The following is a 57671-nucleotide window of genomic DNA, read 5'->3' on the forward strand; positions in this document are numbered from 1 at the left end:
AAAGGACTGCTGAAGACGCAGAGCGTCGAAGGTGCGGTCACGGCCACCGGTCACATTCCAGTCACCCGGGGCATCGTGTACCAGGATGACTCCAGGTGCCTTTTTTAAAGCGGCTGCAAAACCCTCATGCCGATGCTGGCAGAGGCTGCTATCTTCATCACCCCGGATTTCAATGACCCGGCCGACGGCCTCCGACAAGCCCATTTCCTGGTTCTTGAGCAGGAGAGCCCGCACGGTCATATCCCCGGCGAGGCTGCCAAGCTGGCGCTGATCACCGATGAGGGCCGTATTGCATCCCAGGTCCAGGCATTTTTCGCCCAGACCGATGACCAGGATACCGGCATTGACTGCCGCTGCGACTTCCGTCTTCAAGGGCTTGGGCTGGAGAGGGTCCAGCAGGATGGCAAAGGGCTTCTCCGCCACAGCCTCTTTCATCTGGGTGAGCTGGGTTTCAGGGCTGAAGCCTGCATCCTGAACTTGCAGGACAAAGCGTGGGTCCTGGGCCATGAGGCGGGTCAGGGCAGTGCGCTGACCGTTTTCAAAAATGCGGTCACCCCGGGCAGAAAGAAGCACCACTTTCCAAGATTGCAGGGAATTCACCTTGGGAGAAGCAGCCTTCTCACAGCCAGCCGTCAGTCCGGCCGCAAGAGCCAGGATGGACAACCAAAATTGACGGCGGGTCTTCATAAACAAAAGAGCTCAGCGGCGGCTGAGGCGGTAAAACAAAAAGCCGCCGATGCCCAGGAAAAGCACGTTGGGCAGCCACATAATGAGATGCGGCAGCGCCGAAGGCTGGCTGTTGAGGGTATCTCCCAAAATGATGAAGACGAGGTAAACGGTGGCCGTGATGAGGCTGAGGGCAAAGCCGCTGGAAGTTTCACGGCGCTGCGCGGTGACTCCCAAAGGTATGCCCACGAGAGCGAAGGTAATGCAGGCCAGCGAAAAGCTATACCGCTTGCTGAGCTCCGTCAGGGAGCGGCTGTGGTCCTTGGCATCCATGGCTTTGCCAGTGACGCCGTCTTGATGACTGCTCACTTCTTCCCATAGCATGCTGGTGGCTTTCATACTGGCATTCACCTTGACGGTATCCGCCTTTAATCGCGACAGGGGGAAGACGATGGCCGTACTCTCCGCATTGACGAATTCCACCTTATCCACTGCCTTTTCATCCGTGTAGGTGATGCTTTCGATCTCGGCCCCTTCCAGGTGCATGACAAAGTCCAGCTCCCCAGGTTTCATCTCCAGGACGGCACGGCGGGCGTGGATGACGCGCTGGGCCAGCCGGTCTTCCATCTCGATGATTTCGACATCCTTTAAGATATTGCCATCACGCTTGCCTGTATAGATGCGGAAGCCGGGGACCTTGTCTAATACACGGCCTTCCTGGAAAAGGGCGGCCGGATTTTCCATGGCCACTTCAAAGAACATGCGCTTGATGCGGTCCTTGGCCATGGGGGATACGGATACATTCACCCAGTAGCAGACACTGGAAAAGGCAAAGGCCAGGACGAATACGGCCGCGCATATACGCGCCATGGACCAGCCGGTCATCCTCAGGGAGACGAGTTCGTTATCCGCTGACAAGCGCCCGAATACCAGGAGGATACCGGTGAGGAAAGCCCAGGGTATAGTAAAGATGAGGGAAAACGGAATGATCAGAGCGATGAACTCCAGGATGAATCCCAGGGGTAACTGGGTATCCCCCAGCAGTTCATCCAGCTTCTTGTATACGTTCCCAAGCACCATCACGCCACTGAGCAGCAGGACGCCCATCAGCGTCGCCGAGAGAACCTGCTTGCCCAGATAACGGTCAAAAATTCGCACCACCATGTTATGAGTTCAGACTAGGCCGCGTTTTCTTCCTGGCAAGGGTGGCCTTGGAAAGTCGCTGAGAGTTCAGGCTTAATGCTCATCCTTCTTCTTGCTGGAGGTGGATTTTTTGGGTTTGAGGCTCCCCAGGTAGGCGACGACGTCTCGTACCTCACGAGGAGTGAGGATACCTATCATTGGCGGCATCATGGAGATAGGTGGCGTCTGCATGGAGATCTGGCTGCGGGCCAGCTTGGTTTCGGTGCCATCGGCCAGGCGGATGGTAATGCTGGCCTTGTCTTCTTTATACAAAGCGCCTGCCAGATTGCTGCCGTCCTTGAGGGTGACAGAAACCAGGCCATAACCGGGAGCGATCTTCGCCACGGGATTGACGAGGGATTCCAGGAGGTCGGCCTTGGTGCGCTGGCTGCCGATGGTTTTCAGGATAGGACCCACCTGGCTGCCCTCTTTTTCTTCCACGGTGTGGCAGGCTAGGCAGTTGGCACCCAGGTGATTGGTCACGATGTCCTTGCCATTCTTTGCATCGCCGCCTTCCACCAGATCATCCCTGGGAGCGCTGGTGCGGGCCTGCTGATAGGTGGTGACACGCTCGACGAGGGACTCATGGGCCTGGGCGGCTTCCATGACATCCAGCATGAGACCAGTCTCCACTTTGCCTGCGGCGAGGCGCTGCATCCAGCCATCCAGGAAATCGCTGGCGGCCTTGGTTTTAGTGCCAGCCAGCAGTTTCATCGCGGCTTGTTTTTCCGCCAGGGTGCCTTTCTCCAGTACGCGGGAGGCCTCGGCCAGGGCGAGGTCACTCTGATGCTGGAAAGTCTGAGCTAGGGATTCCATGCGGAGTTCCGCAGGAGCAGATTTGTCTGCGGACTGTTTCACCGTTTCCGCAAAGGCAGGATCGGCGGAATGCTGGGCGGCCATTAGTTTCAGGGCACCGACACGGAGTTCAGGCTTGGCGATTTTATCCGCAATGATCTGCTGGAGGGCAGGGGCTTCTACAGCCAACGCCAGATTGATCATGAGCTCGACCCCGGCAGCTTTGAGATCTGGATTGGTCAGAGCCAGCATGGCCGGCACATGAGGCTGCATGACATCGGCCACTGCTTTTGTATCCCGGGCGGGGTAGGTGCGATAAACGCCATCCACCCGGTCGAGCAGCGGAGGGGCGGTGAAAAACAGGAGGGATTGGAAGGCTTCGACGGACAGGGGTTTGTCCGCCAGGGCATATTGGATCAGCCGGGAGGCATTTTCTGGCTGGCCGAGGCGGAGGTTGGCATTGATGGCGCGGCGCAGAGTGGGCTCTTCCAGGGAGTGCGTTTCATCCAACATGGCGGCAAGCTGGGGCAGGGCCTCGGGCACGCCGATGTCATCGTGAATGGCCCGTGAGGCCTCATTGACGATGGCCACATCGGCATCCTCCAGATAACCGGCGACCAGGGGTGAATGCTGGCGGCTGAGGGCGAGGGTGGCGGCGACACGTAGGTTTTTAGATTCCGAAGCAGTCAGTGAAGCGAGCTGTTCAGCTTTGACGCAACCGGTTAGGCCCGTGACCACGGCGTGGCGCAACCAGGCATCTGCCGCGTCTTTTTCTGCCATGAGACGGAGGGCATCACCGGCAGCAGACACTTCCAGCTTACCCAGTGCGATGGCGGCGTGAAAACGCACGCGGGCGGAATCCGAACCCAGGAGGGTAATCAGGGCGGTATTCGCGTCCTCGCCCGGTTTGCCATCGCTGAGAACTTTGGCGATCTGGCTCTGCACTTCGGGATCGGTCTCGGTTTCCAGGATGATGTGCAGTGGTTTGTCATCCGTCTGCCCGCGACGGAAGCCGATGCCGTATCCCCACACACCGTGAATGCGTGCCAGAAGTGATGCCTTGGTATCTCCGGCGACTTTGGCGAGAGTTTTCCATTCTTCTCGCTTGGCCAGTTCGAGCTGGGAGGCGACGCGTACGCGCTGGTCAGCATGGCCTAACAAGATTTGCAAATCATTGAGGCTCTTTTCAGTGAAGCCGCCTGTGAGCAGAGTCTGGGTTTCTTTGCGCAGAGGATGTTCCTTGCCCTTCTCTTCATCCACGGACCAGATGGCACCTTTTTCATCTAGGGGATAACCGCCTACCCAATCCGCCATATAGAAGGTGCCATCGGGAGCCCAGCTCATGCCGATGCCCATGATGCCGCTGTTCACCAGGCGGGTCTTGCTCATCTCAAAAGCCGCGCCGACGGGCTTGGCCGTGAAGGCTTCCATCTTGCCGGAAGGGAACTGATTGAGGATGAAGTGACCGCGCAGCCGTTCGCCCAAAGCGGTGCCGGGTTCATGAAGAAATCCGGCGGGGCCGTTGGAGGCATTGGCCAGAGGTGGAGTGATGAAAAGGGGCTGCACAGCGCCCGGCATCCAGATGTTTTCACGCATCCAGCGGCTGTCAGATTTCATGTACTGGTGGTTGCAGCGCCAGCCGCTGTCACTGCGCTCAGTGATGTAAACAAAGCGCTCTTTTTCCCCCGGCATGTCGGCATCGTTGTCCACGCCGAAGATGTTACCAAAGTCATCGAAAGCCACTTCCTGAACATTGCGCAGGCCATGGGCGAAGACTTCAAAGCCGCTGCCATCAGGCTCCACCCGCATGACGGCACCTTCATGGGGATAGTACCAGTTCTTGCCTGCCTTGTCGGTGACGTTCACGCCCTTGTCCCCAATGCTCCAATAAATGCGGCCATCCGGTCCTAGGCGCGGGCCGTGCATGTCGTGGCCGGCGTAGGCGATGTGCATGCCGAAGCCGTGGGCGACGACCTCCCGGATATCGGCCACGCCGTCATCATCGGTATCCTTCAACCGCCAGAGGTCTGGCGCGATGGTGGTATAAACCCAGCCATCGTGATAAAGCACGCCAGCGGCGATACCGGTGACTTCAGTATTAAAACCTTCCGCGAAGACCGTCATCTTATCCGCAGTGCCGTCACCATCGGTATCCCGGAGCTGATAAATGCGCTCGGTGTGTACAGTGAGGTCTTTCCAATCAATCGAGCCATCCTTGTTATGATCCTTCAGGCTGCCACGGGGACGGCGCATTTTCCCAGGGGCCAGCTCGCGGTGATAAAAGTCGCGCTTGGCCTCCACACTGGTGAAGCTGACATCGTCCGGGATCCACTGAGTGTGCTCGCGGATGTCCAGATCCCCCACCTTACGGCGGGTGGTGGCGGCGACGTAAACACGGCCTTTTTCATCCACGGTACAGGCTACCGGGTCTGGGACATTGAGGTCTCCTGACCAGCGGTGCAAAGTGACCTCCGCAGCCGGGGCAACGGCAGGAAGGAGGAAGGAAACGGCAGCGAGCAGAATCAGGAAACGCATGGGGTGGGTGTGAAGAATGCCGGGGAATGGGGAAAGGTGCAAATTTTTCCCCATTTGGGGAAGAATCGATACAAACGACTGATAACCAACGAATTCCGATGGGGATTGGATTCCCCAAGAGTCCCCATGCAATCCCCATGATCCCCAAAAGCTCCCCATGGGGCGCATTCTGAAGGTGAAAATGGGGACATGGGGAAGACGGTGGAGTCGGGATGAAGGGGCGGTCTGGGCGTCTAGCAGGGAGACCTGATGGCCCCCAGCAGGAGTGGACGCTTCAGAACAGATGGATCTACGATGCTAGTATAGACCTGGCAGCAGGGTTGGATCAGCATCTATAATATCCTCTTATTCAAGAGGCGATGCAAGCAGTGGGAATGCGAGTTTGGCCGGGGGTATGGATAGCCATCAGGCGCTGGGATACTGAATGAGGGCTTTGATGACTTTGCGGCGGGCGATTTCATCGAAGGCTTCGACGATTTGGTCGAGGGGGAAGCGATGGGTGATGAATTCTGCGGAGGTGAGTTTGCCTTCACGGATCCACTGGCAGAGCTGGGGCTGGCTTTCCTTTTCGTAGCGGCGGGTGGGCCATTGGTGGACGAAGAGGTTAAAATTGAAATCGGCCTTGGATTTATCGATGTGCAAGATGGGGTGGCTGAGGACGCCGTAGATGCAGTGGGAACCACCCCGACGGAGCAGGGGAAGCCCCTGCTGGAGGATGTCTGGATGACCGACGGCATCAATGACGGCATCGAGTTTTTTCGTGCGTTCAATCTTGTCACCGGGAGTAAAAACGGCATCGGCTCCGAAGGCGAGGGCCTTGGCTTGTTTGTCTGGATGGCGATCCACGATGCCGATCCAGCCGAGGCCGAAAAGGCGGCCGAGTTTGACAAAGCTTAAGCCGACGGGACCTGCGCCGTAGATGAGCACGTCATCACCGGGCTGGAGGTGGAAGTCGCGAAAGGCCCCGAGGACTTCGCGCCAGGTGCAGAGGAGCACGGCTTCCTCCGGCGGGATGTCGGCATCCACCTTGGTCTGGATCTCATAGACCTCAAACCAGCCGTGGGCTTCATCGGCCACACCATCGGCGACCATGGCCTCGTGGTCATTGGCCAGGGTGTATTCGCCGAAGCCGCCCCAGCCGGAGTCCACGCCTTCCATCTGGAGATCAAAATTCAGGCCGCTAACGGCGCGATCACCGACGGTGAAATGGCGTACTTTTTCCCCCACGGCGATGACGATGCCCACGCTTTCATGACCGAGGGCAAAGGGGAACTTGTCTTCCATGCCGGGGAAGTTGCCATGCAGCAGCTCGCTGTCTGTACGGTTGCAGACACAGGCGCATTCCGTCTTAACAAGGGCCTGATAAGGACCGGGAGTGGGCGTGGGGGTATCGAGGATTTCGATCTGGCCGGGATGCAGGGCGATGACGGATTTCATGAAAAATGAGGGAAAATTATTGATGTAATGATGCTAAAAGGCTTGAAATGATGCGGGAGGTGAGGCATAATGATGCCATCATGAGAATCACAGTCGAAATTGAAGATGAGACCATTCAGCGGGTAATGGAATTGACTGGAGAAAAAAACAAGAGTCCTGCCATCGCTAAGGCTGTCGAGCATTATGTGAAACGGATGCGTGCGAAGGAGTTCGGGCAAAAGCTGATGGAAGGTTATTTTGATTATCCCATGACCAATGATGAACTTGAAGCCCTGGGGGTGGATTGAGCATGGTCATTGTGGACAGTTCCATCTGGATTGCAGCAGCCCGACGACAAGGAAGCCTGGAGGCAAAAGTTGGGTTGCGAGGGTTGCTGGAAGTATATGAGGCGACGCTTTGCTCTCCCGTTTTTTTGGAGGTGATGGGTGGTGCATTCAAGCAGGAGCGAAAGGAGATGGCGGGCCTTTTTTCCGAGCTTCTTTACGTCCGCGTCACCGAAGAGGATTACATGGCTGCCGTCCGCAACAACTGGAAGCTGCGCGATGCTGGCATCACGGCTCCGGCCAATGATGTGCTCATCGCCACCATCGCCCAGCGTATGGAGTGCCGGGTGTATGCGCAGGATAAGCACTTCGAGGCCATGGCTCCGGTGCTGGGATACACGCTGTATGAGCCGGGGTATGGCGGCAGCTTTCGGCAAGATGGAGGTTGATTGAAAGATTTCCAAATTTAGAATTGTTTCTAGATTTGGAAATTAAATTTTATGCGCCAACTTCTAATTGAAGTTGTGCAGGGATTCCAAACTGGATGCCAAATTGTCCGTGCATGGTCCAGAGAAGTCTGGCAAGGTCAGGTGAATATCCTAATTGATGATCTCAATCCAATGCCCGCCTGAGGTTCAGGCCACGTGGGAGAAGCTGGAAAGGTTCCAGCTCAATGACAACCAGGCCGTGTTTGGTTTTGCCGCCAGGCTGGCGCGCGAGAATGGCTGGAGCCACCACTTCGCTAAACGGGTGATTTTTGAGTACAAGCGCTTTTTGCTGATGACCCAGCACGCGGGGCATCCGGTGACGCCGTCTGAGGAGGTGGACCAAGCCTGGCATCTGCACATGGTGTACACGCGCTCTTACTGGGACGGGCTGTGCCAGGAGGTGCTGAGGAGGCCGCTGCATCACGAGCCGACGGCGGGCGGGGTGGATGAGGAGGTGAAATTTCACCAGCAGTATGAGCGGACGCTGGAAAGCTATGCACGTTTGTTTGGTGAAGTCGCACCTGCGGACATCTGGCCGCCTGCGGAAAAAAGGTTTCAGCCGATGAGCAGCCGTTGGGTGGATGTGTCCCGGCACTGGCTGCTGCCAAAGCCGACGTGGCTGAGGCTGCCCCGGACGGCGGTGGTGCAGACGGCGGTGATTTTGGTGCTGGGGATGATATTCCTGGCCGGTTGCCAGCCGGTAATGAAGGTGCTGGGCCAGCGCGGGGGGGAGTTTTTGAAATGGTATGCGGTGTGTTTTGCACTGGCCTTGGTTGCATCGTTGGTTTGGCCATGGCTGGTGAGGTGCAGAAACGGTAGGGCGGTGACCTTAACGGACCGATATGACATCGCTTTTCTGGGGGGCGGAGGTGACCGGGCTGTGGATGCTGCACTTGCTGCGCTTTACAGCCTGAAACTGGTGAATGTGAATAGCGGCCAAAGCCCGGCGAGACTGTGGGCTGAGACAAACACCGCTATCCCTGAGGGGCTGCATCCGGTGGAAATACGCGTGCTGAAGGTGGTGCCGGTGCGAGGCAAGACTACATCTGCCAAGATACGCAAGGCGCTGAGACCGATGATGATGGAGATGCATGAGCGTCTGGCAGCGGAAGGGATCCTGGAAAGCGTTTCCGGCATCTGGAGGCAGCGCTGGATGGCGGCTGTGCCTCTGGTTACAGTGATGGTAATGGGGGTGATGAAGGTGTATGTCGGCATTTCGCGGGACCGCCCGGTGGCGCTTCTGGTGATGCTTTTGATCATCTCTTTTATTATCCTGATGGTGCGTGTTTCGCTCCTGCCACGCCGGACCAAGAATGGGGATCGGCTTTGGAGGGCACTCAGGAAGCAGCCGCCAGTGACAGCGAGCCAGGTTGAGAAAACTCCGATGATGGGGGACCCCCGCCAGATGGCGATGCTGGTGGCGCTGGGGGGATACGAGGCCCTGCAAATGCCAGCATACGCTAGTTTGCATTCGGCTTTGTATAGGAGATCGGCCGGTGATTCAAACACCAGCGGAACCTTTGTGGGCTGTGGTGGGTGTAGTTCAGGCTGTGGAAACTCCGGCTGTGGGGGCAGCGGCTGCGGTGGTTGTGGCGGGGGAGGGGATTAAGAACGCGATTTTCGGAAAAAACGAGGGCTTGAAAGATTTCCAAATCTGGAAACGTTTCTGGATTTAGAAATGAAACGACTCTCTGACGAAGACTCCGCCATCCTGCTGGACGACAATTCCGCCGCGCCTGGGACGGAGCGGACGCTGGCTATCCTGGAGCTGCTGGGGCGGCACCGGATGGGTCTGAGCCTGACGGAGATTGCGCGGGACCTGGATCTGCCGGTGAACTCGGTCTTTCGCATCACCGGCACGCTGCATGCGCGGGGCTATCTGCAACGGCGTGAGGATGATAAGCGCTTTGTTTTGACGAACAAACTGTTCGACCTGTCACGTCCGCAGGTGAGGGAGAAGAGCCTGGTGGTGTGTGCGCTGGAATCCCTGAAATGGCTGCGGGATGAGAGCGGGGAAACAGTGCAATTACTGGCGGGGGTGAATCATAAGATGACGCTGCTGGAGCAATGCATTTCCACGAAGGCGATCAAGGTGAGCGGCACGGTGGGCTTGCAGGTGCCGATGTATTCCTGCGCGCCGGGGAAGGCGGTGCTGGCGCATCTGCCGAAGGCGGAATTGGAGGCATTTTTTAGCCAGGTGACGCTGAAGAAATTTACCCCGACGACGCTGGATACGCGTGATGCACTGGAGGCGGATCTGGCCAAGGTGCGCAAGCGCGGGTATTCCCTGGATCTCTCCGAAGGGCTGGAAGGTATCCAGTGCGTGGGGGCGGCAGTGATGGACGAATACCGTTATCCGGTGGCGGCGGTCACGGTGATGGCTCCGGCTTTCCGGCTGAAGCGTGACCAATTCGAAAAAGTGGGGCGTATGTGTATGGAGGCTGCGGAAAACATCACCCGGAGGCTGCTGGCATGAACAAGGCAATCCACATTCTCTTTCTGCTGGCGGGCGGGGTGGCCATGGGGGCACCAACGGCGGCCCAAGTGGAGTTTTTTGAATCCCGCATCCGTCCGGTGCTGGCGCAGGAATGCTATGAATGCCACAGCGAGGCGGGCAAACAAAAGGGCGGGCTGCTGCTGGATTCCCGTCCGGGCTGGCAGGCCGGCGGAGACAGTGGCGCGGCGATCACTCCTGGGGATCTGACGGCCTCGCTGCTGCTGGTTTCCATCAAGCATGCGCATGAGGATCTGAAGATGCCGAAGAACGGCGCGAAGCTGGATGACGCAGTGATTGCGGACTTTGAAAAATGGATCGCGGAAGGGGCTCATGATCCGCGTGACCAAGCGCCGACGGCTGCGCAATTGGCGAAGGAGACGGACTGGAGTGCGGTGCTGGAACGGCGCAAGCAGTGGTGGTCTTTTCAGCCAGTGAAGGCGGGAAAGCTGGACGGTAAGGCGAGTGTGCATGCGGTGGCGGCAGAGATCGACCGGCAACTGATGGAGAAGATGAAGGTGGAGGGGCTGGAAGCGGTGGGGCCGACGGATGCGGCGACGCTGATCCGCCGGGCGACTTACATCCTGACGGGGCTGCCGCCGACGCCTGAGGAGGTGACGCAATTTGTGGAGGAAATGGGAAGGGAAAAAGCGGTGCAGGGGGAAGTGGTGCCGAAGGTTTATGAGCGGCTGGTCGACCGGCTGCTGGCGAGTCCCGCGTATGGTGAGCGCTGGGCGCGGCACTGGCTGGACTGGGTGCGCTACGCGGAGAGCCACGGCAGCGAGGGGGATCTGCGCATCCCCTATGCATGGCGATACCGGGACTATGTGATCCGCGCATTCAATGAGGATGTGCGGTATCCGCAAATGGTGAAGGAGGCCGTCGCCGGGGATCTTTTGGCGAAGCCGCGAATCAAGGATGGCATCAATGAAAGTGCGCTGGGCATTGGCCAACTGCGCATGGTGCTGCATGGGTTTTCACCCACGGATTCATTGGATGAGCTGGTGACGTTTACGGATAACCAGATCGATACGGTGACGAAGGCTTTTCAGGGGCTGACGGTTTCCTGCGCGCGCTGCCATAACCATAAGTTTGACGCGATCAGCCAGACGGATTTTTATTCGCTGTATGGGATTTTTTCGAGCACGAGGCCGGCGGTGGTGGATGTGAGCGCACCGGGAACGGGGGAGGCTGAGCGGGCAGAACTGGTGAGGCTGAAGGGGGAAATCAAGGCGGTGATGGCTGAGGTCTGGACACCGGTGGTGGAAAATATGCGCACGATTCCAGAGGCCAAAGAAAGGGTGAATCCGGTGGCGACCAAGGTGTGGGACATGCGCAAGGAGCCGTGGTTCACGGAGGGCCAAGGGATCAAGCAGGGGGTGTCGAAACCAGGGGAGTTTAGTGTGGAACTGGAGGGGGAGGGGATCATTGCCCGCATCCACCCGAGTGGTTATTTTAGTGACCTAATTTCGACGAAGGACCGGGCGGTGATCATGACGCGTCGCTTTAAAAATGAAGGGGGCATCCTGTGGATGAGGACTGCCGGGGCTGGGGGTGTGAAGGCGAAGTATGTGGTGCAAAATTATCCACGAACAGGAACGATCCACCGATCCATCGATCTGGTGGAGGATAAGGATAGCGTGCTGCGCTGGCAGAAGCTGGACCTCAATTACTGGAAGGGGGATGATCTCTTTTTGCAGGTGACGACGGTGGCGGACTCGCCAGTGCAGGGGAGGGAGGATGGGCGTTCCTGGTTTGGCATCACGGATGCATTTGTGACGAATTCGGATGAGAATCCGGCGGGGATCGCGGTGTGGGGTGATCCGCGAGAGGCGGTGACGGCGTGGAAGAAGGGTGCGATGACGGATGTGCAGGCGGAGCTGCTGGGTTCTCTTTTGAGGCAGGGGAAGCTGCCGAATGATGTGAGGAGTGTGCCGGGTGCGGCAGCGCTGCTGGCGCGATACAGGGAAGTGGAAAAAAAACTGCCTGTGCCGACGCGTGCCCCCGGGGTGCTGGAAGCGGACAGTTACGATGCGGCACTTTTTGTTCGCGGAGACCACAAGCAGCCTGCGGAGAGGGTGCCGAGGAGGTTCCTGGATGGGATCAATCCGACGCCGTATGAGACCCAAGGCAGCGGGAGGCTGGAACTGGCGGAGAGCCTGACGGATGCGAAAAATCCGCTGACTTCCAGAGTGATGGTGAACCGGCTATGGCATCATGTCTTTGGCCGGGGGCTGGTGGGGACGCCGGATAATTTTGGCCGACTGGGCGAACTGCCGACGCATCCTGAACTGCTGGATGCACTGGCGGCGGTGTTTCAGCAAAGCGGGGGAAGCATGAAGCAGATGATCAAGGCGCTGATGCTGACGGAGGCTTTTCAGCGTGAGGACAGAGGGACGGGACAGGCAGATCAAAAAGATCCGCAGAACAAACTGCTGAGCCACTGGACTGTGCGAAGGCTGGAAGCGGAGGCGATTCGTGACAGCATTCTGATGCTTTCTGGGGCGATGAATAACCAAATGTATGGTGATTCAGTTTATGGCAAGGATGGGCGGCGGAGCATTTATGTGGGAGTGATCCGAAACAATCTGGATCCTTTTTTGAATGCCTTTGATATGCCGGTGCCTTCCAGCACCCGGGGAAACCGGGATGTGACAAATGTGCCTGCGCAGTCGCTGGCGTTGCTAAATGATCCAACCATCATCCACTGGAGCAGCCGCTGGGCGAACCAGGTGCTGGCGGAGCCGAAGGCGGAGGCACGGACGAAGCGGATGTTTATGCAGGCTTTAGGCCGACAGCCAAGTGACCGCGAGATGCAGGCGAGCCTGGCCTTTGTGAAGAAATCTGCCGACTTTGCGCGGCAGCAGGAAGGGGAAGTAATCGCGATGGAAATGAGGCAAGCGGAGTTGCAAAAACGCATCCTTCAGATCTTGAATCCGGTGCGGCAGAAGCTGGCGGATGGCAGGGGGGGCGCGAATGCGGCGGATGCACCGTTGCCGTTTGCTGAGTGGACCTTTGAAAAGGGGGGCGAGGATACGCAGCAGCGCCTGCCCTTGAAGCTGGAAGGTGGGGCAAAGGTGGAGGACGGGGCGCTGATCCTGGACGGGCGGACGGCACTGGCGCGCAGCCTGCCGCTAACTAAAAGTTTAGAAAACAAGACGCTGGAGGCGTGGGTGGTGCTGGATACGCTGGATCAAAAAGGTGGCGGCGTGATGACGGTGCAGGACCGGCGAGGCTCTTTGTTTGATGCGATTGTCTATGCGGAAAGGGCACCGCAAGAGTGGCTATCCGGCAGCAATAACCATCGCCGTACGCAGGAGTTCGGAGGAGAACCGGATACGGAGGTAGCGATGCGGCCGGTGCATGTAGCCATCACTTATAAGGGCAAAGAAGTCCGGGGATACCGGGATGGAATACCCTATGGAGAACCGTATATGAGCAAGGAGGTGAGCGCGTATGCCGCTGGTGATGCGGAGGTGCTGCTTGGCTGCCGTCATGGGGCCGTGGGCGGGAACCGGATGCTGCGTGGGAGGATCCTGCGGGCACGGCTTTATGACCGGGCACTGACTGAAAAAGAGGTGGCGTTATCCCGGCATCTGGAAAGCACGACCGTGACCGAGCGGGATGTGCTGAATGCTCTGAGCCAGGAAAAGCTGGCCGAGCTGGAGCGTGCGAAGGCTGAACTGAATGAAGTGATGGGAAGCCTGACTCGTCTAACTGAAAATGCTGAAATAGTGAGTCCTGAGAGGGCGGGCTGGGAGAGCCTGGCGCTGTCCATCATCAACCTGAAAGAATTTGTTTATCTGAAATGAACCCCTTCCTCACACGTCGTCAGATTTTATCGCGGACCTCCACGGGCTTTGGGCTCGCGGCTCTTAGTGGGCTCATGGCTGAGCAGGCGCGGGGGGATGCTCTGGTGCATCGGGCGAAGCGGATTGCGCCGAAGGCCAGGAGTGTGATTTTTTGCTACATGAGTGGCGGGGTGTCGCATGTGGATTCGTTTGATCCCAAGCCGATGCTGGAGAAGCACGCGGGGAAGCCGCCGCCGTTTGCCACGGCGAGGACGCAGTTTAACAATGATGGTGTGATCCAGCCATCACACTGGGGTTTTAAAAACTATGGGCAGAGCGGGCTGCCGGTGAGTGATCTGTTTCCGCATATGGCCAGTGTGGCGGATGAGCTGGCGGTGGTGCGCAGCATGACGGCGAAATTTAGCGAGCATGCGCAGGGGAATTTTTTCATGCACACGGGTTTTCCGTTTGTGGGGTATCCGAGTGCAGGTGCGTGGTCCAGTTATGGACTGGGCACGGAGTCTCAGGACATCCCTGGTTATGTGGTCTTGCAAAGTGGCAGCGCCACGGCACCGCATGGGGGAGTGGGGCTTTTTGGCAATGGGTTTCTGCCAGCGCAGCATCAGGCCTCCATCATCAAGGCGGACAGCAGTGAGCCGGTGAGAAATATCCAGCCGCGTGAGGCGGCGATGCTGCAAAGGCAAAGGCTGGATTTCATCGGCGGGATGGACCAGAGTTTTCTCGGGGAACTGGGGGCCAACAGTCAGGTGGAAGCTGCTATCCAAAACTATGAAATGGCCTGGCGTATGCAGGCTGCGGTGCCTGAGCTGTGCGACATCCGAGGGGAGACGGAAGCGACGAAAAAGATGTATGGCATGAATGGCCCCGAAAGCTCCAGAACGGCTTATGCCCGACAGTGTCTGCTGGCGCGGAGGCTGGTGGAGCGCGGGGTGCGTTTTGTGGAACTGAGCTGTCTATCACAAAATATCGGCAGCGGGCAGGCGGCGAATCCATGGGATCAGCATAGCTCCATCAAGAAGGGACATGCGAACATGGCGCATCAGGTGGACCAGCCGATCGCTGCCTTGATCAAGGATCTGAAATCACGCGGACTCTTGGATAGCACACTGGTGGTGTGGGCGGGCGAGTTTGGGCGCACACCGTTCGCTCAAGGGGCGGATGGCCGAGACCACAATCCCTATGGGTTTAGCATCTGGATGGCTGGCGGTGGTATCAAGGGGGGCACGACGTTGGGTGAAACGGACGAGTTCGGCTACAAGGCGGTGGACAAGCCGCAGACGGTTTATGATCTATGGGCGACGGTGCTGCATCTGATGGGTGTGGATCATGAGCAACTCACGTATCTCTTTAGCGGAAGAAACGTGAGGCTGACGGATGTGCATGGGCATGTGATGAAGGAGATTTTGGTGTGACCTTGCTCCTTCGTTAAAATACAAAAGACCGGCTAAAGCCGGGACTACAAAACTTATTTTGGCAGGGGGACCTGGGAGGGGTGCATGAGATAGGCGATGAGGTCGCGTACCTGGTCGGGTTGGAAGGCCTGGAGGAGGCCTTCGGGCATCATGGAGACGGGGGAGGTATCCTGTTTGGTGATCTCGCTTTTTTCGACCGTGGTTTCCTCGGTCATGAGACGGAGGGTGAGGGTGCGGTCGTTTTGGCGGGTGATGACGCCGCTGAGGATGCGACCATCCTTGAGGGTGAGCATGCTCATGCGGTAATCGGCGCTGACGACGCCGCTGGGGTCCACGATGTTTTCGAGCAGGTAATCCAGATTCGCACGGCCAGACCCGGTGAGATCGGGGCCGACTTTGCCGCCTTCACCATACATGACGTGGCAGGCGGCGCAGATCTGGTACATGGCGCGGCCTTTGCTGAGGTCGGCCTTGGCGAGGACGTCAGGGGTGAGCCGGGATTTGAGATCTTCGATGAGTTTGGCTTTGTCGCCTGCGGAGTCGCGAAGTTCACCCCAGACTTCAGTGAGGCTTTTGGTTAGGCTTTCATCATTGAGTGAGCGGATCTGGCGTGCATCAAAGGCGGAGAGGTCAGTGCGGGGAATTTTTCCGGCGGCGATCTGGGCAAGGAGGGCTTTGGCGAAGCTGGGGCGGGAAACGAGAGCGGAGATGATGCCGGGGCGGTCTTCGCTGCTGAATTTCCGATAGCTGGAAGCGAGCTTTTTACCGATCGCCGGATCATCAAACTGGGTGAGGGCTTTGGCGGCGAGGCTGTTGAGGCCGCGTGTTTCGAGGAGGGATTCGCAGATGTTGCGGAGGTCATCCGGGCGGGCATCAATGAGGGTTTTGAGAGCGGCGGTGCGGTTTTCGATGGAGGCTTTGGAGTCGAGGGCCAGAGCCTTGACTTCATCGAGAGCGCGGCCATCCCCGAAGAGGGTGGAAAGCTCGCGGATGAGTTTTTCTGTCGTCGCCTTCGATGCGGAGGAGGTTTTATCATCTCCTGAACCGGCTAAAGCCGGGACTACAAAACGGTCCCAGGCTTCGGGCTTGGGGGCTTTGCGCCAGCCTTGGAAGGCTTCGCTGAGGCCGTGGAGAATGGCTTGGTCTTGTCCTTTGGAACCGGCTAAAGCCGGGACTCCAGAACTCAGCAGGGCATTGAGGGTAGCGGGGTTTGTTTCAATCCGTGAGGCGAGATTGCGGGTGATCCAGCGGGTGATGTGGGGCCATTGGCTTTCTTTGGCGATGCTCACAAGGGACTGCGGATCGCTGTCGGCCAGGGGGATGAGGCCATACCAGACCATGGAGGGAAGAAACTTGTCCTGGGCATCGGCGGCATGCTTCACCAGTTCAGTGGCCAAGGCAGCGCGTTTTTCCAAAGGGAGGCGCTGAAGGGTGCTGGCGAGGGTGAGGCGGACGGCGCTGGAGGGATCCGTTCTGGCCAGACTAACTAAGGATGTGTAAATGTTCGCATCGAATGTTTCGGTGGCGGGTCGTTTGCTGGTGAGGGTATCCAGCGGCCAAAAGTCAGTGAGGAGGCGGATGGCCCAGGCGCGGACGTGTTCGTTTTCGTCTTTCAGATGTTGGGTCAGCAGCTCGGGAGTGGCTTTGCCTGCTTGGTATTGTTTCCAGAGGGTGGCTAATTTGCCTTCACCCATGAGGCAACGGGGATACAGGGCAGGCTGGGGCAGGCCGGGTTTTCCATAACTGATCTTGAAGATACGGCCGCTGGTGCGGTGGACGCCGGTGGATTCATGGCATTCACCGGTATCGCTCCAATCGAGGATGAAGCCGCTGCCATCGGGACCTGTGCTGATCTCGATGCCACGAAACCATTCGTCCTCAGTGAGGAAAACATCGGGTTCGTGCTTGCCGACGTAGCCGGAGCCGAGGCGCTCCAGCCGCTCCACATTGGCGCGGCGGCCGTGCATGTTGAGGGTGAAAAGTTTATCGCGATATTGGTTAGGCCATTGGTCGCCCTGGTAGATCATCATGCCGATGTGGGCGTGGCCGCCGCCGAGGTCGTTGGCCTTGCCATCGCGGCTGTCCTGCCAGGAGCCGGAGGTATCGAAATGGTAGTGGTCGGCAATGGTATCCAGCCGCTCATAGACGCCAGGGTTCAGGGAGGGGGACGTGTCATGCAGATGTGCACCGGGCATGAGATGCCAGAGGTGGCCGGTGACGGTGTTGATGAAAAACATCTCACCATTTTTATCCCAGTCGTGTCCCCAGGGGTTGGTGGTGCCATGGGTGAGTACTTCGGCGATTTTGCGCTCGGGATGAAAGCGCCAGATGCCGCCTTTCATGGGCAGTCGCTCGGCCTCAGGAGTGCCAGGGACGCCGATGCTGGCAGGGCAGGAGTGGCCGCAGCGGCCATACAGCCAACCATCCGGCCCCCAGCGGAGGCCGTTGGCAAAGTTGTGATAGTTATCCTTGGCGACGGTGAAACCATCCAGCATCACTTGCGGCGGGCCGTCAGGGATGTCATCGCCATTGGCATCAGGAATGAAAAGCACCTGGGGGCAGCACATGAGCCAGACGCCGCCACGGCCAACCTCCACACTGGTAAGCATTTGCACATCTTCCGTGAAGACTTTGCGGGTTTCGGCATGGCCATCGTTGTCCTTGTCTTCGAGGATGATGACGCGGTCCTTCAAACCCAGGTCAAAGCGTTTGCTACGCTCGGCATAGGTGTAGTTTTCGGCCACCCACATGCGGCCTTTGGCATCCCAGGCCATGGCGACGGGGTTTTGCACATCCGGCTCGGCTGCAAAGAGGCTGGCCTGGAAGCCTGGGGGGAGTTTCAGTTTAGCCAGGGCCTGCTGCGGAGTTGGGGGCTGGGCATCGCCGGGGTCGCTATTGTAAACCTGTGGGAAATCGGCGAGAAGGGCGCAGGGGAGGGCGAGGAGCAGAGGAAGGAGGCGCATGAGGAGCGGGGGCACAAAAAGATGGAAGCGGGTGACAATGCTGGCAAAGGATACGCAAAAGGAAAGGTGCTTTCATTCTTGCCAGTGCGGAAAGACTCCGCTGGGATAGTCTGAACCAACTATGAAAATCACTTTCTGTGGCGCGGCGGGCACGACAACAGGGTCAAAACATCTCATCGAGATCAATGGCTCGCGGATCCTGCTGGATTGCGGCCTCTACCAGGGGCGGCGGAAAGAGGCGATGGAAAGGAATGCGGACTTTCCTTTTGATCCCACTCAGGTGGACTGTGTGGTGCTGTCTCATGCGCACATTGATCACGCCGGTAATCTGCCGCACCTCTACAGGAAGGGATTCTCGGGGAATATTTATTCGACCCCGGCGACGAGGGATCTGTGCAGCATCATGCTGCCAGATGCGGCGCACATTCATGAGAGCGACATCGCCTGGCTCAACAAGCACCGGAAGCGGAATGACCTGCCGCTGCTGGTGCCGAACTACACGAAACTGGATGCGGAGGAAGTGATGCACCAGTTTGTGACGGTGGGCTATGGGCGGCCGATGCACATCGCAGATGGGGTGACGATGTCTTTCATAGATGCGGGACATATCCTGGGGAGTGCGCAGGTGGTGCTGGATCTGGAGGACCATTTGACGAAAAAGAAGTGCAGACTGCTCTTCAGTGGTGATGTGGGACGGCCGGGGAATGATCTTCTGAATGGAGCCATGCCGTGCGCGGATGTGGATTATGTGATCATGGAGAGCACGTATGGCGGGCGGCACCATGAGCTCGCGGCGCAGACGTCCGAGCACATCTGCCACCTGATCCGTGAGATCCATGAGCGGGGTGCGCGGATGATCATCCCAGCCTTTGCGGTGGAGCGGACGCAGCAGCTTCTTTATACGCTGGACAAGCTGCGTGCGGAGAACTGCTTCCCGCCAGTACCTGTGTATGTGGACAGTCCGCTGGCGGTGAGGGCGACGGAGATCTTCCGCCTGCATATTGAGGACCTAAAGCCGACGGTGAGGGATGCAGTCTTCATGCGGGATGACCCGTTTGGTTTTGAGGGGCTGCGGCTGGTACGAAGTGTGGATGAATCGAAATCGCTGAACTTTCTGAAGGGGCCTGCGGTGATTATATCGGCCTCAGGCATGGCGGAAAGCGGGCGTATTTTGCACCATTTGCGGAACAACGTCGGCAACCCAGGTAACATCCTTTTGTTCGTGGGTTACTGCGCTGAAAACACGCTTGGATGGAAACTGCGCAACGGCCACAAGCGAGTGAACATTTTGGGCGATGAATTCCAGGTCAGGGCGGAGATCGAGACGCTGGATTCATTCTCAGGTCATGCGGACCATGAGGAACTGCTGGCCTACTTTGACCGGATCAGTGGACCGAAGCGCCGGGTATTCCTAGTGCATGGGGAGCGCGAGCGGTCCGACGTTTTGTGCAAAGCCCTGGCTGAGCGGCATCCGGGCGGCACGGTGGAGGTGGCCAACCTGATGCAGACGGTGGAGCTGTAGGCTGCCACCGTGCTGCATCCGGCCTAACGTTATTTGCTTATTTGGGACCAAATTTGGTGCTGCCCAGGACGCGGAAGCGGTAATACGCATCCAGGGTGGCGGTTGGGGTGGTGGCGAAATCTGGCAGTGCAGGATCGGCCGGGTCCACGTAACGTTCCAGGATGGAGGAGCCACGGTTCTCGGCTATCACGAGATCTTTGCCCTCCTCCCAGGTAGCCCAGGCAGCGGCATCGCTGCCACGACTGCGGGAGGCCTGTTGCAAGGCCTGCACCCGGTAATGTACGCGGTAGGTATTGGACTTGGTGGTGAGGCGAGGATACAGGGTAGCATAGGGATGCTCACGGGCATTGTCAGCGGTGAGTTTATGGGCCTGCCAAAAGGCGGGCATGTTATCCAGCGTTGTCTGTTCCGGCACCAGATACAGTTCGCAGATCTCACTGGCACTGCGGAAAATGTCACCCGCATCAAAGCGCTGTGTGAACTGTTTCAGGGTTTCATCGGCATTGATCAGGTAACGATAGTTGGTCGTGGTGGTGGAGCTTTTGTAAACATTGGCCGCTGTGGTGGGCACGGCAAAGACGCGCTCACTGCGCAGCAAGGCCCGCAGCCCCGTTGTCCGCTCGATGTAAGTGAAGGGGACGATCTGGTGGTTCATATTGATCTTTCCTGCGGTCGAGAGAGGCTCGCTGATGGCATAAGGCTCCACCACGGGCATCCAGAACAGGTCTAACAAAAGATGATCTAAAGGAGCCTGGGCTCCAATATGGACACCACTCGTGGCATCCGGACGGAAGAGAAGGGTAGACCAGGGGACGCCAGCTTTGACCCGGTTCGGCAGGGAGCCAAACATCACGGGAGAAGGGATTTGCCGATTGGGAGAAAAGAAGGTGGGTCCGGTGGTTTCATGCGCTTGGTTCGCATCGAAATAAGGGACACCTGAGTTCTCCCGATAGCTGTTTCCTTCGTCAGGTTTGTTGATGTAAGCGCCATCCATCACTGTAGCGACGCCCGTATCCCAGTCCCCTGTGGCCTCAGCCAGGGAGAGTGCGGCAACGGGGATGTCAGGACGTTTGGCACCGTTGTAAGCAGCGCCGGTCACGAAACTGCCCGCCTGATTATCGGCTCCTGGTGTGTAGTTGCTGCCGCCGCCTTCCTGGAGGTTGTTGGCGTTGAACTGGGAGGTGTTATCATAATAACGATGCTTGATGAAGATGTCAGCAGGCGGATTGGTTTGTGCCGCCAGGAGACGATGATCTCCATGCCCCACGACCATGGTGCGAATGACGTCACTGGGCGCGGCGGAGTTGTAGTGAATGACAGAGCCTGAACGGGTGGTGGTGCGTGTGCCGGGATCTGCCTGCGCACGGTGGATGCGGCCTGCCACGGCAGCAGGGACGGCCGTGGTGCCGGTGAAGGTCTGGAAGCCAGCGAGAGCTCCATCACGAGAGAAGCTCCACCAAAATTCACGCTTGGTATCCACGGATTGTGTGTCGGTGGTGGTGGCGTTTGCGGCTGTGGTGCTCATGACCAAACGTGGTACTGGGAAGGTGCCGGCGGCCAGCCTGACGGTGAGGGTCTGCACGGGCGTTTGTCCTGCCACGGGGTCCACCTGACCACTTGTGGGATTGGAGTCAGAAAAGATTTCAATGGTGATCTCACCGCCGTTGAACTGCATGGTGGAAGCATCGCCATTGGGAACGGAGATTGTGATAGGCATGCTGACAAAGGGATAAGAATTGTTGGCACTGTGGCCTGAGTCTGCAGGCATCACGCCACGGGCTGGCAGGCGGCGGCTATTCAGCATAAAACGGAAACCTGCATTGCCACCCCACATGCGGCTGTGATAACCGCCGTTGGATTCGATGCGCAGGACACCTTCAGATGGGAAACCCAGGGAAGTGCCATTGACGGTGAGATTTTGCAGACCACGAATGCGTATCTGCATGTCTGGCCGCAGGGAGCCCCAGCCTTGGCTGGGAGAGAAAGCTTCAAGCAAGAGCAGAGCCTCAATGCGGCGTTGATTCGACGTCAATTTCACTGCCGAGGTGCCACTGCCCAGAGTGCGGTTGGTGGGTTTGGTTTCCGTCTGGCCGATGTTGTCTGCGGGGACCACATTGCTATCCGGGACATTAAAATCCGCCGTGGTGATGAAGTGCATTCCCACCTCAGTCAAAGTGAAGAAGCGGCCAAAACCTTTGGTGTCGTTGATGCGGATGGGGGTCACCTGGCCATGTCCAGGCAAAGCGCCGGTTTTGCTGGAGCGTCCATTTGTGAACTGATTGCCGCTGGTGGGATAAACGAGAGGTTGAGGTTCGATGGTGTCATCAAACAAATTGGTGCTGCGGATGTAATCGAACATCTCTGTGAGGATCTGATCACGGTCCGTGCCATACTTGGTGGAGAAGTTTCCGCCATAACCGGGAATAGGCCTTGAAGTGAGACTCTGCAAATAGGTGTAGAGTTCGACATTCCGGCCCGCAAAGTCGTCGGTGGCACTGTCCGCATTGATCCTGTCGAAGATGTAGTTTTTTCCCCCTACTTGGGAGCAAAAAGCAATGAGCTGGTCAAAAGGACTGCGGTGGGTGCTGGCCGTGTTTTGACTCACGGGCCAAGCCGCGATGCGAGGCTGGTTGAAGAGGTTTACTTCTGGCGCGCGACTGTGCGCTGTGACGAGGAAACGTGCTTGCTCCAATTGATCGGGTGTGATGACAGAACTTTCCCGCTCGTTGTTAAAGATGAGTTCATCTTCATAAGCATAGAGACGGTCTGCATCCAGAGGCACCGGCTCCAGTGCGAGGGTAGTCCCACCCAATGAGCCACCCAGACCGATACGAGAGCTTATTTGGGTGATGTCTCCACGGGTTAGGCTGGGGAAAGCCGCGCTGAGGTAAGTGGCCGCAGGGTGGCCTGGATAACGTTGATATTCACGCTGGGCAGGTTGGAAATCCGCCAGTGCCTGACGGTCAAACTGTGTGGTGACGCGCGGCAAGTCCCAATATGATCCGGCATCCATGTCCGAGGTGGAGGTCCAGTGATCCCCTGCGGCGGTATTGATGTTGATCTTGCTGGTTTCGTCATCGGTCCAATAAGCGACGCGGCCCACGATGGGATTGGTTTCGCTGGGTGCATCCGCAGCGCCAGCTTCCCAAACGACTTTGTCTCCCTGGCCATCGGCACCGGGGACGGATTGGGCGGGGGAGGTGAGGCGGCCATCCCGCAGCACATACAGCCAGCGCACGGGCATAGGGGCGGGATTGGCATCCGCAGGCGGGGTGCCGCCAGCACTGGCGGATGGAGGCGTGTTAACAGCGAGACCGGCGGGGGACTGGGTGGCAGGGCTGCCCGGGGCAGCAACCGGTGGTGGCTGAAAGATGGGATAACGAAGCTGGCCGTTCAGGGTGGTGACGGGACGGTTCAGATCCGTGTAGAGAGCATCGTTATCACCCCAGCCTGGCAGGACGTCATCGGCAGGATTGAAGGCTCCGTCTGCCACATTCCAGACCAGATTTTTGGCGGAGTATAACTTATAGTATCGCAGCGGGCTGCTGGCAGCATTTCCCTCCGTGGTGCCATAGGTGCGGATCATGCCGGGCTGGGATGCCCACGCGATTTCCTGCCCCTGAGAGGTGGCATCGCGGATCTGGCTGGTGACCAGGGCATTGACGGTGTCAATAAGTTCACGGCCACGGGTGCCGGCATCGGTGCGCTTGGCCACTTGCGTCTCTGTGCTGACGGTGGTGAGGAAGGCGATGATGAGGCCGGTGATCAATGCCAGGAAGGCAATGACCATGACGAGGGCGACTCCGCGGCGGGGAGGGGCGGTTTTCATAAGCTGGTTGGGGGGAGAGGGAGAACTAAAGTGAATGTGTGGCCGGTTTACTCGCGGCTCCATTTGGCGCTTTTCAGACTGACCTGGGTGGTAAAGACGCGGGCGTTCAGTTGTTTTGCCCGCAGGTTTTTCAACAGTGTTTCGAGGTCGGCTTTACGTATTTCGGCATCGGCATTTTGGAAGAGATCTGCCAGACCGAGATCTGGCGGCTCGCTACTGCCGCCGATGCGCTCAGCGGAGGCGTCATCAATGGCCACCATGGTGACCTCCACGATGGGCGGAAGCTGGTGCTGGCTGCTGAGTTCCTTGCGCAAGCCTCCTTGCCCCTCGGTGAATGAGTCAAACTCATAGTTAGGCGCGAGGGCGCTGCCGGTCGGGTCCACTGAAGGGTCCCCAGCAGGGCCTTGGCCTGGCAGCTTAGGCAGGAAGGTGATGGCGATGATGTTGCGGGCGATGATGTGGGCATCCGGGTTGGCGGCGACATCCGGCGGCCAGCGCTCTGGCCCACCCAGGGGGACGAGGGATTCCGAGCGCTGTTTCAGCTCCATCAACCGGAATCCATAGGTGGGGATCAGGGGCAGGAAGGACGGGCGCTCAGTGTCCTCGCCATACGTGATGTAATAGCCGGTGAGATTGAGCAGATGATGGAGCGCACCATGGGTGGGGATGCCAGTTTCGCCCAAAGGGGCGTAGAAGAACAGGGCATGTCCGGGCGTCTGGGCAGGGGGTTGCTGCAGGATGGCTGCGGCGGCTCCGCTGCGGAAGCGCAGTTCAGAATATCGGCCATAGCGGCCTGGCTCAAAGCTGGCCGCATTGGTCTGGTCACGCCGTGCGCCGGACTTGTCATAGTAATCCAGGTAAGTATTGAGCGTGGCCTGGGACAGATTGCGGGTGATGGTTTCAAAGGCATCACGGGCTTGCTGGAACTGGCTGACCTTCCCCCGGGTGCTGCGCCAGATGCTGGCCGTGCGGTCAGTCATGGTGGCAAAGATGAGCATGAGGATGGAGATCACAGCCATGCTAACCAGAAGTTCCACAAGGGAAAAACCTGGTCGGGCCGATCTGGTTGGGAAACGGTTTTTCATAGGTTTTTAGCAACGTGCCCGGTAAAGGCGGTGAAGTTGAATCCGGAATCAGGCTGGATGGTTCCTTCCGGCGGATCAGCGGGACCTCCAGGTGCAGTAGTGATGGGGATGTCCCGGTTTTCTGCATTGAGCGCTACCTGAACGATGACGGTGGCGAGGTTTGGCTGCAAGGTGCCGCCAGCAGTACCGGAGGGGATGCTGGTGGAGGGCTGGATGCGGATCAGTGCATGAAAGATGGCTCCGGTAGCATCAGGCAGCTCACTGCCTTCATCATCAAAGTAGCGCCAGGGCTTGGTGGCCGGAGGGGCGACCAGGACTGAATAATCCGTCTGGGCAGACTCATATAAAAGGCGCTGGCCGATCTGCGCGGTCACGCTGGTATTCATGGCCTCGCGAAAGGTGCTTAGGCCCGCAGGCAGCAGGCCGATCATGAGGGTGATGGCAGCCGCGGCAATGCCGATGGCTACCATCACCTCAACCAGGGAGAACCCCTGGCGGGCATGGGGGGGGAGGGATTTCATGGGAGAATCGGGGTGGTTGAACCCGCTGAAATTAGGGAGTGAAGGAGCGGACGGTGCCGCGTGTGGGCTTCACCTGGACGGTCACGTAGTTCGCTGGCGGGGACTGCCGGGCATTGCGTGAATGGACGGTGAGGAACCATTCCTGCTGGGCGTCCAGGTCGGTGCTGCCATCTGGAAGGAAGCGAACGCGATAGGCGGTGTAGTCTGTCCCGGCGTCTGGCAGGGGCTTTTGTTCATCGCCTTCTTTCCAGTCGGTTTTGATCCGGGCATCCGTGATCAAAGTGGAGAGGGTGGCATCTTCGCTAATTTTTACTGCAGAGGGCAGGCGGCGGACTTCGCGTACGGGCCGGGCCTCCGCATTGTCCTGGTCAAAGATGAATGCCTGCACGGCACTTACGCCAGGGGATTCACCGAAAGAATTCGGGGCGGTGGATTTATAAAAGCGTACCTCAACGACGCGGTCCCGCACCTGAGCGGTGTGGCGGGCCAGTTTCAGCTCATCGGAAACCATTTCACCGGCTTGACTGATCTGGTTGGCTTCCACCACGTCATTCGCCACGTTGGCGGTGAGGGACATAAGGACAGCTACCAGCGTGAGTACGGCCAGGATTTCGATGAGGGTGAAGCCCTGTCTGCGGCGGCGCGCCGGGGGGCCAGCAGGGAAGGTGAGGCCTGGATGTCGCTTCGCATCATGAGGTGCAAGTGACGGAATGGTTTCACGGAGAATTGGATTATTCACCGCCCGGCTTGTGTCATGAGTTGTGCTCATGATATACTTTGTAAATACCTGGCCTGATTGGTTCAATATAAAAATGATTTTTGCTGGTGTTATTATGACTTTGTGCAATATCAAAGAAAGATTTGGCTAAAGTCGGCGGAGGAAACCCTTTAGGGGGTAGATCTTGACCTGTGAAAGTAGGCCTTTTTGCTTTTGACAATCCGCAGGCAGGTGGGTGTTGAAATCTTTGCGCTGGACGTAGGTGACACTGCAACTCCTCGGTTGCGAAATGCCCCTGGTGCGCCTTCTTGCGCGCCCCGTATGAGCAGCGAGCAGCGTAAAGCATTTCCTTTTTCCGAATTTGAGCCGAAGTGGCAGTCCGAGTGGGACGCCAAGCAGGCTTTCCGTACGCCGAACCCCGGCGATGCGGATTTTGATGCCTCCAAGCCGAAGTTTTATGTGCTCGATATGTTCCCGTATCCGAGCGGTGCAGGGCTGCATGTGGGGCACCCGGAAGGGTATACGGCCACGGACATTATTGGCCGCTATAAGAAGATGACAGGTCACAACGTCCTGCACCCGATGGGGTGGGATGCTTTTGGCCTGCCCGCTGAGCAGTATGCTATCAAGACCGGCCAGCATCCGCGTGTGACGACGGAGGCCAATATTGACGGATTCCGTGGCCAGCTTAAGCGCCTGGGTTTCGCCTATGACTGGAGCCGTGAGGTGAACACCACGGACCCGGGTTATTTCAAATGGACGCAGTGGATCTTCATGAAGCTGTATAACAGCTATGTGAATGCAGAGGGCAAGGCAGCTCCTATCAGCGAGCTGGAAGCGCAGGGACTGAGCCGCGCGGAGATTGACGCCCGCCGCCTGGCCTATGTGAGCGAGGCCCCGGTGAACTGGTGCCCGGAGCTGGGCACCGTGCTGGCCAATGAAGAGGTCATTGATGGCAAGAGCGAGGTTGGAGGATTTCCGGTGGAGCGCCGTCCGCTGCGCCAGTGGATGCTGCGCATCACGAGCTTTGCCCAGCGTCTGATTGATGAACTGGATGGCCTGGACTGGCCGGAGAGCATCCGCCTGCTGCAGCGGAACTGGATTGGGCGCAGTGAAGGGGCGGAGGTGAAGTTCTCCCTGGTCGGCAATGACCAGACCGTCACTGTATTTACGACGCGGCCGGACACGCTGTTCGGAGCAACTTACATGGTCATTGCTCCCGAGCATCCGCTTGTGGAGGTGATCACCACACCGGAACAAAAAGAGGCCGTGGCTGCATATCAAAAAGCCGTCGGCTCTAAGTCCGACTTGGAGCGCACGGAGCTGGCCAAGGACAAGACTGGCGTCTTCACGGGTGGTTTTGCCATCAATCCCGTCAATGACGAGAAGATCCCTGTGTGGATCGCCGACTATGTCATGATGGGTTACGGAACTGGGGCCATCATGGCCGTGCCCGCGCATGATGAACGGGATTGGGAGTTTGCTACCAAGTTCCATTTACCCATCCGTGAGGTGGTGGCGGCTGCGCCGAAGCTGGAAAGTGAAGGAGGTTCTGTTTGTGAGATGGAACCCGCAAGTTGCTTCGCCAGTGCAGGTTTCGCAGTGAATTCTGGTTTTCTGAATGGCATGGCGACACCCGAAGCCAAAAAGAAAATGGCCGCCTGGCTGGAAGAAAAAGGCCTGGGCAAGGCGATGGTGAACTTCAAGCTGCGCGACTGGCTTTTCAGCCGTCAGCGGTATTGGGGGGAGCCGTTCCCGATTGTGTGGGAAAACGGCGAGCACCGTTCCATCCCGGAGACGGAGCTGCCACTGCTGCCGCCGACGCTGGAAGACTTCAAACCGAGCGGCACGCCTGAGCCACCGCTGTCCAAGGCGACCGACTGGGTGAAGTATTCTGAAACCGCCACGCGCGAGCTGAACACGATGCCGCAGTGGGCAGGCTCGTGCTGGTACTACCTGCGCTATTGCGATGCGCAGAATAACCAACGATTCGTCAGCGAAGAGGCGGAGAAATACTGGATGGGCGGTGGCAAGCCCGGCGGTGTGGATCTTTACGTCGGCGGCACCGAGCACGCTGTGCTGCACCTGCTGTATGCTCGCTTTTGGCACAAGGTGTTGTTTGATCTGGGCTACGTGAGCACGCCGGAGCCGTTCCAGCGTCTGGTGAACCAGGGCCTCATCATGGGGGAGGACGGCCAGAAGATGTCCAAGAGCCGTGGCAACGTGGTGAACCCGGATGACGTGGTGAAGGAATACGGTGCCGATGCGCTGCGCCTGTATGAGATGTTCATGGGCCCGCTGGAGCAGGTGAAACCGTGGAGCATGAAAGGTGTGGAAGGCGTGTATCGCTTCCTGGCCCGCGTGTGGCGTCTGGTCATGGAGCAGAATGCCGAGGGCGAGTGGAGCATCTCCGCCGCGCTCCAGGATGTGCCTGCGGAAAAGGTAGTGACCAAGGTCCTGCATGAGACCATCAAAAAGTGCGGCGAGGACATCGAGAAGCTGAGCTTCAACACCGCAATCGCGCAAATGATGGTGTGCACGAATGCCTTTACCGCTGCGGCCACAAAGCCGGTGAAAGAGATCGTCACCTTCCTGAAAGTGCTCGGACCGTTTGCCCCGCATCTGGCGGAGGAACTGAATGCCCGCATTGCAACCAAGTTTGCCGATGTTTCCGTGAAGGGTCTGCTCAGTGATGAAACGTGGCCAGCCTATGATCCTGCCGCCCTCATTGAAGACGAAGTGGAAATTGTCTTCCAGGTGAATGGCAAGCTGCGTGACAAGGCGCGCGTGGCCATCCAAGCCACCAAGGAGGAGATCGAAAAGATCGCCCTCGCCAGCCCCCGCGTGCAGGAGTTCATGGAAGGCAAGCCCATCAAAAAGCTCATCGTCGTTCCCGGGAAACTGGTGAACATCGTCGTCTGATCCATGGAGCACACGCGTCCTCGCGTGCCGTTTTTCGCGTCTCGCGGAAAACCGTTCTCAGACCTCGTCAAAACATTCAAAAGGCGCAAAGAAGAAGACCTCTTTTTTGCGCCTTTTGTTTTTTTCAGTAAGGCTTTTCTGAACCTAGGCTGTGCTCAAAGTACTGCGCTTTTCCCGTTAAAACCGCACAAATAGCAGACACAAAGCAACTGCGTTCAAGCCCTGAGGCTTTGGAAAGTGGTCGGGCCGGCGAGATTCGAACTCACGACCTCTTGCACCCCATGCAAGCGTTCTACCAGGCTGAACTACGGCCCGACCTTTTAGCGGGGCTTTGCGGCCCGGCTGGGGAAGGCGATAGTGGCGTTTAGCGGCTGTGTTTGCAACTGAGATGTTAATGGAAAATGGAGATTCTTTATGGCTGCCAATCCAGGGCAACTAAACAGCCCATGATGTCACCTGTTTTCTCTTGAGAAGAATCCCATCGCAGGGATGTTTACCCATGACCATCCTGCCTGAGCAAGATAAGAGCGTCGATTGGGGCCGTAAAGGTTCGCAGATGATCGTGACGTTGGCATGCCTTGTTGTCGTCATTGCAGGCATGAAGGAGGCGGCGGGTGTGCTGGTGCCGATGGTGTATGCCTTTTTCCTGGCCGTGCTCAGTTTTCCTTTATTGCGGTGGCTGACGAAACACAAGATTCCGGGGCCTGTGGCGCTGGGGATCACACTGCTGGTGAATCTGGGCGTGCTGGCTGGATTGATCACGCTGGCGGTGCGGTTGCTGATCAATTTTAATTCCGACCTTCCCCGCTACCTGCGCGGCCTGCAGCGTAATCTTACCGATCTGGGCGTATGGCTGGATGAAAACGGCATCGAAGGGGCCAAGGACTTGATGGGCAGCCTGTTCGATTGGAATACCATCATTGGTTATGCCACGCAGCAGGATGTGATGTCCCGCATCGGCTCCATGCTGGGCAGCACCTTTGGTACCCTGGCCACCGTCTTCGCAGGACTGGTGATGATCTTGATCCTGATGATGTTTGTGCTCATGGAGGCCCCGGGCACCCACCGGCGCATGGTGGCTGTGCGCATGGCGGGCGGGCCGAATTTCAGCGGGCTGATGCGCAGTGTTTCAGACATACAAAAGTACTTGGGCATCAAGACGCTGATCAGTGCCCTGACCGGTCTGCTGGCGGGTGCCTGGTGCTGGTTCTTTGATCTGCAATACCCGCTGCTGTGGGCCATCCTGGCTTTTGTCTTTAATTACATTCCGGCAGTGGGCAGCACGGCGGCCTGTATCCCGGCTGTTATCGAGGCACTCGTGCAGCATGGCGGCGGAACGGCGATCGGGGTGGCTATCGGTTATGGGGGCATCAACTTCGCCCTGGATAATTTTGTGCAGCCGACCCTGCTGGGAAACCGCTTCGGCATTTCCGCTCTTGTGGTGGTACTTTCAGTGATCTTTTGGGGCTGGATCTGGGGACCGATGGGCATGTTTTTGGCCGTGCCTCTGACCATGGTCATCAAGGTGCTACTGGATAACAGCGAGGAATTCCGCTGGGTTTCTGTGGCCATGTCCCAGAAAAAAATCCGCCGGGGTGAGGTGGAAGTGGTGGGCTATGACCTGGATGAAAATGAGATCGTGGGTGCGGGTGCCACAACGGAGATCCCAGGGCGCTGATACAGGCTCGCGTATCGTCGTTGTCTCCTATGTGTCTGCCAGCCCGTAGAACAGCATGTGTTGCCAGGGCAATTCGTCGAACTCGCGCACTTTTTTAAAGCCGTTCACGGTTAGTTCTTTGTCGATCTGGGCCTTCGTCATCTTATGCTCAGGCTTGATGGGCACGCTGTCATCCTCTGCCCGGAATTCCACAAGGACGATGACGCCTTCCGGTTTCAGTGCCTGGCGCATACCGGCCAACATTTGCTCCGGGTGGGAGAATTCGTGGTAAACATCCACCAGCAGGATCATGTCGCAGGACGCAGGCGGGAGCTTGGGGTCATGCGGCTCGCCAATGATGCTTTCAATGTGAGTGATGCCTTTGGCCTCCGCACGTTTTTTTAGCATTTCGATCATTTCCGGCTGCACCTCCACGGCATAGACCTTGCCGTCTTTGCCCACGGCTTCGGCGATGGGGAGTGTATGGTAGCCATTGCCGCTGCCCATATCGCAGACGGCCATGCCGGGTTTCAGCTTCAGTTCCTCCCGCATTTTTAGCGTGGCTTCCTCCCGGTCGCGTTTATGCCGGATGAGCCAGTTAGCCCCCTGCCAGTGCATGGTCTGCGCGATAACGCGCCCCATGTATTCTTCTCTTGCCACAGGAGGGAGAGAGGGGGTCTGGGCCTGGAGGCTAAAGGCCAGCAGCGTGAGGAAGAAGAAGCATTTCATGTCGAATAAGCTAAACGCGGCGTAATCCATTTCCATGCGGTAGCGGAAGGAATCAGTGCAGCGAAAAAGAGGCCTTAATAGCACTCACTTCTGGAAATTATGGAAACATTAATTATTTATGCTTGCAATAATTTTAATAATTCATAGAATATCAACGAAGCCCGACAAAAATTATGAAAAAGCTGATCCTCATCCAGAATGACTATCCTTCCACTGGCAAGAGCACGCTCGCTCATTGCTGTGCCCGTTACCTCTCCCAATATGGTGCCTCCCATCAGTTGATCTCCCTCGTCGAAGATGCTGGGACGGATACTTCTGGAAGGATCTTTGATGCGAATACATTGACTCCAGACAGCCTGCTGGACCGGATGGAAGATAGCCCGATCACCATCCTGGAGATCGCCACTGGCATGGGAGATTTTTTTGAAAAACTGTATCAGAATGAGCAGCTCGACCTCGTCTTTCATGAAGCCAGCATCAGCCTCTCGGTGGTGCTGCCCGTAACCAGTGAATACGACAGCTTCGACTCCGTTTTGGAGGCTGCTGAGGTCTATTCTGACAATGCTGAATATACCATCGCCCACCTCATCACCAGCAGCTATGAGGATGATGACAAGGTCTGGGATACCAGCTACGCAGCCCGCGTGATGGACATGTTCGAAGCGGTGGAACTTTATATTCCCGAGATCGGCTTTCAGCTTGAGCTTGAGCTGCGCAGCCAGCACGCCAGCCTGAATGAGGCTCTGATGGACCCACAGGCTGATGAGCACTTTGGCAAGGACTTCACCAAGTGGATGAGCCGCGTGATGGGCCAGGTGGACAGCGCCCGCCAATACCTCTTCGGCGAAGCCTTCCGCCCCACAACGACACCGAAGCCCGTCAAACGGACCCGCGCCAAAGCGAAATCCCTCTGAGATTCCCTTGTTTCGCTCTCAACTCCCCCAGAAAACACCCGGTCTTCACCGGGTGTTTTTGTTTTGGGGCGTTTGCTATGAAGGGTTTATTTACCCAACCTCACCAGCAGGTCCTTGCTCTCGACGCTTTCGCTGATCTTGACGCAGATTTCCTGGACGGTACCGGCAGTAGGCGCAGAGACTGCGGCGAACATTTTCATGGCTTCCAGGGTCACGAGGGTTTCACCTTCTTTGACCTTCTGGCCCACGCTCACCGCGATGCTGGCGACCATGCCGGGCATGGGGGCACCCACTTGAGTGGGATCCGCTGGGTCAGCCTTGATCTTGGACACTGCATTGACGGCGAGGGCCTTGTTGGTGACCGTCGTGTGACGCGGGTAGCCGTTGAGCTCAAAGATGGCGGTCTGCTGGCCATTGGCATCCGGCTCGGTCATGTTTAGCAGGCGGACGAAGAGGGTCTTGCCAGCTTCAAGCTCGATGTTGATCTCCTCCTTCTGCTGCACGCCATAATAATAAGCCGGGGTGGGCAGTGCGGCGATGTCGCCATAGGTCTTGCGGAACTCGGCGAATTTCAGGAACACATCCGGGTACATGAGGTAGCTCCACACGTCATCTTCGGTGGGCTTCTTCTTCATCTTCTGCTCCAGCTCGGCACGCACTTCAGTCAGATTCACCTTTGCGGCATGGGTGCCGGGGCGGCCTTTGATGCGCTTGCCGCCTTTGCCGACGATGGCATCGGCCAGGGAATTCCACTTCTTGCGGCTGTCGGCGGCTTTGTTGGCCTCCATGCCGTAGAAGGGCTCGCCCAGCCAGCCTTCGAACATGCTGGTGACGTCCTTGCTCCACTTGGTGCCAGTGAGCTGGAAGATATCTCCAGGCTTCACCCCACGGGCCACGCATTCGATGGCGAGATCGCCGACGACCTTGGAAGATGGTGTCACCTTAACGATGTCACCGCAGAGCTGGTTTACCTCCGCATAGGCGTGGGCGATCTCCGGCCAGCGTGGCCCTAGGCCCATGCCGATGGCCTGCTCCTTGAGGTTGGTGTACTGGCCACCGGGCATTTCATGCAGATAGACCTCGGCGGTGCCGTATGGCTCACTGGTATCAAAGGGTTTGTAATAGGCGCGCACGGTGGCCCAGTAGTCGCTGAATTCCTGCAGGGCATCGGTATCCAGGCCAGTATCCCGAGGGGTGTGCTGGAGGGCGGCAACGATGGAATTCAGGTTCGGCTGGCTGGTGCCGCCGGACATGGAGGCGATGGCGGCATCCGCCACATCCACACCGGCTTCTGCCGCCTCAATGATGCTGGCGGCGTTCAGGCCGCTGGTGTCGTGAGTGTGGAAATGAATAGGAATCCCCACTTCATCCTTCAACGCTTTGACCAGCTTTCTTGCGGCATATGGACGCACCAAGCCGGCCATATCCTTAATGCAGAGCATGTGCGCGCCCATCTTTTCCAGTTCCTTGGCCAGGCGGACGTAATACTTGAGGTCATACTTGTCCCGCTTGGGATCCAGGATATCCCCGGTATAACAAAGAGTGCCTTCACAAATGGAGCTGGTGTCCTCACGCACGGCATCCATGGCGGCGGTGAGGTTGGGCAGGTAGTTCAGGCTGTCAAAGATGCGGAAGATGTCCATGCCGTTTTGCGCAGCATGCTTGATGAAACCCTTCACCACGTTGTCCGGATAATTGGTATAACCAACAGCATTGCTGCCACGGAAGAGCATCTGGAGGAGGATGTTGGGCACCTTTTCGCGGATGTCGCGCAGGCGCTCCCACGGATCTTCACGCAGGAAGCGCATGGTCACATCAAAGGTGGCTCCACCCCACATTTCCAGGGAGAAGAGATCCGGCGTGCGGCGGGCCACGGCATCCGCCACGGCCAGCATGTCAAAGGTGCGCATGCGGGTGGCCAGCAGCGACTGGTGGGCATCGCGCATGGTGGTATCCGTGATGAGCAGGCGCTTCTGCTTGGCGATCCAGTCTTTACAGAACTTCTCCGGTCCCATCTCGGTGAGGATCTGCTTGGTGCCTTTAGGCGGCTCCATGCGGTGGTCCCACTGCGGGATGGGCGCGCCGATGAAGGCTTTGCTGATCTTGTGGCCTTTGGCAAAGGGATTGCCGTTGACGATGGTATCCGCGAGGTAGCTGAGCAGCTTCGAGGCACGGTCCTGGCGGGCCGTAAATTTCAATAGCTCAGGATTGTTATCAATGAAGCGGGTGGTGGCCTGGCCGGTCTTGAAGTCTTCATGATGCACCACGTTCATCAGGAACGGGATGTTCGTCTTCACGCCACGGATGCGGAATTCGCGGAGTCCACGGTCCATGCGGTCCAGTGCCTGCTGATAGGTGCGGCCATAGACCGTCATCTTCACCAGCATGGAGTCATAATAAGGAGTGATGACCGCGTTCGTTGCGCCCAGGGCTCCATCCAGACGGACGCCGAAGCCGCCTGGGCTGCGGTAGGTGAGGATCTTGCCAAAGTCCGGCGTGAAGGCATTTTCAGGGTCTTCCGTGGTGATGCGGCACTGGATGGCAAAACCGCTTTTTTCGATCTTGTCCTGCGGTGGTAGGGCCAGTGGCTCCTGATGGATCTGGTAGCCCTGGGCGATGAGGATCTGGCTGCGGACGATGTCAATGCCGGTGATCTCTTCCGTGACCGTGTGCTCCACCTGGATGCGCGGGTTCATCTCGATGAAGAACCATTCGCCCGTTTCGTGGTCCACGAGGAACTCCACCGTACCAGCGTGTGTGTAGTTCACCTCCTTGGCCAGTTTCACCGCTGCTTCGCAAAGGCCATCAATGACCTCCTGCTTCAAGCCATAGCTGGGGGCCTGCTCGATGACTTTTTGGTGACGACGTTGGACGGAGCAATCACGCTCATGCAGGTGCAAAACGTTGCCGTGTTTATCCGCCAGGATCTGCACTTCGATGTGCTTGGCCTTGCCCACGAATTTTTCCAGGAACACGGCCCCATTGCCGAACGAACGCAGGGCTTCAGTCTGGGCTTCTTCCAGCAGCTTTTCCAGGTCCTTGCCTTCGCGCACGACACGCATGCCACGGCCGCCACCGCCGAAGGCGGCTTTGATGATGAGGGGAAAGCCGATCTTTTTAGCGATGACTACCGCTTCCTTGCGGTCGGTGACCGGTTCGTCGGTCCCCTCCAGGATCGGCACATTGATTTTGCGGGCGACGTTTCTCGCCGCAGTCTTGTCGCCCATCATGTCCAGGATCTTCGACTCCGGCCCGATGAAGATGATGCCTGCATCCGCGCAAGCCTGAGCGAACTGAGGGTTCTCTGAAAGGAAACCATAACCGGGGTGGATGGCGTCCACGCCTTTTTCCTTGGCCAGGGTGACGATGCCTTCGATGTCCAGATAAGCCCCCAGGGGACCTTTGTTTTTGTTCAGTTCATACGCCTCATCCGCCTTGAAGCGGTGTGGGCAAAAGCGGTCTTCCTGGGCATAGATGCCCACGGTTTTCAGCCCCAGCTCCGTCGCCGCACGCATCACACGGATGGCGATCTCAGACCGGTTCGCGACCATCAGCTTCTTGATGGGACGGATGCCTGGTTTCACAGGCGGAGTGCTCGCTGAAGAAGGCGCGGGGCGAGAGGCTTTGGCGGCGGCTTTTTTGGACATGGTTGTGGGGTTGGGAAAAAGAAAAGACACGCGATTTTCAACGTCGGCGATGCTTTTGCAAGGATTGGCGCGGATCGCAGCGGCTTAATTTCACCATGCAGTCGCGTGAAGGCCTGGAAAACTCAATGTTTTCGGGGGAAGCATGACGGATCAAGGCTGAGACAAGCTCCACGAGGTCTCTTGATTTAGCGGGAACAGCCGTCGCCGTTGAGCTGAAGAGTAAAATGTCATGGTTTTACCTGGCAGCTTATCTATCTTGGAGATAGCGGGGGGAGGTTTGGAGTGCCCAAGGAATAAAATATTTTCATGGGGCGTATTTGATCAGGTTTGACTGTTGAAGGCGATTTGGTGGATTCTTGGTAAACTGGCCTCGTTTAGCGGGGCTGCCTTCAGCCTACACTCTTATATGTCTGCCCACTCCATTGAATTCTCGTGTCAAACCTGTCAGGTGCAGGGCAGTACTTTTCTTCTCATCACCGGTGCCGACTATCTAACCGACTCAGGCGAAAAACTCCGTGTCATAGCCGAGGTGGGCCACTGCGCGGACTGTCAAAAGTTTGTGCCCATCGAAAACCTGAGCTTGGCGCGTGCTCAGGCCCGGTTGGATGAAGTGATTCGGAATGTGGAGCAGGACACACAAACGCTGGTGAAACTCCGAGCCACCTGGGCCTACAAGCTGGGCTGGCGTAAAGCGGAAGAGGCCTCAGTGGAAAAGAACCGCGACTACTTCAAAAACCTGATCCCCGAGAGTCATTTTTACGTGGATCTCTGCAAACGGCGGCAGGGTCAGGCACGCTGCCTGAATTGCGGCTCCCAATCGGTGACTGGCAGCTTTGATCTGCCTTCTTACACTGATCTCATGCGCGAAGGCAGCCTTCCCATGACCGCCAAACACCCCGCCTGCGGCGGCGATCTCGTCGCCCGGCTCTCACGCTTGCGCATCGCCCACCGCGCACCTGAGCCGCGATTGTATAACCTTGATGGCGAAGAACTTGTGAGTGTGAGCCGGATGTTTCGGGAGTCTTGGGAATGAGGATGGTCGGGCAACGGGGGGGGCCAGGAGGCTAAAACAGGGGCATTGCGAGTGGATGATCAGTTTGTCAGTTTTTGGCAAGCCGGACTCCAGATGAACGACGGCGTGATGCCTCAATGAAGGATACTGCAACGGATTTCAGGAGGTGGCTCGATTCCTCACGGAGGGGGACATCATGGGGCACTTTTCGCCCTCTTCGCTCTTCCCTGCAAGCATTCTCCAGCGCTCTTTCTCCGTGTGCGGATGGGGCGGGAGCGGGTTGTCTCGCCCCTTTGGGGCTGGGGGGATTGGGGTCACGATGAGGGGTTGATCTGTTTGTCTGGAACCGTTGCCTGCCCATTTTACTGCCTGAGTACATTTTAGGTTTTCTCGCCACGTATCCCAGATCTCTTAAAGTAGCCTAGCTAAGGTAGCGGCAACTTGGGCGAGGGACGGCCTTGGAGCTTCAAGTTGCTGTCTGGCTGACCAAAGTAGCCGTAAAACGCTTCTTCCCAAAAATAGCCTTCCTGTCGGTGCTCGAAAAGTTTATTGAGCATTTCAGTAAACGAGAGAGCAACTACACGACTGTTTTCAGTCGCATGATCCCCGGAGTAGCTGTCAAAACAACGGCCAAGCCTTGCCGGGTGGGTGTCGATGCTGATGTAATCAGGGCCGCATCCTCTTACCGCAACAACGTAAAGCCCCTCGGAGGGAGTGGTGTCAAAGTCGTCGGGATGGTCCCGATAAGCCAGTTCTAAGACAACCTGATCAGCTCGCAGAAACTCCGACGGCTTGACGATTCGCCAGCCCCAATCTTCTTTTGGGAACATATCGAGGCCGCCGCAGAGGGCGTAAAATTCCTGCACGTCAGGGGGAAGCGTGAAACTGCCGGGTAACACGGGCATTCCTGTGGGTGAATTGACACTGCAGCCAGTCGTGTCCTGTGCTTGTCTGACGATGTCGGCTAAAGTCTTCATCTTTTAAGAGTTGCTGGCTGAGGTTAGTCCTCGCGAAATTCCCAAGGGTGAAAGGTTTTTTACTTCTGGCTAGCGATCTGGATGTCCTGGCGGATTTTTAGTCGGCCGAGGGGGTGCTGGCCGATGAGCCAGACTTGGAGGGTAACGGGTTTTTTTAGCAGGTTGGCGGGGATGGTGGTTTTTCCGCTGCGGCGTTGTTCGGGGGGGAGGACGATGGGGTGGCGGCCGTAGCTGTCGGCTTCGTTGTAGAGATAGACGGCGGCGATCTCGATGTTTTCGGAGGTGAAGTGGACGGTCCAGTCCTTGTCTATTGGGGCGCTGCCGGTGGGCAGGCTAAGGTGGAGGTCGCAGATGGCGAACTGGCAGGCGGGACTGGCGGAGCCGTCGGGCCTAACCACGTGTGCGGTGTAGTCTCCGCAAGTGGTGAAGGTGCGTTCCACGAGTCCGAGACCGGTTAAGGTGACTTCTTCCACGGGATGGCCATCGCGATGGATGACGAGGGTTTTGACGCCCAGGGAATCGCGGTCCATGACGTTAATTTTCACCGGCTGGCCTTTTTGGTAAGGCACCCAGTCGCCGAGGTCGAGCAAGAGCGTGCGGTTGATTTGCGGAGGGGTGGCGTCTAACGAGTAGTTGGGAAAGAGGAGGGATTCGGCGCGGTTGCCGCCCCTCCAGGCATCAAGATCGGTAATGCGGAAAAGCGGTTTGTTTTTGAGTGCCAGGTGGGCGGCAAAGTCGGCGGCGGTGCGCCGGGACCTGCGAGACGCAGAGTATAAGCCAGGCTGGAACGCCCAGGCAATACATGATGGCCGGTGCGTGCATAAGGTAGAAGTGACGTGGATCTGGGGTGGAAGCTTTCATTGGGAACCGATGATGGGCCCAGCCGCTGCTCCGATTTCACTCATCAGGAAACCCGGAAACCAGTTCGTCAAAATGTGAATCGGTGACAACTGGATGGGAAATCTGACGTAGCATCGTATCTATCCATTATGCCTGCCGTCCTCGCTCTTTTCGCCCATCCAGATGACATCGAATTCGTGGCTGCGGGCACCATGCTGCTGCTTCAGGAGCGCGGCTGGGACCTGCACTACATGAATATGTGCACGGGCAATGGGGGCTCTGTGCAGATGGACGGAGCCACCACCGCTGCCACCCGCCTGACGGAAGGGCAGGCGGCTGCGCGCATCCTGGGGGCGACGTTTTATCCGCCCATCGCGGATGATCTGGAACTGACCTACAGTGTGCCTTTGCTGCGAAAGGTGGCTGCTGTCGTCCGGGAAGCAAAGCCTAGCATTGTGCTCACCCATTCACCGGCGGACTACATGGAGGATCATCAGAATGCCCAGCGGCTGGCCTGTACGGCCGCCTTTGCGCATCCCATCCAGAATTTTGTCACAGACCCGCAGCGGGATTCCTTTCTGCATGATGTCACCGTTTACCACGCCATGCCGCATGGCCTGTGTGACCCGTTGCGCAAGCGCATCCATGCAGGTTCTTTCGTGAATACCACGCGGGTCCACGCGAAAAAGCGGGAGGCGCTGGCAGCGCATGTCAGCCAGAAAGATTGGCTGGATGTGACGCAGGGCATGGACTCCTACCTCGTCAGCATGGATGAATCCTCCCGCAAAGTGGGGTCTCTTTCACAGGGATTTACCTTTGCCGAAGGCTGGCGCAGGCATCTGCACCTGGGCTTCAGCGCGACCGCTATCGATCCTCTCCAGGATGCTCTGGGCGCAGACTGCCAGATTAACGAGGCCTATGAAGCCTGGCTGAAGGAATAGCGGGCACGGATGGCGGGGCTTTTTCAGGCCAGGGCGGCCTCGTGCTTATGCTCAGAGGCCATCTTCTCGTGGCTGTAATCATCCTCCGCATAATGCCAGTCCAGGTCGCCATTGTGATGCAGGCATGGGGGCAACTGGTTCGGGTAATAAACATGCCTGAGACCGCAGGAGACGCCCAGGCTGAGGTGATGCTCAGCCTGAGCTTCCGGCGTCAGCAGACAACGGATGCACATGTCTTTTCCATTCCATCTGCAACGCAGATGGCAGGGGTCGTCGGAGGATGAGTCTGACATAAGGACTGCCTTTCCATAAGTGGATTACGGGTGTGTCAATACCGGTGGAAGTGACAGAGATGCCGGGAGAGCAGTCATCCGTAATAGGACGTGTGCGCAGGTCTGTGGCTACCAGAGGTGAAATTCTGGAATTAATTCATTGTTATCATGAAGAGAACCCGGCTGGCAATCCCCGAAATCCATTGAGTGAAATGAGCCTCTCTTTTGTGCTGTTCGAGCACCCCGGATGGTTAAGGAGGATAAAGGATTATTTAGGTGGGAATTCGTTGGATGGTGATGAGAAACGTGTGTAAATACACCATCGATTTCTTACGTGCTCACATGGATTTTAAACTGTCTCTCCGCCACTGTGCTTCACCTCTACTGCTAGCATGTGTTTGGGGCGGTTTTCTACCCGCGCAGGATGTTCCTCGGTTGTCCCTCAGCCAGGTTGGTCTTCATTTCATTTGTACGGCGGATGGCCAGCCGGATATGTATAGCTGGCGTCATCCGGTAAAGGATGTGAGACCTGGCTCAGCACCAGAAGATTATTTGATCCCCGAAATTGCGCTAGAAGATTTGGATAGTTCCCTCAATGTCAGTGGGGGGAGGACAGCATTGAGTGTGGAGCCTTATAATGGTCAAGGATTTGCCATTGCGCATGACGTGTTCAGTGGATTTTATGGGCAAGAGGAAGAAGCTCGCCTGACCAATGGAGAGGCCGTTCATTGGACGGAACCAGGGAAAGGCGAGAATACCTTCAAAAAGAGGTATTATTCCAATTTTCCTCCCTTGTCCGGATCACCCGTAATGTATGGGATTGTATCCGATTTCTCAGGTGTGGTTGGGGACTCTCAGTATGGTCGGACCCGGCGAGTGCACCCAGGGTATAATCCATACAACTGGAACTACACACTGGATTATAATGTCCCCTTGACGGTTAATCAGAAGCGCATACAAGCGATGCTGTATCTGCAATTGCATCATGCGATAACAACGGATGCCGATAAGAATTTTGATTTCACCTTTGTAATTTCAGGTGCGGATCTGGGCTCAGTTCGTGTTGATGGGCAAGCCATTTTTGCCAAGGCATCCGATTATGTTTTTCAAAGTCAAAAGGCACTTTTTGAAACAGCTGATCAAGGAACTCTGGGTGGATTTGCGGACTCTCAAAAAATAGCCCGTGGACGGTACGCTCAGGGGCGGCCTCCGATGCCGGCTGATTCAGGTTATATAACCAATCTAAACTCGAGTACTTCTTTGTTACTGAATTTAAACCTATCATCGCTCTACTGGACGATGAATAGAGATGAGATTCTTGATTTTAGTTCCGAGCTCATCACGCTGGCGGTTTATTCGGGAAATCTTTCACTGAGTTCATTATCAACGGTACAACCAGTTCAGATCATTTGTTTTAAACTGCCTGATGGACGAGCGCCGGCACCGGATTTGGTGACGGTGGGCACATACCCTGTACACGGCTTTAACGCAAACGGGCTGCCTTATCATAAGCCGTGCCTACAGGCTCCTCATTGGTGGAGCTTTAACTCTGACGGAGCAATTGGGCGTCCCTATGGTTCTCAATCAAATACAGCTCTGCGTGGTCGCTATGCAAACTTTTCACAGTGGAATTGGGACAAATTTTCAGTAAATTCCTCGGATCCCTTTGCTCCACAAGATGGTTACAGACAACGAGTCCCTGGTGGTAATTCCCTTATCTATGGCTATGATGAGAGGCTGTATCCAGATGTGCGGAAAGTGCCTGTAGCGGAACTCATAGCTGATCCTTTAAAGCGCATCGAATACCAGGCCCCCCGTTACAATATGCCGCTGCATTTTGGCACGGATACGCTGCGCACATTATCTTACGTGCATGATTTAACCCCGAAATTGTATGTGGAAGATTCGGATTTTACGCCGCATCCCTCATACAATGATGTCGGAGTGCATTTGGCATATGCATCAGCGTATGATCCTCCTCAAATCATTACCCCCCCTCAGGCCCAAAGTCTCCAAATCAAAGGGCCGGTGTCTATGTCAGTCGAGGTTTCAAGCTCGACCCCGGTAACCTATCAGTGGCGATTTAATGAGGACCCCATCCCGAATGCGAATGGTCCAAATTTCGAAATGGAAATGGCGGAAAAAGCTCAGGAGGGTTCCTATGATGTAGTTGTGACCAATTGGAAGGAGAGTCTCATTTCTGAGTCGGTGGAGCTGATTGTACACGATCCGGTGATTGTTACTGACCCGGTCTCTAAATCGGTAGCCGTAGGCGGGGCAGTCACGTTTTCAGTATCTGCCGAAGGGGCAGACTTGACCTATCAGTGGCGCCGTAATCATCTGGCTATCCCGAATGCTGTTTCAAAGAATCTGGAGCTGTCTCGGTTGAAGTTTACTGACGAAGGACTTTATGACGTTATCGTGACGGGCAGGCATGGTCAGGTTATTTCGCAGCCTGCTAACCTGACGGTTTTCGCACCTCTGGCCATTGTGCAACAGCCAGTGGGAGGCCGTTTGCGATTGGAGCGCAGCATGACCTTGAAGGTGAATGCCGTGGGAGAGATGCCCATCCGTTATCAATGGTGGAGGGGTAGTGAAATGATCGCAGGTGCAGAGACTGCCGAGCTGCTGGTGACAGCTACGGATGAGGATGACGCTGCAGGATTTTACAAAGTGGTGGTGACAAGCCCTCAAGGTAGCGTCACATCTAAAACTGCCGAGGTGGTAGGAGTGGACTATCCGCCAGTCATTACCTTGCATCCTGAAGATCAGATTGTGGGGGTGGGTCTGGCGGCCAGCTTCAGCGTGGAGGCGGAAGGTGAGTCCCTTCGCTATCAGTGGCGGCGAAACGGGGTTAATATAAGTCGGGCCAATGCTGCATCTTATGTGATCCCCCAGGTTAAAAAGACCCACGTTGGCATTTATGATTGTGTGATCAGTAACAATGAAGGCAACACTCTCTCCCGGTCTGCTGAGCTTTCTTTGCCTGTAAGTCTTTCTTTCACCCGCCTGCCTGAGGATCAATTCGTCACAGAGGGAGAAAATGCAATTTTTAAAGCCTTGGTGGTCAGTGAAGGCGAAAAGGTGACCTATCAATGGTCTTTTAATGGAAAGGTCATTTTAGGAGCCATTTACCCAGAGCTAACGGTACATGATACCAGTCCTGAGCTAGCGGGCGTTTATAGCGTCGAGGCTTCAAAGGGGGGAGAAAAAGTCACTGCGTCGGCTCTGCTAAAAGTGCGCGAGCCAGGCATGCTTGTTTATAAAATCACAGGCACTGGTCAGACGGTCGTCGGCAGCACAAATACGCGGGTAACGGTGACGGGTTACTTGCTGCTGGAGCAGATGCCCCAGGGGTTAAATGGGGCTCTCATTATAGTTACCAAGGATGGTCGGTACAGCCGCTACCATGTGCAGCGCCTGGATCATCTGCGCTTGGATTCTACGGGCCCTTCCTTAAAGACTCAGAGCGTCATCAGCAGCGTTGCAGAAGGTACGGAGGAATCTCCTTTTCGTTCTTTGCTATGGCTGCAAGGTGCCGATAGCCTGATTGTTCTGTCGCCCACAGTGAAGACCCTGGGACCTAAAACTCTTTCCGGCACCGCTAACCAAATGAGCATGCTGAGGGTTGATGGGCCGTCAAAAACCACTCTAGAAACACTGAGCCTAAAAGCTGCCCTAGACATCACAAGCAGCGCCGTGGCGCGCCAAAACTCCGAATCTTTGGACGGCACCCTAGAACGACTGGTTGTGGACTTACAGGTAAAAGGATATTTGGAGATGGCTGAAGAGGAACCTTGATTGGGGTGCGAGGAATGATGGGGCGCTGTTGCTGCCCCCACCTTGATTAATGGGGAAGTGTGGTGGAGCGCACTCGACAGTGTCTGAAAGCTGTCCTCGCTCGGCTGTATGATGTCTTAATCCTCTGAATATCAATTCGGGACAACGCACAAAAAAACCGCGCTTCCTTGCGGAGGCGCGGTTTTAAAACGGGGTTTTCGAGGGGCTTATTCGGCCGAGTCGTCGGTATCAGCGGCGCCTGCGTCGGATTCAGCAAGGACGGTCAGCTTCAAGAAGCAGTTCACGTCAGCATGCAGCTTGACAGGGATTTCGAAGGTGCCGGTGCTCTTGATCGGCTTGTCGAGCTGGATCTGGTGACGGTCGAGCTCCACCTTGGCGGCGCTGTCGGCCACAGCCTTGGCGATGTCCATGTTGGTGATGGAACCGAAGGCCTTGCCGCCCTGACCAGTCTGAAGGGTCAGTTTGAGCTTCAGTTTCTTCAGCTTGGAGGCGATTTTCTCAGCCTCCTGCAGTTCCTTGGCCTCACGCTCAGCGCGGATGGCTTTCAGATGATTGAGGTTGCGAAGATTGCCAGCGCTGGCGTCATAAGCCTTGCCCTGAGGGACGAGGAAATTGCGTGCAAAACCACGCTTCACATGCACGACATCAGCTTCAGCGCCGAGGCCTTGAATCTTCTCTTTGAGTATTACTTGAACGTTTGCCATAAAGTGAGCCCTCCCAGGGAAAGGGGGGCGATTGTACACGCTGAGACTCCCCTGTCAAACGTTGAGACTAGTTTTTCACAATGACTCGCGTTTGAGAAATTCCGGCATGACCTTGGTATCCCCCTTAACTCCCGGCTGCCGGACCAGTCTGTAGATGCGTTTGGCGAAGGTTCCTGCCGTGACGCTGTAGCGGGCGATCTGTGGCAGCGTCTCATCCAGGAAGACGTCGTCATCCCGGCAGATGAGCGCCACATCCTGGGGGATGCGCAGGCTGCGCTGGAGCAATCCGGTGCAGATGGTGAGTGCGCTGGAGGTGCGCGCGATGAGCAGGGCCTGCGGGCGTTGGCGGGCGGAGAGGAGGCGGTCCAGGGCTTTTAACAGGCCTTCCCGGCTGCCATCGTGCCTCTGGATGAGTCCGGTCACCCCGCGGGCAGCGGCAGCTTGCAGGCCTTCCTGAAAGCCAGCTTCGCTTTCCCGGTCACCGGCATACTGAGGCTCCTGAATGATCAGGGCCAGCCGCTGATAGCCCCGGGCTGCCATCAGGCCGGCGGCATGGCGGCACACGGCCCGGTGGTCCCGGTCCACGGATGGGAGGGTGAGCCCTTTAAAGACGGAGCCCACCACCACACAGGGGATTTGTTTTTGCTCAAACCACTGCTGCATGGCCTCGGTGCTGCGGTAGAGAACCCAGGCGGAGGCAGGGACTGTGGTGGTGAGCGTCTGCAGCGCCCGCGCGGGATTTTTTCCTCCCGACCAGGCCCGCCCGACGTGGACTTGAAGCAGGTGCCCCTCACTGGCAAGCTGGCTGCGCAGCTCGTCCACCCATAGGAGGACGAAGGGGGGCATCGCATGCAGCGGCTCCGGGCTGAGCAGGGCCACGGTCAAAGTCTGCGTCTGTGGCTGGGTGGGCGCGCCAGAGGGCGGCTGGCTGACGCGCGTGGGTTTTCCCTGAGAGATCGTGACCAACCCCTCCGCAGCAAGTGCTGTGAGGGCTGCCCGAAGCGTGGGGCGGCTGATGTGCCATTCCTCGCACAGCCTGCGTTCTCCTGGCAATTCATCCTTCCAGCGTCCTGCGGCAATGGCCTCCCGCAGTACACGCAATGTTTCTGCAACCAGGGAGGAGCGTTGGGGAATGCTGGAGTTCATGGCGGTCAGCAAATGTAACCAGTGATACCAGCTCTGCGGCAAGCTATATCCTCAGAAGAAATACATTCTTCGGCTATGAATCGGTGCGTCTGTTATTTCAAAGCGGATGGATTTTGTTGAAGCGATCTTCCCAATATCCCTCTCCACGCCGCTCGTGTGCGATGGCAATGATTTCTACCGTATCAAGGTCAGACGGAAGACGTCTGTTAACAATCCAGTGAGACTGGCGATGAATCTTCCTCCGCAGGGTGCCGTGGCGGCCTCTGATGTTCGAGTCAGGATGTTTCAGAATATAATCAATCGTGGCTTCCACTCGTTCGATGAACAGGCGGCTGTTTTGCTCGGATGTTTCAGCGATGTAAGCGGCTGCCTCCCGGTATTCTTCCAGGGCCTGCTTTTGGAAAACGAATTTCATCCCGCCTTCGGCAATCCAAATTCGGCACGGATTTGTTCCAAGGCAGCATGACCAGGAATGTGTTCGGCATGACCTGCATCACTTGCTGCTACCCGTAGTCCGATTTCCTCCCAAGTGGACTCTGAAAAAACGGTGTCTTCCTTCGTCTGGACAGTGTCCCAAAGCCGTTCCGCCAGATCCCGTCGCGAATCGGCATCCAAGGCCATGGCAGCCGCAAAAACTTGGTTGATGGATTCCGTCATCATGAGGTTAATTTTATCCTACTTAAGGTTTAATTCAAGGTGAGGAGTTCATAGCGGTCAGCAAATGTAACCAGTGATACCTGTTCTGCGGCAAGCGTTAAATGCGCTCCATTCACTTCACCATGCCGATCTCACACTCCGAAGTCCTTCAACTCAAACGCTGGAACACACCCACCATCTACAATGGCTGGGAGCAGGTCACCAAGGGGGATATTGCTGCGGATGCTTTTAATCTGGAGGAAACCCGGGATTTCATGCCCCAGATGGGGCCGATGGTGGGGTATGCGGTGACAGTCGTCGTTCAACCTTCTGACAAAAGCCATCGCGAAGCCAATCCCGATGCCTGGAATGAATACCGCCGTTATGTCGCCAGCATTCCTGGTCCGAAAATCGTCGTCGTTCAGGATCTGGATAAGCCCCGCGTCATCGGTGCTTTTTGGGGCGAGGTGAACAGCAACATGCACCGGGCACTGGGCTGTGTCGGCAGCATTGTTGATGGGGCCATTCGTGATGTGGATGAAATGACGAATGCGGGGTTCAAGGCCCTGGCCCGTCGATTCTGCGTCGGCCACGCTCATGTGCATCCTGTACGCTGGGGCTGTGAAGTGGAAGTCTTTGGACGGACCATTCAGCCAGGACAGCTCATCCATGCGGACAAGCACGGCTTTCTGGCCGTCCCATTGGGCGAAGAGGAGGGGCTGCTGGAGGCTTCCCGCTTCATGGATACCAACGAATGCGAAACTGTCATCCCTGCCGCACGTAGCAGCGTTGGTCTGCCGCTGGAGCAGGTCATCGACAACCTCAGCGCTGCGGGCAAGCAGTTTGGTGAAAACGTCCGTCAGAAATTCCGTCGCGAGGGCGAGTGGTAATCCAAAGACTTTTTCTAATTAAACCATGGCGATGCACGTCCTCGCATCTGATTGCCATCAATCTTCATCCTTGTCTTGTTCCTGGGGACGGTCCTTCCGGGGGGAAAGAACGAGACCGCGAGCCAGGCAAGGATGAAATAGGGGCAGTCTCAGGCCGTCGCCGTTGCCCAGCGCATGGCAGGCATGGAGCGCACCTTGGCCTCTGCATTGAAGGCAACCAAAAGAACGGCGCTGAAGCCGAGATCGCTCAGCAGTGAATTGCGCAAAAAGGTCCAGGTGGGCGGAAAGCCGGGCAGACCGGTCGTGAGCGCCTGAACGAGACCAGCCAGATCCTTGGCGTAATATGGTTTCACCCACCAGCAGAGGACATTGGTGACCACATAGAAAACAATGCCGCAAGTAACCACCCCGAGAAGGGACTGAAGGATGCCCGCCTTGCCGCGCATCTGGTTGGCTGTCCACGCGGCTGCGGCATAGAGGCCATAGGTCAAAAAGACTTCAGCCCGCCCATCGGCCAATGTCCAAAGCTGGGCTCCCATGGCTGCGAAATCAATGGCGATGAGCATCACTGGCCAGGCCCACCAGGGCAGGCTGCCGCGGGGGAAGACCAGCGTACCCGTGAAGGCCAGGGCCATCCATGGGGCGAAGTTTGGCAGCAGCGTCATGCCTTCGGAGGCCAGCTTCATCCATCGCAGTCCCAGGGCCAGCAGGACGAGAATGAGGGGCACCCAAAGCAATGGGGCCGAGGAAGGGCGGGAGTCAGACTTCATGAAAGTGGAGAATAAAGGCACTTACGCCCGGTGCAACAAGCGTGATGGGTAACAAATGCAGGCTTACAGTTTCTCCGGTTCCTGCAAAAGCTGGGCGACACGGGACAGCAAACGCCCTGCGCCACCTCCATCCAGGATGCGGTGGTCGAAGCTCAGGGTCAGTTCCGCCTCAGTCACGGGGATGAATTGCTTCACCTCCTCACTCCAGCGGGGCACCTTGCTACCGGCACCGAGACCCAGCACCAGGTTTTGTTCTGGCAGCGGGATGGGCGTGGCCCAGACGATGCCGAAGGTGCCAAAGTTGGTCACGGTGGCGATGCCGGGACGGTTCACATCCATAGGCAGGCGGCGGGCGCGGGCCTGCTCCACCAGCTTATTATAGGTGGGCACCAATTGCACCAGCGGCGTTTTTTCTACTTCGCGCAGAACGGGTACCAGCACTCCATCCTCCACCTCCACGGCAAAGCCGATGTCGATCGCCCGCGGATGCACGATGCGGCTGCCGATAAGACGACCGGCGACGGCGGTGTTTTCCGCCAGTGCCAGCGCGAGGGCGCGGATGATGTAAAGGGCGGGACCGGGCTTTGGATTGGCGCGTTTACGATGGGAAAGAATGGCGTCCAGGATCACTGGGCTGCCCACGGTGGCCAGAGGGCGGCTCCAACTGCGGCGCATGGAATCCGCCACCGCGATGCGCATCGGCGAGGCCGGCGTCAGGCGGTGCTGCTCCAGGCCACGAAGGAAATTTTCAAAGTCCTCCACCGTTACTCGTCCACCGGCCCCGGTGCCGGCGATCCCTGCCAGATCGGAGGCATTCAGCCCCAGTTCATTCATCCGGGCACGCATCCGTGGGGAGATGTAGCTGGCCCCGGTAGCTCCGGCTGGGACGGGCAGCGCACCGCCCACCACAGGCTCCACCTTCGGCTGGTAGCCCGTGATGTTGTCTTCTTCATTAAACTGGAAATGCAGGGAGTCTGCGCTCGCTGTATTATTGGGCTGGGTCTGCGCAGGCGGCGGTGGCGAGTCCGTGAAGCCCATGGAAAGGGCGTCTTCATCCGATACATCAAACGATGCGAGATTGGACCCCACCGCATAGCTTTTCTGCACTTGTGCGGTGATGCCAGAGACATGGCCTGCGCAGGGAGAGCTGACGGCCATCGTGGCTTTGTTGGTCTCCACTTCAAAGATGTCGGTGCCCGCCTCGATCTGCTGTCCGGGTTCAATGAGAATGCGGACGATGGTGGCCTCGGCGATGGACTCGCCCAACTGGGGCATCAGGATTGGAATGGTCGGCATGAGGAAGGGTGAAAGGCAGGTCGCAAGATGGAAGCAGGCAGTCATCCGTCAAGGCAGCGTGAAACGCAGGACACATCTTTCCAACGTGCCAGCCTGCTGGCGGACCTGTGCAAAAGCTGGCACAGCATCCCCGAAATCAAAGGCCGAATCCATCCCTCGGCGCAACTTGTCTGGGGGTGGAATTGCTGCCTATGAGTCAACCGGTGCGCCATGCCATCCGATGAATCGTTACATAACCGTGCCTTTCTCCATTTGACGTTCTCTATGGCGCGGGCTAAAAAGCCCGAACGTTCCGCGCTAACGCGGGTCTAAGCCGACTCTATGTATTCTGCCCTTCCTTTGTTCCGCCTTTCCCTGGCTCTCAGCTTTCTGGCTCTCACCAGTTCATCCTGGAGTGCCCAGCTACCGCTTGACCACCCATGTGCCACCATGGTGAAGAAGTATCTCGAAAGCGTGGTCGCACAGGATTGGAAGACCGCTTCCGTCATGCTGCTGCCTAGCTCCCTGGAGCGTAAGCAGAAGGAAACCATCGCCATCATCAAGACTGCCCCGACCATGACGGAAGAGGCACAGATGCTGGAGCGCTTTGGTGTCAAAGAAATCCGCGACCTGGAAGTCCTCACTCCCCAGGAGTTCTACATCACGGACCGCACTGCCTGGCATAAGCGTGTGAATGCAGCTCCAGAAGTGACCAAGAAGAAGCAGGACACTTTGAAAATCGACGTTCTCGGCGTGGTGGAAGAAAAGGACAAGGAATACGTCCACGCCACCGTCCGCACTTCCCAGGAAACTCTCACGGATCGTATTGAAGAACTCTTCCTCATCTCCTTCGTCAAAGAGGGCGACAAGTGGCTCATCTGGCCTGAAATGAAAGATCGTCCGATCATCACGCCTCTCGATGGCGCGAAGAAAGAAGACGGCGAAAAGAAGAGCAAGTAATCGACAAAGCAGGCCGGGTCCCGGGCACCGGGAACTCTGGCTGACTCATGTTTGACGGGCCTGATATCCATGCAGGCCCGTTTTCATGTACAGCAGACGCCACCGCCCTCGGCACCTATATCATCCCTCGCTATGCTTCACGATACGATCGCAGCCATTTCGACCGCCATCGGGGAGGCGGCCATCAGTGTCGTCCGTGTCTCCGGCCCCCAGGCTCTTTCCGTCGCGCAGACTGTCTTTCAGGCAGCGAAGCCTTTGACTGAGCTGAAACCCCGGCAGGCTTATTTGGTCAACGCTCTGGATAGTGATGGCGGCCGTTTAGACCAGGGCCTGCTGCTTCTTTTCCGCGCACCGGCCAGTTACACGGGGGAGGATGTGGTGGAATTTCATGGGCACGGGGGGCTGCTGGTCACCCAAAAATTGCTGGAGTCTCTGCTGGCTGCCGGTGCCCGCTCGGCTGAGCCGGGAGAATTTACCCAGCGTGCCTTCCTGAATGGGAAGATGGACCTCACCCAGGCGGAGGCCGTGATGGACCTCATTCATGCCCAGAGTACCCTGGCCCTTAAAGCCGCGCATGAGCAGCTCGGCGGAGCCATTGGGAAAGAGGCTGCCGCTTTGCGCGAAGAATTGCTGCCCGTGCTCGCCCATGTGGAGGCGTACATTGATTTCCCTGAAGAAGACATTTCTCCAGATACGGGGGCTGCCCTTGTCGCAAAAATGGATCTAGTTTTGGCGCGCACCCGCCGCCTCATTGATACCAGTGAGCAGGGGCGCATCCTCCGTCATGGTGCCCGCACCGTCATCTGCGGCGAGCCGAACGTAGGTAAGTCCAGCCTGCTAAACTTATTGTTAGGTTTTGAGCGTGCCATCGTCAGCCCCACCGCAGGCACCACCCGTGATACCATTGAAGAGATCATCCAGGTCCACGGCATCCCTCTCCGCCTCGTGGATACTGCGGGTCTTCGTGCCAGCACCGATGATATCGAGCGTGTCGGTATTGAGCGAACCCAACGTGAACTGGAACGTGCGGACCTCATCCTCGAAGTGGTGGATGGCAGCCTGCCTCCCGCCAGCTCTCAGCGTGTGGCCCTCCCGCCTGAAGTTGAGTCCCGCCGCATCCTCATTTTAAACAAGGCCGATCAGGGGCAGCATCCCGGGTGGAAGGATGGAGTCGCTCTTTCCTGCCTGGACAATACCGGCGTGGAGGCTCTCCGGGATGCAATCCGCGCCGTCATCATGAGTGCAGGCACCCTTCAGGCGGATCATCCCATCGCCATCAATGCCCGGCATAAAGCCTGTTTTGATCGTATCGCCATCCAAGTCCAGGCCGCCCGCACCGCCCTCATGGACGGTGCTGCGCCAGAATACGTCGCCCTTGATCTGCGCGAAGCTCTCCAGTCACTGGGGGAAGTTGTCGGTATCGTGGATGTGGAGCAGATCCTCGACGTCATCTTCTCTTCCTTCTGCATCGGGAAGTGAGATGTTTTTTAGTGGCTTGGAGCTCGTTTGATATCCGCCCTTCTCAAAATGCCATCCAAGGGATAAGGCGTGGCTTGAAACTGAGGAGTCGTTGCAAAATGGAGCGTGCCTGCATCCTGACCGTCCACATAAAGATAAGCACGTGAACATTCGTAGCAGATCACCAGATCATGGGTCTTACCGTCCTTCATGACCCGAATGCCGTGCCTGGGGGAAAAGCATCCAGCCACACCTCCTGCCCAATTTTGACCTGCAACATCCAGCGCCTTGATGACATATCGCAACTTATCCGTCTCCTTCATGTCCAGTTGACCTAGGATAGGATATTCATGAAATTCCTGGCTGGGCGGTACTTTTCTTTGAGGCTCCGCAGGAGGCCTGGGATGGCTCGCGGCTTTCTTTGCCTCATCAGATCCAGGCAACGGAGCGGGTCTGCTAAACGGGTCGTTGACTTCATCCTGTAGCCATGGATCTGGATCCAGCGAATAGAGTATCCATTCAGTGGCCTGTAAATAAGGCAGCAGTTGCTCGCTTTTGTATTCATTTCCGAGCTTGGTTTCACTGTGCCCCGGCAATGTCATCGCGATAAAACCCACCAAGATCAGCCGCCCGATGTTTTTCGTAACCCGGCTGTAAGGACTGCATTCAGTGTGAGTCGAGTCCATGGCGAGAGCAAATGTTAAAGGATCACCGACGCGCCTCAAAGGCATCATAGTAGCCTTTATCAAAGCTCCGGCGGAATCGTGGGTCATAGGCCCCCACATGAGCACCGGCATCCGCCTGACGCCCGGCAACACGATCCCTCAGACCATATTCGTATCCCTGGCTATAGGCCGGATCATTGGACTGCTGATTCTGCTGTGGGGCAGGGGGCGTGTAGCCGGAGCCTGGATAACTTGGCGGCTGATTTGGCGATGGATATCCCGGCTGCTGATAGCCGGGCGGCATGCCCATGCCAGGGGTGCGGCCCTGCGGAGCCGATGACTGGTAGCCCTGCTCATACCCATCCGTATAGGCACGACCCTGGGTGGAGGAATAACCAAAAGGGTTGCGTTGGGAAGTCCGGGGCATCCCGCTGCGGGCATCATCAGTGCCCTCTCTCATGCCGCGTTCGTAAGCCTGCTGAGCCAGGCCCCGGTCCTGCTCCCGCATGTCCGTCCGGTATTGCTCCCGCCCTTCCGTGTAAGGCGGAGGTGACGCTGGCCCAAACGGAGACATCGGATTGCCATACTGGTCCACACATTGAGTCAGGACGAAGGGCAGGGTGCAAAGAAACAGAAAGCGCATGGCGGAAATTAGCTCAGTTATCCCATGCCTGCCAAGGGGATTGCATGGGAAAGAAGGTACGCATTTTCCGTTGGCCTAGTCTTAATATACCAGGATCATTTCATGGGGAAAGCTACATCAAGCCAGCACTCCCTTCACCACCTTCGCCTCCTCTACCCCGGTCAGTTTAAAATCCAGTCCTTGTGACCGAAAGGTGAACCGCTCGTGGTTGATACCCAGGAGGTGCATGACGGTAGCGTGGAGATCACGCACATGAACCGGATTTTCGGCGACGTTGTAGCTGAAGTCATCCGTTGATCCATAGGTCATTCCGGGCTTCACGCCGCCACCGGCCATCCACATGGTGAAGCAGCGCGGGTGGTGGTCGCGTCCCGCTTCCGGGCTGTCCCATTTGCCTTGGCCAGCCACTCCCCGTCCAAATTCACCACCCCAGATCACCAAGGTCTCATCCAGCAGACCACGTTGTTTAAGGTCCTTGATCAGTGCTGCACTTGGTTGGTCGGTGTCCCGACAGCGGGCGGTGCACCAGCTTGGCAGGCGGCTGTGGTGGTCCCAGTCGGGATGGAAAAGTTGGATGAATCGCACACCGCGTTCGGCCAGACGCCGGGCGAGAATACAGTTGGCTGCATAGCTGCCCGCACGCCGTGAATCTGGGCCGTAAAGGTCAAAGACTGAATCCGGTTCCTCACTCAAATCGGTCAGATCGGGCACGCTCGCCTGCATGCGGTAAGCCATCTCATACTGCCGGATGCGGGTGGTGATCTCAGCATCGTTGGTTTGCTCAAAACGCATCTGGTTCAGCTCTCCCAGCCCGTCCAGCATCCCCCGGCGCAAATGCCGTGGCAGGCCGTCCGGATCACGCAGATACAGCACCGGGTCTTTGGAATTGCGCAGCTTCACCCCCTGATAGCGCGAGGGCAGGAACCCACTGCCCCAGTAATGATCATAGAGCGGCTGATCGCTTGGCCGCTGCATTTTGGATATCAGTACCAAGTAGTCCGGCAGATTGCGGTTCAGGCTGCCCAGGCCATAGCTGACCCAGGCTCCCATGCTCGGTTTACCGGGGATCTGATTTCCCGTTAAAAACTGCGTCATGGCAGGCGCATGATTGATCTGGTCTGTCGTCATGGATTTGATGAAGCAGATGTCATCCGCCACCTCGCCCAGATGCGGCAGCCATTCGCTCACTGTGGCACCGCTTTTTCCATGCTGAGAAAACTTCGTGACGCCTGGTAGGATGAGCTGCTTCTGGTTGGCCGTCATGGTTGTCAGCCTCTGCCCCTGCCTTACCGATTCCGGCAACTCCGTGCCAGCCCACTTCATCAGTCCTGGTTTGTGATCATAAAGCTCCAGTTGCGATGGCCCGCCAGACTGCGTCAAAAAGATCACGCGCTTCGCCTTCGGTGCAAAATGCGGTAGCCCGACAAGCCCAGGCATGGGAGCCTCGCCCGCTTGGCCTAACAAAGAGGATAAAGCCATGGACCCCAGCGAAACCCCGGTACATTGCCCCAGGAAATAACGGCGTGTGGTGTGGAGGGAGTTCATGGCATGGCTGGGGCTTGAGATTGATTTTGGCAAAAAGATGTTTGGTAAAAGATGAAAATTTCTCCCTATCTTTTACCAAACATTTTTTTGCCATTACTTAAGTTTATCGAATGGTTGTAAAAGTGACAGTTTGATGGGTGATGTTAATCCACTGCACCGCTGCTAGTGATGTATGCTGAAGAAGTTTGCGCGTATGTGCTTCAAAGATGTCGGTCCTTTCAGGAAGGGCTGTAATTTTGAATGCCACTTCTGGAGATGCTAGCCGCATGGACTGATGCGCAATGTGACCTTTTGAAGAAAAAACTGGCACTGGAATATGAACTCTTTCTTCGCCGCCCAAAGCATGGGTGAGTGCTTCTTCATAAAGTCCAATTTCAAGTCCGCTTCCCCAATCTGAAATCAGTGCGTTCACCATATCACGCATTGCTTCACAAGCTGATGTTTGCCCGCGCCATTCCGTATCAATGATTTCTGGGTGGCGCAGATTTTCCAGTCGCTGATGACAGTTTACAAATTCATGCTGGACCCGTTCAGTTCGCATATTGGCAATCTTGCCATGAGCCAGATCGCACAGAAGAAGGTAGTTGATAGTCTGGCCCCGGTGCCGCGCATGGATAGAGTCCGCAGTTTTGAATTCGAAAAGCGCACTTCCATGGACAAGCGCATCAATGAAATAAGTTTTGCTAAAGTTGCCATGAGTGACCGTGACAGATGGCTCTAAAGCGACGCCTCCCATTCTGTTGGCGAGTTCGAGCTTATAAACCCTCTCGTCAAAAAACCGGCCAAACTCGTTGTGAATGGCAAAGACATGTTCCATCACCTCATGAGAGATCTGCTTGAACTCTTTTTGAGTAATCCGGGTGGTCGAAATGGAGCGATGAATAGGCATTCGCAGTTCTGGCAAAAAGATGTTTGGTAAAAGATAACTCCTTTCTTGCCATCTTTTACCAAACATCTTTTTGCCATTATTCATGAGTAATGGCCTCATCCAGATTGAGAACAAGGCTGGCGACCAGCGTGTGAGCAGCCAGAGCAGGCATGGAGCTGTTTTGAGCGGCGACACCGGGGATGGTGGAAAGGTATTTGGCGGCATCTTCGGGATGTGCTTGGTAATGAGTGAGAGCACGGTCCAGTTCACGTGTCAGGACAGTGAGTTCCTTCTGCGTAGCTTGCCTTGAAAGGACCCGCAGATAGAGGGCCTGAAGCCGTTCTTCGTTGCTTTGATCATGAAGCATCATTTGTTGGGCCAGTGTCGCTGCGGCTTCCATCATGCTGGTGTCATTCAGCAGGGTGAGGGCCTGCAAAGGGGTGTTCGTGCGACTGACGCCTACTTCACAAACACGACGCTGGGCGCTGTCGAACAGGAAAGTCGGGGCGATGCTCCGCCGCCAGAAGGCGTAGAGAGTACGGCGATGTTGGGCAGGTCCTTCGCTTGGTTCATAGGTGAAGCGGCCCATGAAATTCTCCTCCCAAACGCCATCCGGTTGATATGGCCGCACCGGCGGGCCGCCCAGCGCAGGATTCAGCAGGCCGGAAGCCGTCAGTGCCGCATCACGCATCATCCAGCTCGGCAGGCGAAATCTGGGGCCACGCGCTAGCAGCCGGTTTTGTGGATCTCGCTCAATGAGATCGGCAGCCACCGCCGAATCCTGACGGTAGGCCTCGCTCATGACGATCAGTTTCAGCAGACGTTTTACATCCCAGCCATGCTCCATGAAGTCCACCGCTAGCCAGTCTAGCAGTTCCGGATGCGTGGGCCGCTCTCCTTGCAGACCGAAGTCATCCGGCGTCCGTACCAGCCCTGCGCCAAAGCACATCTGCCACAGATGATTTACAAACACTCGCGCAGTTAGCGGATTCTCCTTGGATGTAATCCATCGCGCCAGCCCCATTCGGTTGCGTGGTTCGCCTTCTGGCCAGGGCGCAATGGCCGCTGGTACATCCTGTGTGACCCGTTCGCCATGCTTGTCCCATACCCCCCTCAGGAGCACATGTGTTTCGCGCGGTTCTTTGCGCTCAGACAAGACCATGACGTTCAGCTTGCCCGCGGCAGCCTTCACTTCCTTGAGCTGACTGCTTGCACGGGTTAGCGAAGTCTTGGCCGTCTGATAAGGGGCATGGTCTTCCAAGAATTGAGCAAACAAACGCTCGCGCAAAGATGGATCAAGTTTGGCCAGGTCCGTTACTCTCGCTGCCGCAAGCTGTTCCAGCGGGGCCTGTTCCAGGCCATTGACCGCAGGCCCCGGCTGGTCTGTGACCGATACCCGGAAGCGGCCTATGTTGGCATCGCCGTTGGTGGAACGGTGCAGCATTTGGAAAATCAGCTCCTCCTCTGACTCCAGGGACAGAGGTGTGGCCAGGGCAAAAACGGCCGTGTGCGGCTCAGTCTGCGGTGCGCCCTCGGTCGTCCAGCCATTACGAGGGTCATCATCCAGCGTGCCTTTGACATCGCCATACACACGCGCAGCCTTGGTCGCTTTCATGAAGGTGTCCGCCACCGCCCCGGCTACTTTGATGTCGCGGATCTGCGTGCTGCCGCTGCGCTTCACCTGCACCTTGATATCCGTCAGGATAAACTCGCCGCTGGCACCACGTGACAGTCCGCCGCCAGTATGGGAGGCGTGAGGAAAGACCTCCAGCTTCAGGCCGGCGATGCGTTTTAGCCCGATGGCAGTGGTCAGCCGATAGTCATCCTGTTTCTTGTTAGGCCCGGAGGCCTGCACCGTTGCATCGTCCTCCTGTGTGAGCACCGTGCCTTCTTCAGACTCCAGCTTGCCCCTCAGGGGATGCCATGCGGTGAACCCAAGGCCCACTTCCTGATGCCGCGCCGCCAGCCACTCAGCAAAGGGGGCTGCGGCTTCCTCACGGGCCTGTTTTTCTGCTGGCGTACGCTCGTCCACCAGTGCCTGGGCTTCCAGCACCGCCCGTGCTGCCAAGGGGGACTGATAGCTAAGATAGGGCCGCGCTTTGGTGCCAGCAGAGCCGTCTTCATCCACGCTGTTGAAGAAGGCCGCCATGCTGTAATAATCCGCATGGCTGATGGGATCAAACTTGTGCGTGTGACACTGCGTGCAGCCCAATGTCAGGCCCATCCAGACCGTGCCGGTCGTGTTTACCCGGTCGATGACGTAGTCCACCCGTGACTCTTCCTTGTCCCGTCCGCCCTCACCGTTCGTCATGTGATTGCGGTGAAAGCATGTCGCTACTTTTTGTTCGGCAGTGGCATCGGGGAAAAGGTCTCCGGCGAATTGCTCCAGCGTGAACTGATCGAAGGGTTTGTTTTCATTGAAGGACTGGATGACGTAATCACGCCATGGCCAGTTCGTGCGGTTGGCATCCGCCTGAAACCCGTCCGTGTCTGCATAACGCGCCGCATCCAGCCACCACATGGCCATCCGCTCGCCGAAGTGCGGAGAGGCCAGTAATCTGTCCACTTGCGCTTCATAACTGGAAGACTCAAACGCTGCTATTTCTTCCGCATTTGGCGGCAGGCCAGTGAGGTCAAAGGAAAGTCGTCGCAGCAGGGTGTGTGCTGGAGCCTGAGG

Annotated in this window: 41 protein-coding genes and 1 tRNA gene (2 of these 42 running past the window's edge); 16 read left to right on the forward strand and 26 right to left on the reverse strand. The window is 57.1% G+C overall.

The window, feature by feature from the left end; translation table 11 throughout:
• From EI77_RS16530 to EI77_RS16545, 4 genes are all read right to left on the reverse strand, one after another.
• Nucleotides 1-687, reverse strand: partial view of a substrate-binding domain-containing protein gene (locus EI77_RS16530; protein WP_133796408.1) — the 5' portion only. Its footprint begins 327 nt before the window's first position; only the first 687 of its 1014 coding nucleotides appear in the window; it begins with the start codon at nucleotides 685-687; its stop codon lies off the left edge, out of view.
• Between the two features lie 12 nt (nucleotides 688-699).
• On the reverse strand, nucleotides 700-1830 hold the full coding sequence (locus tag EI77_RS16535) for an LptF/LptG family permease (RefSeq protein WP_133796409.1): 1131 nt from the start codon (nucleotides 1828-1830) through the stop codon (nucleotides 700-702).
• A 72-nt stretch (nucleotides 1831-1902) separates the two neighbouring features.
• Complete coding sequence (locus EI77_RS16540) at nucleotides 1903-5178, reverse strand: PVC-type heme-binding CxxCH protein (RefSeq protein WP_166647305.1); 3276 nt, start codon at nucleotides 5176-5178, stop codon at nucleotides 1903-1905.
• 405 nt (nucleotides 5179-5583) lie between these two features.
• Nucleotides 5584-6615, reverse strand: coding sequence for a zinc-dependent alcohol dehydrogenase (locus EI77_RS16545; RefSeq protein ID WP_133796411.1), 1032 nt, complete (start codon nucleotides 6613-6615; stop codon nucleotides 5584-5586).
• Nucleotides 6616-6695: 80 nt separating this feature from the next.
• Here EI77_RS16545 and EI77_RS16550 point away from each other — a divergent pair, with 80 nt between their 5' ends.
• The 6 genes from EI77_RS16550 to EI77_RS16575 all read left to right on the forward strand — a co-directional run bounded on the left by EI77_RS16550 (nucleotide 6696) and on the right by EI77_RS16575 (nucleotide 15084).
• Nucleotides 6696-6902, forward strand: coding sequence for a type II toxin-antitoxin system VapB family antitoxin (locus EI77_RS16550; protein WP_133796412.1), 207 nt, complete (start codon nucleotides 6696-6698; stop codon nucleotides 6900-6902).
• Between the two features lie 2 nt (nucleotides 6903-6904).
• Nucleotides 6905-7327, forward strand: coding sequence for a PIN domain-containing protein (locus tag EI77_RS16555; protein ID WP_133796552.1), 423 nt, complete (start codon nucleotides 6905-6907; stop codon nucleotides 7325-7327).
• Nucleotides 7328-7484: 157 nt separating this feature from the next.
• Nucleotides 7485-8975: a TIGR04222 domain-containing membrane protein gene (locus EI77_RS16560; RefSeq protein WP_133796413.1), complete on the forward strand. Its 1491-nt coding sequence runs from the start codon at nucleotides 7485-7487 to the stop codon at nucleotides 8973-8975.
• A gap of 69 nt (nucleotides 8976-9044) precedes the next feature.
• On the forward strand, nucleotides 9045-9842 hold the full coding sequence (locus EI77_RS16565) for an IclR family transcriptional regulator (protein ID WP_133796414.1): 798 nt from the start codon (nucleotides 9045-9047) through the stop codon (nucleotides 9840-9842).
• On the forward strand, nucleotides 9839-13672 hold the full coding sequence (locus EI77_RS16570) for a DUF1553 domain-containing protein (protein WP_133796415.1): 3834 nt from the start codon (nucleotides 9839-9841) through the stop codon (nucleotides 13670-13672). Before EI77_RS16565 ends, EI77_RS16570 begins: the two co-directional genes overlap by 4 nt.
• On the forward strand, nucleotides 13669-15084 hold the full coding sequence (locus EI77_RS16575) for a DUF1501 domain-containing protein (RefSeq protein ID WP_133796416.1): 1416 nt from the start codon (nucleotides 13669-13671) through the stop codon (nucleotides 15082-15084). Before EI77_RS16570 ends, EI77_RS16575 begins: the two co-directional genes overlap by 4 nt.
• Nucleotides 15085-15137: 53 nt before the next feature.
• Here the strand turns inward: EI77_RS16575 and EI77_RS16580 are convergent, their stop codons facing one another.
• On the reverse strand, nucleotides 15138-18047 hold the full coding sequence (locus EI77_RS16580) for a PVC-type heme-binding CxxCH protein (protein WP_133796417.1): 2910 nt from the start codon (nucleotides 18045-18047) through the stop codon (nucleotides 15138-15140).
• 121 nt (nucleotides 18048-18168) lie between these two features.
• On the opposite strand from EI77_RS16580, the gene EI77_RS16585 reads away from it, so the two are divergent.
• Nucleotides 18169-19569, forward strand: a complete 1401-nt coding sequence (locus tag EI77_RS16585; RefSeq protein WP_133796418.1) for an MBL fold metallo-hydrolase RNA specificity domain-containing protein — start codon at nucleotides 18169-18171, stop codon at nucleotides 19567-19569.
• A 37-nt stretch (nucleotides 19570-19606) separates the two neighbouring features.
• On the opposite strand, the gene vccA is transcribed toward EI77_RS16585, so the two are convergent.
• From vccA to vccD, 4 genes are read right to left on the reverse strand one after another with little or no spacing between them, the layout of a single operon-like run.
• A complete protein-coding gene (vccA, locus tag EI77_RS16590; RefSeq protein ID WP_166647306.1) occupies nucleotides 19607-23398 on the reverse strand; it encodes a Verru_Chthon cassette protein A in 3792 nt (1263 codons plus the stop codon).
• A gap of 47 nt (nucleotides 23399-23445) precedes the next feature.
• Nucleotides 23446-24483, reverse strand: coding sequence for a Verru_Chthon cassette protein C (gene vccC, locus EI77_RS16595; protein WP_133796420.1), 1038 nt, complete (start codon nucleotides 24481-24483; stop codon nucleotides 23446-23448).
• Nucleotides 24480-25004, reverse strand: a complete 525-nt coding sequence (gene vccB / locus EI77_RS16600; RefSeq protein ID WP_133796421.1) for a Verru_Chthon cassette protein B — start codon at nucleotides 25002-25004, stop codon at nucleotides 24480-24482. The genes vccC and vccB overlap by 4 nt, the downstream gene beginning before the upstream one ends.
• 31 nt (nucleotides 25005-25035) lie before the next feature.
• Complete coding sequence (gene vccD, locus EI77_RS16605; protein ID WP_133796422.1) at nucleotides 25036-25773, reverse strand: Verru_Chthon cassette protein D; 738 nt, start codon at nucleotides 25771-25773, stop codon at nucleotides 25036-25038.
• A 270-nt stretch (nucleotides 25774-26043) separates the two neighbouring features.
• On the opposite strand from vccD, the gene leuS reads away from it, so the two are divergent.
• Complete coding sequence (leuS, locus tag EI77_RS16610) at nucleotides 26044-28644, forward strand: leucine--tRNA ligase (protein WP_133796423.1); 2601 nt, start codon at nucleotides 26044-26046, stop codon at nucleotides 28642-28644.
• A gap of 238 nt (nucleotides 28645-28882) precedes the next feature.
• Here leuS and EI77_RS16615 read toward each other — a convergent pair.
• A tRNA-Pro gene (locus tag EI77_RS16615) sits at nucleotides 28883-28959 on the reverse strand.
• A 184-nt stretch (nucleotides 28960-29143) separates the two neighbouring features.
• Here EI77_RS16615 and EI77_RS16620 point away from each other — a divergent pair.
• Nucleotides 29144-30322 carry an AI-2E family transporter gene (locus EI77_RS16620; protein ID WP_133796424.1) on the forward strand — a complete coding sequence of 393 codons (1179 nt, stop codon included), beginning with the start codon at nucleotides 29144-29146 and terminating at the stop codon, nucleotides 30320-30322.
• Between the two features lie 27 nt (nucleotides 30323-30349).
• On the opposite strand, the gene EI77_RS16625 is transcribed toward EI77_RS16620, so the two are convergent.
• Nucleotides 30350-31030 (reverse strand): class I SAM-dependent methyltransferase, encoded by a 681-nt coding sequence (locus EI77_RS16625; protein ID WP_133796425.1) that lies wholly within the window; start codon nucleotides 31028-31030, stop codon nucleotides 30350-30352.
• Between the two features lie 173 nt (nucleotides 31031-31203).
• On the opposite strand from EI77_RS16625, the gene EI77_RS16630 reads away from it, so the two are divergent.
• Complete coding sequence (locus EI77_RS16630; RefSeq protein ID WP_133796426.1) at nucleotides 31204-31944, forward strand: hypothetical protein; 741 nt, start codon at nucleotides 31204-31206, stop codon at nucleotides 31942-31944.
• Between the two features lie 86 nt (nucleotides 31945-32030).
• On the opposite strand, the gene EI77_RS16635 is transcribed toward EI77_RS16630, so the two are convergent.
• Complete coding sequence (locus tag EI77_RS16635; protein ID WP_208300386.1) at nucleotides 32031-35591, reverse strand: pyruvate carboxylase; 3561 nt, start codon at nucleotides 35589-35591, stop codon at nucleotides 32031-32033.
• Between the two features lie 406 nt (nucleotides 35592-35997).
• On the opposite strand from EI77_RS16635, the gene EI77_RS16640 reads away from it, so the two are divergent.
• Nucleotides 35998-36624 (forward strand): hypothetical protein, encoded by a 627-nt coding sequence (locus EI77_RS16640; protein WP_133796427.1) that lies wholly within the window; start codon nucleotides 35998-36000, stop codon nucleotides 36622-36624.
• 404 nt (nucleotides 36625-37028) lie between these two features.
• Here the strand turns inward: EI77_RS16640 and EI77_RS16645 are convergent, their stop codons facing one another.
• Nucleotides 37029-37580, reverse strand: coding sequence for an SMI1/KNR4 family protein (locus tag EI77_RS16645; protein WP_133796428.1), 552 nt, complete (start codon nucleotides 37578-37580; stop codon nucleotides 37029-37031).
• Nucleotides 37581-37639: 59 nt separating this feature from the next.
• Nucleotides 37640-38170, reverse strand: a complete 531-nt coding sequence (locus tag EI77_RS16650) for a hypothetical protein (protein WP_133796429.1) — start codon at nucleotides 38168-38170, stop codon at nucleotides 37640-37642.
• A gap of 399 nt (nucleotides 38171-38569) precedes the next feature.
• Here EI77_RS16650 and EI77_RS16655 point away from each other — a divergent pair, with 399 nt between their 5' ends.
• The gene (locus EI77_RS16655) at nucleotides 38570-39361 is read left to right on the forward strand and encodes a PIG-L deacetylase family protein (RefSeq protein WP_133796430.1); all 792 of its coding nucleotides are present in this window, start codon (nucleotides 38570-38572) and stop codon (nucleotides 39359-39361) included.
• A gap of 23 nt (nucleotides 39362-39384) precedes the next feature.
• Here the strand turns inward: EI77_RS16655 and EI77_RS16660 are convergent, their stop codons facing one another.
• On the reverse strand, nucleotides 39385-39654 hold the full coding sequence (locus EI77_RS16660) for a hypothetical protein (RefSeq protein ID WP_133796431.1): 270 nt from the start codon (nucleotides 39652-39654) through the stop codon (nucleotides 39385-39387).
• A gap of 321 nt (nucleotides 39655-39975) precedes the next feature.
• On the opposite strand from EI77_RS16660, the gene EI77_RS16665 reads away from it, so the two are divergent.
• Nucleotides 39976-43434, forward strand: a complete 3459-nt coding sequence (locus tag EI77_RS16665) for an immunoglobulin domain-containing protein (protein WP_166647307.1) — start codon at nucleotides 39976-39978, stop codon at nucleotides 43432-43434.
• A gap of 206 nt (nucleotides 43435-43640) precedes the next feature.
• Here EI77_RS16665 and rplI read toward each other — a convergent pair whose 3' ends face one another.
• The 4 genes from rplI to EI77_RS16685 form a co-directional block, all read right to left on the reverse strand.
• Entirely contained in the window at nucleotides 43641-44138 is a 498-nt protein-coding gene (gene rplI / locus EI77_RS16670) for a 50S ribosomal protein L9 (RefSeq protein ID WP_133796433.1), read from the reverse strand.
• Nucleotides 44139-44213: 75 nt separating this feature from the next.
• Nucleotides 44214-45284, reverse strand: coding sequence for a substrate-binding domain-containing protein (locus EI77_RS16675; protein ID WP_133796434.1), 1071 nt, complete (start codon nucleotides 45282-45284; stop codon nucleotides 44214-44216).
• Nucleotides 45285-45381: 97 nt separating this feature from the next.
• The gene (locus EI77_RS16680) at nucleotides 45382-45699 is read right to left on the reverse strand and encodes a type II toxin-antitoxin system RelE/ParE family toxin (RefSeq protein ID WP_133796435.1); all 318 of its coding nucleotides are present in this window, start codon (nucleotides 45697-45699) and stop codon (nucleotides 45382-45384) included.
• Nucleotides 45696-45944, reverse strand: a complete 249-nt coding sequence (locus EI77_RS16685; protein WP_133796436.1) for a hypothetical protein — start codon at nucleotides 45942-45944, stop codon at nucleotides 45696-45698. The genes EI77_RS16680 and EI77_RS16685 overlap by 4 nt, the downstream gene beginning before the upstream one ends.
• Nucleotides 45945-46063: 119 nt before the next feature.
• Here EI77_RS16685 and EI77_RS16690 point away from each other — a divergent pair, with 119 nt between their 5' ends.
• Nucleotides 46064-46810 (forward strand): RraA family protein, encoded by a 747-nt coding sequence (locus EI77_RS16690; protein WP_208300387.1) that lies wholly within the window; start codon nucleotides 46064-46066, stop codon nucleotides 46808-46810.
• Between the two features lie 149 nt (nucleotides 46811-46959).
• On the opposite strand, the gene EI77_RS16695 is transcribed toward EI77_RS16690, so the two are convergent.
• Together EI77_RS16695 and EI77_RS16700 are read right to left on the reverse strand one after the other, a co-directional pair.
• On the reverse strand, nucleotides 46960-47580 hold the full coding sequence (locus EI77_RS16695; RefSeq protein WP_133796438.1) for a DUF6580 family putative transport protein: 621 nt from the start codon (nucleotides 47578-47580) through the stop codon (nucleotides 46960-46962).
• A gap of 63 nt (nucleotides 47581-47643) precedes the next feature.
• On the reverse strand, nucleotides 47644-48876 hold the full coding sequence (locus tag EI77_RS16700) for a 2-oxo acid dehydrogenase subunit E2 (protein WP_133796439.1): 1233 nt from the start codon (nucleotides 48874-48876) through the stop codon (nucleotides 47644-47646).
• Between the two features lie 321 nt (nucleotides 48877-49197).
• Here EI77_RS16700 and EI77_RS16705 point away from each other — a divergent pair, with 321 nt between their 5' ends.
• Entirely contained in the window at nucleotides 49198-49815 is a 618-nt protein-coding gene (locus EI77_RS16705; protein ID WP_133796440.1) for a hypothetical protein, read from the forward strand.
• Nucleotides 49816-49947: 132 nt separating this feature from the next.
• On the forward strand, nucleotides 49948-51294 hold the full coding sequence (gene mnmE, locus EI77_RS16710) for a tRNA uridine-5-carboxymethylaminomethyl(34) synthesis GTPase MnmE (protein WP_133796441.1): 1347 nt from the start codon (nucleotides 49948-49950) through the stop codon (nucleotides 51292-51294).
• Between the two features lie 8 nt (nucleotides 51295-51302).
• Here mnmE and EI77_RS16715 read toward each other — a convergent pair whose 3' ends face one another.
• From EI77_RS16715 to EI77_RS16735, 5 genes are all read right to left on the reverse strand, one after another.
• On the reverse strand, nucleotides 51303-52046 hold the full coding sequence (locus EI77_RS16715) for a hypothetical protein (RefSeq protein ID WP_208300388.1): 744 nt from the start codon (nucleotides 52044-52046) through the stop codon (nucleotides 51303-51305).
• Nucleotides 51982-52581 carry a hypothetical protein gene (locus EI77_RS16720; protein WP_133796443.1) on the reverse strand — a complete coding sequence of 200 codons (600 nt, stop codon included), beginning with the start codon at nucleotides 52579-52581 and terminating at the stop codon, nucleotides 51982-51984. The genes EI77_RS16715 and EI77_RS16720 overlap by 65 nt, the downstream gene beginning before the upstream one ends.
• Nucleotides 52582-52698: 117 nt before the next feature.
• Entirely contained in the window at nucleotides 52699-54126 is a 1428-nt protein-coding gene (locus EI77_RS16725) for a DUF1501 domain-containing protein (protein WP_133796444.1), read from the reverse strand.
• A gap of 103 nt (nucleotides 54127-54229) precedes the next feature.
• A complete protein-coding gene (locus EI77_RS16730) occupies nucleotides 54230-55099 on the reverse strand; it encodes a GxxExxY protein (RefSeq protein ID WP_166647308.1) in 870 nt (289 codons plus the stop codon).
• Nucleotides 55092-57671: the 3' portion of a PSD1 and planctomycete cytochrome C domain-containing protein gene (locus tag EI77_RS16735; RefSeq protein WP_133796446.1), read on the reverse strand. It continues 450 nt past the right edge of the window; the window shows 2580 of its 3030 coding nt (coding positions 451-3030); the start codon falls outside the window, past its right edge; it ends in the stop codon at nucleotides 55092-55094. Before EI77_RS16735 ends, EI77_RS16730 begins: the two co-directional genes overlap by 8 nt.

The organism is Prosthecobacter fusiformis (assembly GCF_004364345.1).
GTDB classification, from domain to species: Bacteria; Verrucomicrobiota; Verrucomicrobiia; order Verrucomicrobiales; family Verrucomicrobiaceae; genus Prosthecobacter; species Prosthecobacter fusiformis.

Excerpts from the sequence above, each read along its gene's own strand:
- EI77_RS16535 (WP_133796409.1), bottom strand. The coding sequence starts at position 1,830 with ATGGTGGTGCGAATTTTTGACCGTTATCTGGGCAAGCAGGTTCTCTCG.
- EI77_RS16540 (WP_166647305.1), bottom strand. The coding sequence starts at position 5,178 with ATGCGTTTCCTGATTCTGCTCGCTGCCGTTTCCTTCCTCCTTCCTGCC.
- EI77_RS16545 (WP_133796411.1), bottom strand. The coding sequence starts at position 6,615 with ATGAAATCCGTCATCGCCCTGCATCCCGGCCAGATCGAAATCCTCGAT.
- EI77_RS16550 (WP_133796412.1), top strand. The coding sequence starts at position 6,696 with ATGAGAATCACAGTCGAAATTGAAGATGAGACCATTCAGCGGGTAATG.
- EI77_RS16555 (WP_133796552.1), top strand. The coding sequence starts at position 6,905 with ATGGTCATTGTGGACAGTTCCATCTGGATTGCAGCAGCCCGACGACAA.
- EI77_RS16560 (WP_133796413.1), top strand. The coding sequence starts at position 7,485 with ATGATCTCAATCCAATGCCCGCCTGAGGTTCAGGCCACGTGGGAGAAG.
- EI77_RS16565 (WP_133796414.1), top strand. The coding sequence starts at position 9,045 with ATGAAACGACTCTCTGACGAAGACTCCGCCATCCTGCTGGACGACAAT.
- EI77_RS16570 (WP_133796415.1), top strand. The coding sequence starts at position 9,839 with ATGAACAAGGCAATCCACATTCTCTTTCTGCTGGCGGGCGGGGTGGCC.
- EI77_RS16575 (WP_133796416.1), top strand. The coding sequence starts at position 13,669 with ATGAACCCCTTCCTCACACGTCGTCAGATTTTATCGCGGACCTCCACG.
- EI77_RS16580 (WP_133796417.1), bottom strand. The coding sequence starts at position 18,047 with ATGCGCCTCCTTCCTCTGCTCCTCGCCCTCCCCTGCGCCCTTCTCGCC.
- EI77_RS16585 (WP_133796418.1), top strand. The coding sequence starts at position 18,169 with ATGAAAATCACTTTCTGTGGCGCGGCGGGCACGACAACAGGGTCAAAA.
- vccA (WP_166647306.1), bottom strand. The coding sequence starts at position 23,398 with ATGAAAACCGCCCCTCCCCGCCGCGGAGTCGCCCTCGTCATGGTCATT.
- vccC (WP_133796420.1), bottom strand. The coding sequence starts at position 24,483 with ATGAAAAACCGTTTCCCAACCAGATCGGCCCGACCAGGTTTTTCCCTT.
- vccB (WP_133796421.1), bottom strand. The coding sequence starts at position 25,004 with ATGAAATCCCTCCCCCCCCATGCCCGCCAGGGGTTCTCCCTGGTTGAG.
- vccD (WP_133796422.1), bottom strand. The coding sequence starts at position 25,773 with ATGAGCACAACTCATGACACAAGCCGGGCGGTGAATAATCCAATTCTC.
- leuS (WP_133796423.1), top strand. The coding sequence starts at position 26,044 with ATGAGCAGCGAGCAGCGTAAAGCATTTCCTTTTTCCGAATTTGAGCCG.
- EI77_RS16620 (WP_133796424.1), top strand. The coding sequence starts at position 29,144 with ATGACCATCCTGCCTGAGCAAGATAAGAGCGTCGATTGGGGCCGTAAA.
- EI77_RS16625 (WP_133796425.1), bottom strand. The coding sequence starts at position 31,030 with ATGAAATGCTTCTTCTTCCTCACGCTGCTGGCCTTTAGCCTCCAGGCC.
- EI77_RS16630 (WP_133796426.1), top strand. The coding sequence starts at position 31,204 with ATGAAAAAGCTGATCCTCATCCAGAATGACTATCCTTCCACTGGCAAG.
- EI77_RS16635 (WP_208300386.1), bottom strand. The coding sequence starts at position 35,591 with ATGTCCAAAAAAGCCGCCGCCAAAGCCTCTCGCCCCGCGCCTTCTTCA.
- EI77_RS16640 (WP_133796427.1), top strand. The coding sequence starts at position 35,998 with ATGTCTGCCCACTCCATTGAATTCTCGTGTCAAACCTGTCAGGTGCAG.
- EI77_RS16645 (WP_133796428.1), bottom strand. The coding sequence starts at position 37,580 with ATGAAGACTTTAGCCGACATCGTCAGACAAGCACAGGACACGACTGGC.
- EI77_RS16655 (WP_133796430.1), top strand. The coding sequence starts at position 38,570 with ATGCCTGCCGTCCTCGCTCTTTTCGCCCATCCAGATGACATCGAATTC.
- EI77_RS16660 (WP_133796431.1), bottom strand. The coding sequence starts at position 39,654 with ATGTCAGACTCATCCTCCGACGACCCCTGCCATCTGCGTTGCAGATGG.
- EI77_RS16665 (WP_166647307.1), top strand. The coding sequence starts at position 39,976 with ATGGATTTTAAACTGTCTCTCCGCCACTGTGCTTCACCTCTACTGCTA.
- rplI (WP_133796433.1), bottom strand. The coding sequence starts at position 44,138 with ATGGCAAACGTTCAAGTAATACTCAAAGAGAAGATTCAAGGCCTCGGC.
- EI77_RS16675 (WP_133796434.1), bottom strand. The coding sequence starts at position 45,284 with ATGAACTCCAGCATTCCCCAACGCTCCTCCCTGGTTGCAGAAACATTG.
- EI77_RS16680 (WP_133796435.1), bottom strand. The coding sequence starts at position 45,699 with ATGAAATTCGTTTTCCAAAAGCAGGCCCTGGAAGAATACCGGGAGGCA.
- EI77_RS16685 (WP_133796436.1), bottom strand. The coding sequence starts at position 45,944 with ATGATGACGGAATCCATCAACCAAGTTTTTGCGGCTGCCATGGCCTTG.
- EI77_RS16690 (WP_208300387.1), top strand. The coding sequence starts at position 46,064 with ATGCCGATCTCACACTCCGAAGTCCTTCAACTCAAACGCTGGAACACA.
- EI77_RS16695 (WP_133796438.1), bottom strand. The coding sequence starts at position 47,580 with ATGAAGTCTGACTCCCGCCCTTCCTCGGCCCCATTGCTTTGGGTGCCC.
- EI77_RS16700 (WP_133796439.1), bottom strand. The coding sequence starts at position 48,876 with ATGCCGACCATTCCAATCCTGATGCCCCAGTTGGGCGAGTCCATCGCC.
- EI77_RS16705 (WP_133796440.1), top strand. The coding sequence starts at position 49,198 with ATGTATTCTGCCCTTCCTTTGTTCCGCCTTTCCCTGGCTCTCAGCTTT.
- mnmE (WP_133796441.1), top strand. The coding sequence starts at position 49,948 with ATGCTTCACGATACGATCGCAGCCATTTCGACCGCCATCGGGGAGGCG.
- EI77_RS16715 (WP_208300388.1), bottom strand. The coding sequence starts at position 52,046 with ATGACCCACGATTCCGCCGGAGCTTTGATAAAGGCTACTATGATGCCT.
- EI77_RS16720 (WP_133796443.1), bottom strand. The coding sequence starts at position 52,581 with ATGCGCTTTCTGTTTCTTTGCACCCTGCCCTTCGTCCTGACTCAATGT.
- EI77_RS16725 (WP_133796444.1), bottom strand. The coding sequence starts at position 54,126 with ATGAACTCCCTCCACACCACACGCCGTTATTTCCTGGGGCAATGTACC.
- EI77_RS16730 (WP_166647308.1), bottom strand. The coding sequence starts at position 55,099 with ATGAATAATGGCAAAAAGATGTTTGGTAAAAGATGGCAAGAAAGGAGT.